We start from the raw sequence: 57,671 nt of genomic DNA, 5'->3' as shown, positions 1-57,671 counted from the left end.
GTTGCCATGTCGGTCCACCAGCCGGATGTTCCAGGTCTTCATGGGCAGCGTCTGGCCGCGGCGGCGCCAGCACAGCACGAAGTAGGCGCCGATCGCCACGAACAGCCACGCCTGCCGGGCGGCCCGCAATTCCAGCGCATTGCGGCTTTGGGTGAGGGTATCCAGCAGGTAACCCGCGAGGAACACGACGCCGAACAGCAGGACGGCTTCGTACATCATGCAGGCAAACCGGCGCAGCCGATTGGGCGTCTCGTCGAGGTGGGCGTCATTCATGGACGCGTATTATCCATAAATTGTTGCCCCCACGTTTCGCGCGAAAAAAAACCCGCCGGTGAGGGCGGGTCTATAAAAGGGGCTATGCAGCCCCCAAGGGGAAAATCGTTAGGCCCGAAAGCCTGGGCCCAGCTTAGGCAGCGGAATGCGCGTTCTTGGCGCTCGTCTTGCCGGCCAGAGCCTTGATGCCGTGGGCCAGCTTGCGCAGGCCTGCAGCCAACGCCCGCATCGGATGCGGGCGGAATTGTTCTTCGATAGCCTGGAGCATCAGTTGACGCTCGAGTTCGTCGGTCAGGCGAATGGTGTTGTTCGGGTTGATCACAATAGCCTCCACGGGCTTGCACAGTTGTTTGCTACTAGGGATAACCCGGATTATAGGGGTTTACCCTGAAACTATGCAAGAGGCCGATTCAAGCTGGTGCAACCTGGCAACACCTTGGTGCTGATGATGCCCCAAAACCGCGCGGCCGGGCACCATAAGCAAAGATAGGCGCCGCATGTTGCGGCGCTTTTACAACGTGGGATGCTGGCGGAATCAAGGAAGGGGCGCCCCCGCGGCGTGTGCCGCAGGGGGCAGAACGCGCTCAGGCGTCGCGGTAGCCGGCGGCCACCAGCTCGAAGCCGAACAGGCGGCAATCGAGCGCGCCGTTGTGCAAGGGGACGCGCCGCTTGGGCTTCAAGCGCATCTGGTTGGGCAGCGTCAGGTCGCTGGTAATGACGTGCAGCTCCCATCCCGCGAAATTGCGCTTCAGGCAGGTGGCCCAGTCGCGCCACAGGTCGGCGTCCTGCTCCGCGCCCATGCGCTCGCCGTAAGGCGGGTTGGTGACGATCCAGCCGTGGTCGGCGGGCGCCACCACGTCGCGGGCATCGCCCACTTCAAAACGGATCGAGTCGGCCGTCAGCCAGGCGCGCTCGGCGTTGTTGCGGGCGTATTCGATGGCCAGGGGATTGAGGTCGTAACCTACCAGAGGCGCGTCCAGCTGCGGCAGGATGCGGGCGCGGGCGTCTTCCTTAAGGTCGCGCCAGCGGTACGCATCGTGGTCACGCAGGCGTTCGAAACCGAACGGGCGCGAGATGCCCGGGGGCACGCCCAGCGCGATCCAGGCCGCTTCGATCAGGATGGTGCCGGAGCCGCAGAAGGGATCCAGCAGCGGCGCCGCCGGATCCCAGCCCGCCAGCGCCAGCATGCCGGCGGCCAGGTTTTCGCGCAGTGGCGCCTCGCCCTTGTCTAGGCGCCAGCCGCGCTTGAACAGGGATTCGCCCGAGGTGTCCAGGTACAACGTGGCTGTGTGACCCGTCAGGAAAAGGTGTACGCGTGCATCGGGGCGTACCGTGTCGATGCTGGGGCGCTCGCCTTCGAGTTCGCGCAGGCGGTCGCAGATACCGTCCTTGGCGCGCAGGTTGCAGTACTGCAGGCTCTGCACCGGGCTCTTGATGGCCGAGGTGTCCACACGCAGCGTCTGTTCGGCGCCGAACCAGCGTTCCCAGGGCGTATCGCGGGCCAGATCCAGGATGTCGTCTTCGTGCGAGATCTCGGCGTGCGCCACCTGCACCAGGATGCGGGTGGCCAGACGCGAGTACAGGTTGGCGCGCTGGATGCCGGACCAGTCCGACGTGAATGAGCAGCCCGCCCGGCCTGCCTTGGCGTCTTCGTAGCCGAGGGCCTGCATTTCGGCGGTCAGCGCTTCTTCCAGGCCTTGGGGGCAGGGGGCGAAGACGGTGAAGGTTTCAGCTTGACGCGGCTCGCGGGGACGGCGGCTGCGGACATCGACGCGGGGGGCGGCGCGCTCGCGCGGGGCATCCCAGTCGTGATCTGCATCGGCTTCGTGCGCGAAATCGGATTGCTGCGCGTCGTCGGATGCTGCGGTGTGGTCGGGCTCTTGGGCGAATTCGGGGGCGGGGCCGTCGTCTTCGAACGGATCGTAGAAACGGCCGGCCGGCGTCGCCGGGGCAATGTACTGGTCATCACGCAAGCGCGGCGCGCGCTGCGGCGTGCGGCCGGCGCGCGAGCCGGGTGCGTCATCGCGGCGGCCGTCATCGCGGCGGCCGTCGCCACGGCGGCTGTCGTCCGCGCGGGTGCGGTCCGAAGCGCCACGGCGCGCCGAGGGACGGTCGGATTGGCCGCGATCGGAAGGACCTCGGTCGTACGGGCTACGGTCGGACGGACCGCGGTCGTACTGGCCGCGCTCGGCCTGCCCGGGGCGTGACTGACCAGACCGCGACTGCCCCGAACGCGGCGACGTGCCACGGGCGGGCGCATCGCGGCCCGCGCCGGACGGCCTGCGGGCGTTGCGGGCCTCTTCTTCCTGGCGCCGCTGGTAGCCCTCGGGGTCTTTCTGGCGTTCGGTGTTGTCGCGGGCGCGCTCGATCTGCGCGACCAGGCGCGCGCGGGCGCCGGTGCGGGTGCGTTTGGCAGCGCCCTCGGCTTGGGCGTCGCGGGCCGTTTTCTTGATCGTCAGCGTCTTGCGCGGGCGGTCCTGTTCATCAGAGGACATACGAATCCTGGCGAATGTGCAAAGGTAGGGGTATCAGAAGGGTTTGACGACGACCAGCGCCACCACCACCAAGAGCAGCAAGACGGGAACTTCGTTGAACCAGCGATAGAACTTGTGCGAACGGGTGTTCTTGCCCTGTTCGAACTTGCGCAGCATGAGGCCACAGGCGTGATGGTAGCCGATGACGAGCAGCACGAAAAAGAGCTTGGCGTGCATCCAGCCATTGCCCGGGCCCACGCCGATGCGGTAACCCACGTACAGCCACATCCCGAAAATGATGGCCACGACCGCCAGGGTGGTGGTGAAGCGGTACAGGCGGCGCGCCATGCCGAGCAGCGTTTCCTGGACAGCAGTGTCCGAGGTCTGCGCCAGATTCACGAAGATGCGCGGCAGATAAAACAATCCGGCAAACCAGGAAGCGATGAAGACGATGTGAAAGGTCTTGACCCAGAGCATGGCCATGGCGCGATCCGATGGAGGAAAGCCGCATTGTATGCGCGCCGGTGTGAGCACCAGACGCCTGGCGCTTACACCTCCCGTCAGCCGGACAACCTCAGATCACGTACAAATCCATATATTCATGGACCGGCATCGCTTCCAGCGTCTCCTGATCCAGCGACGCCGCCAAGATGCGCTGCTGCTGACGCGGTGGAAACACACGGGCCAGGTTGGTGCGGAATTTGGTCTCCAGCAGCGGAATCCCGTCGGCGCGGCGGCGCTTGTGGCCGATGGGATATTCGCAGACGATTTCATCCAGCGCCGAGCCGTCGTTGAACTGCACGGTCAGCGCGTTGGCGATCGAGCGCTTGGCGGGGTTGTGATAGTCGCTGGTGAACGCGGGGTCTTCCACGCAGACGATCTTGGCGCGCAGCGCATCGATGCGCGGATCCTGCGCGATCTCATCTTCGTAGTCGCCCGCGGTCAGGCGCCCGAACAGCACCGGAACGGCCACCATGTACTGAATGCAGTGGTCACGGTCGGCAGGATTGTTCAGTGGTCCCTTCTTGTCGATGATGCGGATGCACGCCTCGTGCGTGCGGATCCGGATCTGCTTGATGTCGTCGGCGCTTTTGCCCAGGGACTTGAGCAGATCGTGGAGCTGCATGGCGCATTCCACGGCGGTCTGCGCGTGAAATTCAGCCGGAAACGAAATCTTGAACAGCACGTTTTCCATCACGTAGCTGCCATAAGGCCGCTGGAACTTGAACGGCTGCCCCTTGAAAAGCACGTCGTAAAAGCCCCAGGTCTTGGCAGTCAGCACCGATGGATAACCCATTTCGCCGGTACGCGCGATCAGCGCCAGACGCACCGCGCGGCTGGTGGCATCGCCGGCCGCCCAGCTCTTGCGGCTGCCGGTGTTGGGGGCGTGTCGATAGGTGCGCAGGCTCTGGCCGTCGACCCAGGCAAGCGACACCGCGTTGATCACTTCGTCACGGGTCAGGCCCAGCATTTGCGCCACGACGGCGGTGGACGCCACCTTGACCAGAACGACGTGGTCCAGGCCGACCTTGTTGAAGGAGTTTTCCAGCGCGATGCAGCCCTGGATTTCGTGTGCCTTGATCATGCCGGTCAGCACGTCGCGCATGGACAGGGGCGGCTTGCCCGCCGCGACCGCCGTGCGCGACAGCCAGTCGGCTGTGGCAAGGATGCCGCCCAGGTTGTCGGACGGGTGGCCCCATTCGGCGGCGAGCCAGGTGTCGTTGAAGTCCAGCCAGCGGATCATCGTGCCGATGTTGAACGCCGCCTGGACCGGGTCAAGCTGGAACTGCGTGCCGGGCACCTTGGCGCCTTGCGGCACTACGGTGCCCGGCACGACCGGACCCAGCAGCTTCCTGCACGCCGGATATTCCAGCGCTTCCAGGCCGCAGCCCAGCGTGTCGATCAGGCAGTTGCGCGCGGTCTCGTACGCCAGATCGCTGCGGACTTCGTAGTTGAGCACGTAGTCCGCGATATCTGCCAGGACCTGGTCGGGTTCGGGACGGACGTTCGAGATCGGGGCAGACATAGCAGTACCTCTTCGGAAAAGTGAATACAGGTGGCCATGCCGCGCCCTCGATCGGTTTTACTTCCGCTTGGTTTTACTTGCGCTTGTCGATGGGCACGAACTTCTGGTCTTCCGGGCCCACGTAATTGGCGGTGGGACGGATGATCTTGTTGTCGATGCGCTGCTCGATGATGTGGGCCGACCAACCCGCGGTGCGCGCGATGACGAACAGCGGGGTGAACATGGCGGTGGGCACGCCCATCATGTGATAGCTGACAGCCGAGAACCAGTCCAGGTTGGGGAACATCTTCTTGACGTCCCACATGACCGTTTCCAGGCGTTCGGCGATGTCGAACATCTTGGTCGTGCCGGCCTTCTTGGACAGTTTCTTGGCGACGTCCTTGATGACCTTGTTGCGCGGGTCGGAAATCGTGTAGACCGGGTGACCGAAGCCGATGATGACTTCCTTGGCTTCCACGCGGCGGCGGATGTCGGCCTCGGCTTCGTCCGGCGTTTCGTAGCGCTTCTGGACTTCGAATGCGACTTCGTTGGCGCCGCCGTGCTTGGGGCCGCGCAGTGCGCCGATGGCGCCCGAGATGGCCGAGAACATGTCCGAACCCGTGCCGGCAATGACGCGGGCCGTGAACGTCGAGGCGTTGAATTCGTGCTCGGCGTACAGGTTCAGCGAAATATGCATCGCCTTGACCCATTCGTCGCTGGGCTTTTCGCCATGCAAGAGGTGCAGGAAGTGGCCGCCGATGCTGTCGTCGTCCGTCTGCACGTCGATGACGCGGCCGTTGTGGCTGTAGTGGTACCAGTAGAGCAGGGCCGAGCCCAGGTTGGCCATCAGGCGGTCGGCGATGTCGCGCGCGCCCGGGGTGTTGTGGTCGTCTTTTTCAGGCAGCACGCAGCCCAGCACCGACACGGCCGTGCGCATCACGTCCATCGGATGGCTGGCGGCGGGCAGGGCTTCCAGGGCAACCTGCAGTTGCGCGGGCAGGCCGCGCAGGCTGCGCAGCTTTTCCTTGTAGGCTTTCAGTTCGGCCTTGTTGGGCAGCTTGCCATGGACGAGCAAGTGGGCGATTTCCTCGAACTCGCTGGTATCGGCGATGTCCAGGATGTCGTAGCCGCGATAGTGCAGGTCGTTGCCGCTGCGGCCGACGGTGCACAGTGCGGTGTTGCCCGCGACCACGCCGGACAGCGCAACCGACTTCTTGGGCTTGAAACCGGCTTTTTCTTCCGGCTTGGCGTCCGATTTGGCTTCTTGCTTCTTGGGAGCCGTGCTCATGTCTCTACTCCTTTCCTTACGCGATGGAAGATGCAATGGGGGCGGGCGCCGCCGCGGGTCTGCCGCGGCGCGCGCCTGACGTTGCGCAACTAGGCCTTGCCCTTCTGGAAGAGCGCGTCCAGCCTGGATTCGAATTCGTGATAGCCGATGCGGTCGTACAGTTCTTCGCGCGTCTGCATCAGGTCGACGACGTTCTTCTGGTGGCCGTCGCGGCGGATCGCGGTGTAGACGGCCTCGGCGGCCTTGTTCATGGCGCGGAAGGCGGACAGCGGATAGAGCACCATGCCCACGCCGACGCTCTTCAGTTCCTCGACGGAGAAAAGCGGCGTCTTGCCGAACTCCGTGATGTTGGCCAGCACGGGCACCTTGACGGCCTTGACGAAGCGGTCGTAGGTGGGCAGGTCGTAAGCGGCTTCGGCGAAGATCGCATCGGCCCCGGCTTCCACACACGCTAGCGCGCGTTCGATGGCCGCGTCCACGCCGTGCGAGGCGATCGCGTCGGTGCGGGCGATCAGGTAGAAATCGCTGTCGGTACGCGCATCGGCGGCGGCCTTCACGCGGTCGGCCATTTCCTCGGTGGTGACGATTTCCTTGCCGGGCCGATGGCCGCAGCGCTTGGCGCCGACCTGGTCCTCGATGTGGCAGGCGGCCGCGCCGAACTTGATCAGGCTTTTGACGGTGCGGGCGATGTTGAACGCCGACGGGCCGAAGCCGGTGTCGATGTCGACCAGCAGCGGCACATCGCACACGTCGGTGATGCGGCGCACGTCGGTCAGGACGTCGTCCATCGTGTTGATGCCCAGGTCCGGCAGTCCCAGCGAGCCGGCCGCGACGCCGCCGCCGGACAGGTAGATGGCGCGATAGCCGGCGCGCTTGGCCAAGAGGGCGTGGTTCGCGTTGATGGCGCCGATGATCTGCAGCGGATTCTCTTCGGCGAGCGCGCGGCGAAAGAGGGCGCCGGGCGATTCGGGTCTGGCCATGGTTGTCTCCTGTTCTTGGTAGCCCACGACCTTATCGCGGGTCCGAAAAATAAATCTGTCCCCTGCGCGACAATCCCCGCGGCAAGATCTTTCGCGAAGAGAGCGAAGAGACAGGTGTATTTCACGGTACTGCGGTATTCGATGCGTACGAATTGCGGCATGCATCGGGCATGTATTGCGGCACTTCAGCTGCCGCGCGCAATGCGGTCCCGCTTAAGGATTGGGCCCGCATGAACGGGCCCAATCCTTTTACTGCGCGCTGCTTACTTCAGCAGGTCCTTGACGCCGTCGCGCTCTTCGAGGAGCTCTTTCAGCGTGAAGTCCAGGCGCTCACGCGAGAAGGCGTCGATTTCCAGGCCTTCGACGCGCTTGTATTCGCCGTTTTCGGTGGTGACCGGCACGCCGTAGATGATGCCTTCGGGGATGCCGTAGGAGCCGTCCGACGGGATGCCCATCGTGACCCACTTGCCGTTGCTGCCCAGGACCCAGTCACGGACGTGGTCGATGGCGGCGTTGGCGGCCGAAGCGGCCGAGGACAGGCCACGGGCTTCGATGATGGCGGCGCCGCGCTTGCCCACCGTGGGGATGAACGTGTCGCGGTTCCAAGCGTCGTCGTTGATCAGCTTGGACAGCGATTCGCCGCCGACGGTGGCGAAGCGGAAGTCGGGGTACATCGTGGGCGAGTGGTTGCCCCACACGACCAGCTTTTCGATGTCGGCGACGGCCTTGCCAGACTTGGCGGCCAGTTGCGACAAGGCGCGGTTGTGGTCCAGGCGCAGCATGGCGGTGAAGTTCTTGGCGGGCAGGTCCGGCGCCGACTTCATGGCGATGTAGGCATTGGTGTTGGCAGGGTTGCCGACGACCAGGACCTTGACGTTGCGGCTGGCGACGTCGTTCAGGGCCTTGCCCTGAGCCGTGAAGATCTGTGCGTTGACGGACAGCAGGTCCTTGCGTTCCATGCCCGGGCCGCGCGGACGGGCGCCAACCAGCAGGGCCACGTCGGCGTCCTTGAAGGCGGTGCGCGGGTCGCTGTGCGCGGTGACTTCCTGCAGCAGCGGGAAGGCGCAGTCATCCAGTTCCATGATGACGCCCTTCAGGGCCTTTTGCGCTTTCTCGTCGGGGATTTCCAGCAGTTGCAGGATGACGGGTTGATCTTTACCCAGCATTTCGCCCGAGGCGATGCGGAATAGCAGTGCGTAACCGATTTGGCCGGCGGCGCCGGTGACGGCGACACGCAAGGCAGGCTTGGACATGGACGTTCTCCGTAATGGTTTGGCGAGAAAAAAATCTCACCAATCAGTGTAATCGTTGGGCGCGGTAACAAGCGGCCGCCAGGGGCGCTGCGCGTCGCGCGGACAGCTTTGAATCCTAGATCGAATTAACGTAAGCGTCAATTGATCTTCTATCTTATATAAGACATAAGACGTTGGACAGCTCGCCTCCCGATATGCCACAATAGAGCGTTTATTCGAATGCGCCGCGGCCCGCTGGGCCGCGCGCCTGTATCAAGCCGTAAGGCTGGCGGCAGCAGCGCATCGGATGAGTCTGCATCCCTTGGTGCTGCCTTCTCATTCATCCGGATAAACATGACACTTTCAAGAAGATCCATGGCAGAGCCTAGGCCCGAAACCTCCTTACGCAATCGCGCCGCCCGTCCAACGGGCGAGGGAGCCGCTTTCAGTCCGCTCTACCGCCAGATCAAGGATCTGCTTGTCCAAAGCCTCGAACGCGGCGAATGGAAGCCCGGCGAGCTCATCCCCAGCGAAATCGATCTGGCCGCCCGTTTTCAGGTGAGCCAGGGCACGGTGCGCAAGGCGGTCGATGAGCTGGCCGCCGAGCACATGCTGCTGCGCCGCCAGGGCAAGGGCACTTTTGTCGCCACCCACCACGAAGCCCGCGTGCGCTACCGTTTCCTGCGCCTGGCCCCCGACGAAGAGGGCGAGGCCGGCCGCGCCGAAAGCCGCATCCTGGAATGCCGCCGCACCCGCGCGCCCGCCGAAATCGCCCGCGCGCTGGACCTGCGCGCGGGCGAGACTGTCGTCATGATCCGCCGCCTGCTGTCCATGGGGCAGACACCGACCGTGCTGGACGACATCTGGCTCCCCGGTTCCATATTCCGTGGTCTCACCCTTGAGCTGCTGACCGCCAACAAGGCGCCGCTCTATGGCCTTTTTGAATCCGAGTTCGGCGTCAGCATGGTGCGCGCGGACGAGAAGCTGCGCGCGGTCGCCGCGCCGGCTGAAGTCTGTACGCTGCTTAATGTTGCCGCCGGCACGCCGTTGTTGCAGGTAGACCGGGTGTCTTACACATACGGTGACCGCCCCATGGAAATCCGCCGGGGGTTGTACTTGACCGATCGATACCACTACCGCAATAGTCTGAATTGATGAGCTTTTTACCTACGATTTGATACCAACCCGTCTCTGGGCGAAAATACCGCGTTTGCCCGCAAGGGCCGCGGCGATTTAGCCGTAACGATTCCCTAGTTCCGAAACACCGAGGCCGTCATGTCCGACACCGCTGCCAAGCCACGTCCGCAGTTTCGCAATATTGGTATTGCGCAAATTGCCAGTTACCGCCTGCCCCTGGCCGGCAAGCTGTCCATTCTGCACCGCGTCAGCGGCGCGTTGTTGTTCCTCTGTCTTCCCTTGGTCATCCTGCCGCTCTTCGCGGCCAGCGTGGCCGCACCGCAGACGTTCGCCGCCGTGGCCGCGTACGCCGGCAACCCGATCGTCAAGCTCGTTTTCCTCGTCCTCGTCTGGGGCTACCTGCATCACTTCTGTGCGGGCATCCGGTACCTGCTCCTGGATCTGCACATCGGCATCGACAAGCAGTCCTCCAAGAAGAGCGCCGGCGTGGTGTTCGGCGTCAGCCTCGCGCTGACCCTGGTGTTCGCTCTCAAACTGTTCGGAGTGCTGTAAATGGCCGCCGCTAAAAACTACGGACCCAAGCGCCTGGTCGTCGGCGCGCACTATGGCGTCATGGATTTCATCATCCAGCGCATCACCGCCGTCATCATGGCCGTGTACACGCTGGTGCTGCTCATCGGCATCCTGATGATGCCGGCCTTCACGTATGAACACTGGACCGCGCTGTTCAATTTCTACGTGGGCGTTCTTCCGGTTGGCCAGATCCTGGCCACCCTTGCATTCATTGCGCTGGCCTGGCATGCCTGGATTGGCGTGCGCGACATCTGGATGGACTACGTCAAGTCGGTGGGCGTGCGCCTGCTGATGCAAGTGCTGACGATCCTCTGGCTGGTCGGTTCGGTCGTTTACTTCGCGCAAATCCTCTGGAGCATTTAAGCCGTGGTCTCTGTCCTGAAATCCCTGCCGCGCCGCCAGTTTGATGTGGTGGTCGTGGGCGCCGGCGGAGCCGGCATGCGTTGTTCGCTGCAACTGTCCCAAGCGGGCCTGTCCGTTGCGGTGCTCTCCAAAGTGTTCCCCACGCGTTCGCACACCGTTGCTGCGCAAGGCGGCGTGAGCGCCTCGCTGGGCAACATGAGCGAAGACAACTGGTACTGGCACATGTACGACACCGTCAAGGGTTCGGACTGGCTGGGCGACCAGGACGCCATCGAATTCATGTGCCGTGAAGCGCCGAACGCCGTGTACGAGCTCGAGCACTTCGGCATGCCGTTCGACCGCAACCCCGACGGCACGATCTACCAGCGTCCGTTCGGCGGCCACACCGCCAACTTCGGCGAAAAGCCGGTCCAGCGCGCCTGTGCCGCTGCCGACCGTACCGGCCACGCCCTGCTGCACACCCTGTACCAGCGGAACGTTGCCGCGCGCACCCAGTTCTTCGTCGAATGGATGGCGCTGGACCTGCTGCGCAACGAAGCCGGCGACGTCGTGGGCGTGACCGCCCTCGAAATGGAAACGGGCGAAATCTACATCCTGGAAGCCAAGACCACGGTGCTGGCCACCGGCGGCGCGGGCCGTATCTGGGCCGCTTCCACCAACGCGTTCATCAACACCGGCGACGGCCTGGGCATGGCTGCCCGTGCCGGCATCCCGCTGCAGGACATGGAATTCTGGCAGTTCCACCCGACCGGCGTGGCCGGCGCGGGCGTGCTGATCACGGAAGGCGTGCGCGGCGAAGGCGGCATCCTGCTGAACAAGGATGGCGAGCGCTTCATGGAGCGCTATGCGCCCACGCTGAAGGATCTGGCGCCGCGTGACTTCGTGTCGCGCTCGATGGACCAGGAAATCAAGGAAGGCCGCGGCTGCGGTCCGGATGGCAGCTACGTGGTGCTCAAGCTCGATCACCTGGGCGCCGACGTCATCAACAAGCGCCTGCCCTCGATCCGCGAAATCGCCATCAAGTTCGGCAACGTGGACCCGATCAAGGAACCGATCCCCGTCGTTCCGACCATCCACTACCAGATGGGCGGCATTCCGGCCAACTACCACGGCCAGGTGCTGACGCGCGAAAACGGCGAGAACAAGATCGTCAACGGCCTGTACGCCATCGGCGAGTGCGCCGCGGTCTCGGTCCACGGCGCGAACCGCCTGGGCACGAACTCGCTGCTCGATCTGATCGTGTTCGGCCGCGCCACCGGCAACCACATCGTGAACTCGCATCCGGAGCGCCAGCGCGCGCACCAGGACCTGCCGCAACAGGCCGTCGAGTTCTCGCTGGACCGCATCAACAAGCTGGAATCGCGTACGTCCGGCGAAAAGACGCAAGACATCGGCAACGCCATCCGCTTCTCGATGCAGCGCCACTGCGGCGTGTTCCGCACGCTGGACCTGCTGAACGAAGGCGTGACCCAGATCGAAGACCTGGCCAAGCAAGCCGACAGCATCTACTTCAAGGACAAGTCCAAGGTGTTCAACACCGCCCGCGTCGAGGCGCTGGAACTGGCGAACATGACCGAAGTGGCACGCGCCACGATCAAGTCGGCCGCCGCCCGCACCGAAAGCCGCGGCGCGCACGCGCTGGACGATCACCCGACGCGCGACGACGAGAACTGGCTGAAGCACACGCTGTGGTACTCCGAAGGCAGCCGCCTGGATTACAAGCCTGTTCAGATGAAGCCGCTGACGGTCGAATCCTTCCCGCCCAAGGCGCGTACCTTCTAAGTCCGGATTGAGCCTACTATGAGCACCAAGAGAATCGTCAAGTTCGAAATCTACCGCTACGATCCGGACAAGGACGAGCGTCCCTACATGCAGAAGCTGGACGTCGAGCTCCAGCCCACCGACAAGATGCTGCTCGATGCGCTGGTGCGCATCAAGAACGACGTCGATGACAGCCTGGCCCTGCGCCGCTCGTGCCGTGAAGGCGTGTGCGGTTCCGACGCCATGAACATCAACGGCAAGAACGGTCTGGCCTGCACGACGAACCTGCGCGAATTGAAGGAACCGATCGTCCTGCGTCCGCTGCCCGGCCTGCCGGTCATCCGCGACCTGATCGTGGACATGACGCACTTCTTCAACCAGTACCACTCGATCCGCCCGTACCTCATCAACGACACGCCGCCGCCCGAAAAAGAGCGCCTGCAGTCGCCCGAGGCGCGCGAAGAGCTGGACGGTCTGTACGAGTGCATCCTGTGCGCGTGCTGTTCCACTTCCTGCCCGTCGTTCTGGTGGAATCCGGACAAGTTCGTCGGCCCGGCCGGCCTGCTGCAAGCCTACCGTTTCATCGCCGACAGCCGCGACGAAGCCACCGGCGAGCGTCTGGACAACCTGGAAGATCCGTACCGCCTGTTCCGTTGCCACACGATCATGAACTGCGTCGACGTCTGTCCCAAGGGACTGAACCCGACCAAGGCGATCGGCAAGATCAAGGAACTGATGGTCCGTCGCACGGTCTAGTTTTTGTGTATTTGAGGTGTACGAATGAGCAGGCTGACTGAACTGGAGCGGGCGCGACTGCGTTGGCGGGCGCGCCGCGGCCTGCTCGAAAACGACTTGATCATCACCCGGTATCTGGATGCCCACGAGGCTGAACTTACCGATGATGACGTGGCCGCATTGACCCAGCTGTTCGAGATGGGAGACAACGATCTTCTCGATCTGCTGCTGGCCCGTAAGGACCTTGAAGGCGCGCTGGATACGCCCAGGCTTCGAGGCATTATTGGCCAGATGCGCGCGCTCTGATTAATTGAGAGGAATAAACATGAACCTGTCTGACAAAAAAGCCACTCTGTCCTTCTCGGATGGCAGCGCACCCATTGAGTTCCCTGTCTACAAGGGCACGGTCGGTCCGGATGTGATCGACATCCGCAAGCTTTACGGCCAGACGGGCATGTTCACGTTTGACCCCGGCTTCATGTCGACGGCTGCCTGCGAGTCGGGCATCACGTACATCGACGGCGACAAGGGCGAACTGCTGTACCGCGGCTACCCGATCGAACAGCTGGCCGTGAACTGCGACTTCATGGACATCTGCTACCTGATCCTGAACGGCGAACTGCCGAACCAGGAGCAAAAGGCCGATTTCGACTCGCAAGTGACCCATCACACGATGGTCAACGAGCAGCTGCATTTCTTCCTGCGTGGTTTCCGCCGCGACGCCCACCCGATGGCCGTCCTGACGGGTCTGGTCGGCGCGCTGTCCGCGTTCTACCACGACTCCACCGACATCACGAACCCGCAGCACCGTCACATCTCGGCCATCCGCCTGATCGCCAAGATGCCGACGCTGGTTGCGATGGCGTACAAGTATTCGCAAGGCCAACCGTTCATCTACCCGCAGAACGACCTGTCCTACACGGGCAACTTCCTGCGCATGATGTTCGCCACGCCGTGCGAAGACTACAAGGTCAATGAAGTCGTCGAGCGCGCGCTCGACCGCATCTTCATCCTGCACGCCGATCACGAGCAAAACGCCTCCACCTCGACCGTGCGCCTGTGCGGTTCGTCGGGCACCAACCCGTTCGCCGCGATCTCGGCTGGCGTGGCTTGCCTGTGGGGCCCGGCTCACGGCGGCGCCAACGAAGCTTGCCTGCAGATGCTCGAAGAACTGCAAGCCAACGGCGGCATCGACAAGGTCGGCGAGTTCATGGAGAAGGTCAAGGACAAGAACTCGGGCGTGCGCCTGATGGGCTTTGGCCACCGCGTCTACAAGAACTACGACCCGCGCGCCAAGCTGATGCAGGAAACCTGCAAGGAAGTGCTCTCGGCCCTGGGCCTGGAAAACGACCCGCTGTTCAAGCTGGCCATGGAACTGGAACGCATCGCCCTGTCGGATCCGTACTTCGTCCAGCGCAAGCTGTACCCGAACGTGGACTTCTACTCGGGTATCGTCCAACGCGCCATCGGCATCCCGACCTCGCTGTTCACGGCCATCTTCGCGCTGGCCCGCACGGTGGGCTGGATCGCCCAGTGGAACGAAATGCTGTCGGATCCCGACTACAAGATCGGCCGTCCCCGTCAGTTGTTCACCGGTTCGGTCACGCGCGACGTGCCCCCGATGGACAAGCGTTAATTCGCTACGCCCCTCCGGAAGGCGGCGCCTTCCGGCAAAACGCCAGTCAGCTCAGCGCCGACTGGCGTTTTTCTTTGGCGCCTTGCGTTGGCAGCTACAGATAGTTCATCGTGAAAGTCACTGCCGAGTTAGCCGAACCGGGTGTGACCTTGTCACCGGTTTGACGGTATTTCGCGCGCAAGGGGATCTTGAAGCTGCCGCCCGACGCGCTGTTGTAGCCGGTAAACGGCAGCTTGGCGCCCAGCACTGCCGGATTTCCGTCTCCGTCCAGCAACTGGATGCCAACGCCCGTCGCGGATGAGGCCGCGTCCAGCCCGATGACCGCGTTTGCGGCGTCCAGGACGGGCGTGACGGCGTCGATCTGGTAGTGGATGGCGCTCATTCCCGCCGGGCAGCCATTCAACGAAATATCGAATGGAACCGGCTCACTGGATGTCCCTTTGCCCTTGAAGACGGATGCCTTGGGGGATCCGAGAAGCACGGAAACGTCGGGCGTGGTGCATGCCTGCGAGAACAGCAACACCGCCATGGTGACGAAATTGATCTCGAGGCCGGGATCCTGGGTGAGAATGCTGCCGACTTCATTCGAGAACGATGCGGTGGATGCAATGGTTATCGGCGAAACAATGCCGGTGGCAACCGGCCCGGTCTTAACGAACATCGCGCGTAGCTGTCCGCCGTTGGTGACGGCGCCTTGCATGTTGCATGCCCTTGTTCTCCAGTTCCGGCTGAGGGCTTGGAATGCCGACCAACTGCAGCCGTTGATGAAGCTCCGGGCGCCGATGATGATGCCGAGGCCGTCGACGCCCGTCGCATGGACCTCGTAGGTAACTCCGTCAACCACCTTCGTCTGTCCTGCGCTGGGAATCAGGGCGCGCATACCCGTGCCCGTGGTGGCCCCTCCGGAAACGTTGCACTTGAACCAGTCGGCAGTGGAATCGGTCGTCAGCCAGTCGGTGAGGGCCGTGCCAACGGCGGCATCCCGAGGTACTGTGATGTGCGGCGGCGTATTCACGGAAACCGCGCTTATCGTCTGGGTGCAGGTTGAGGCGGCCCACGAGGTGGTGGAACCCAGCAGGGCAATCAGCGTGGCCCCGGCAAGCAGGATGGTCTTTTTCATCAATGTTCTCGTCGTCAGTTTTTGGCGATCAGGCGGGGCGCCGTCTCTTCGCAGAGCAGGCCGGTTGCCTGAGGCAGCGATTCGGCCTTGGATCGCTGCTCGGGAAGGGCGTAACCGAACGTGCAGGTTTCGCCATCGTTCGCGCCCCATTTCACGGTCAGGACACCTTGTTTGTTCTTCAGTCCGCGCGCGAGAATGCGGCCGCCCTGTGCCACGACACCCACGCTGTTGCCCTCTGCGTCCCGCACGTCGGCGCCGAAGGGAAGGGGTTCGCCGCTGCGCGTGGCAACCGTCAGCAGCGCCGCGCTTCCAGCGCTTTCGGTTTCGAAGCTCAGCCGAACCACCGCGCCGGCGGTGGGGGCCACATGTTGTTCGGTCGCCTTGAGTTCGACGTTCAGCGGCAGGCCCTTAGGGTCGAGCTCGATGCTGTTTCTGGCGTAGGGCGTCAAGGTCGATACGACGCCGCGGCCCTTGGAATCCAGGCGCACCCCGCTGCTGGTCAGCACCCGGGCGCCGGCAGCGTCTTTGGCCTCGACGATTGCGATCGTTTCGCCGGAGTTCGGGGTCATGACGACGCCGCCGCCATACGCCACAACGCCGCCGGAAAGGCCCGCACCGTATTGCGTGTAGTTCGAGCTGGTGCTGGCGTTGGCCGACACGGCCGCCACCGGCGTGCGGTACGAGGCGTTTGCCGCGATGTTGGTGTTGGCTGGACCATTTGACGACATGGCGCGCCCGGCGCTCACGCCATAGTTGAACGCGTTGCCGGCGCCGAGGGCTCCCGCCACCGACTGCTGGATGCTGCCCGAACCATCCGATCCCTTCTGCATGCTGGTCGACGCGTAGACCGGGTTCTGGTTGCGGCCCAGCGGAATGCCCACGTTGAGCATGACCTGGTTGTCCCACTTCTGCGTACCCACGTTGAGCTGACGCGTCGCCGACACGCTGTAGTTCACGTTCTTGTAGCTGTTGCTGTAACCGGCCTGGAGCTGGGTATCGCGGCCGGGTTTGTCCCAGTAATCCTGCGTCGATCCGGTGAAATGGACGGACCCATAACCCTGCGGCAGTTTCTGGTTGATGGTCGCCTGCAGGCGGCCGCGCTGCGTTCCATATTGACCTGCGCCTTGCCCGTGCTCCTGCCGGGATCGCAGTTCCATGGCGTCGGCCATGCTGAGGTAGCCGCGGCTGGAATAGCGATAGGCGCCCAGGGTGAGGCTGGTGCTGGTGGGCTCCAGAAACTTGGAGTAGCTAAGTTTGACGCTTTGTCCATTGCGGTTCTTTTCTTTGGGCAGGCGCGTGGCCGCCTGCGTGATGTCCAGCCCAAACGCGCCGAAGTCCGTGTTCAACGCGGCGCCGCCCAATACGGCGCCGTAGCCTTGGGCCGCGGTCAGGCCGCCGTAGGCGGTCACGAGATTGTTGATGCCATGCTGCACGGTCGCTTGCGCCATCAACGGCCGATCGGCCGTCTGCGGCGTGCGGTATTGGCCCGCGGTCACGCTGTATCGGGTCACGCCCGGGCGCAAGGAATTCACGGCGCCAGAGAAAGGAACCCGGGAGACCAGGACACGGCCGTCGGCTTCGTTGACCACCATTTCCAGGTCGCCGCCGTATCCGGTGGCATACAGGTCGTCGATGATGAACGGGCCGGGGGCCACGGTGGTTTCGTAAATGATGTTGCCGTTCTGGCGGACCTGGACGCGCGCGTTGGTGTTGGCGATGCCGCGCAGGGTAGGCGCAAAGCCGCGCTGCGATTCGGGATACATGCGATCGTCGCTGGACATCTGTACGCCGCGAAACCCGACGCTGTCGAAAGTGGACCCGTCCGTGAACGCGTCGCCGATGACCAGCTGGCTTTTCATGCCGGTGATGTTGCGCTGCAGATTCGTCTGCACGCTTTGATACTGCAGGCCGCGCTTGCTGTCCTTGGTCGCGTTGCCGGTGTGACGCAGGCGCCAGGGGCCCAAGTTCGCGCCGGCATTCAGGCCCGCAAAACTCTGCGTCGAAGCCTTGCCATCGGCGCGAGAGGTGTAGAAGTTGGCGTTGTAATTCAGAAGCGCGGCGGGCACTCCTTCGTCCCAATGTTTGGGGTCCACGAAACCGCGGCCCTGCCGGACCAGCGACGCTTGCGGCACCGTCACGATCAGCCGCTGCTCGCCCGCATCGAACTCCGCGCGCGCTTCCTTCACCAGGTCGGTCAGCGCAACACATTGGTCGCCCGACAACCGTCCGGCGCCCGCGGCGTCAACCTTGGCAAGATCGATGCCCACCAGCTCCACGAGCGCCTGATCGAAGCACGCCTGAAGCGGCGCGTTTGCGGAAGACGATTTATCGATGCGCACGTCAGAGCGACCCAGCCAGCGGTCGTTCACCAGCACGTCGAGACGGTAGGCGCCCGGGATTGCGCTGTTTGAGCGCGAGAACTGGCTGACGTCCACGTTCGCGCCGCCCAGAAAGGCATCGTTGAACTCCACGTCCGCTTCCATGGCGGCGAGCTCGGTGCTGCCTGAGGCCCAGGCAGTTGCGCTGAGCAGGCTTAGCGTGATCGCGACGAGCGCGAAATGCGGCGTGGTGGCAAGACGTTCCATGATGGGCAGGGGCGTGATCAGGCGCGGCGCTGCCGGCAGGCTGATGCCGGCCGATCGTGCCGCGTTGCTGGCGTCGGGAGTGGGATGGGTGAGCAGACAGCCGGCCGGTCGATCCGGGCCGGTAATGCTTGTGTCGTGCTAGGTGGCGCTGACGGACCGGGCGCCTTTGACCGCGCCGCCATGGTCATTCAGGAAGCGGTACGTGACTTCGGCATTTGCGCCCTGGACCACGTCGCCCACAAGGGGAAGGATCTTTTTTTCGCCCGGGGCAAGCATGTCCCCGTCGGTGAACTTTGCGCGCTTGCCGTTGCTTGCCACGTTTACCTCGATGAAGGTGACGTGATACGGCGTGGGATTGGTGGCTTCGATGGCGTTGCGGTTGCCGGACTTGACCAGGCGCCAGCTGACTTGCGAGGGCGCGTCCTCGGCCATGCCTTTGAGCCCTGCGGGCCGGTAGAACAGCTTGATCCGCGAGCGGAATGCCATCTGCAGCAGGTTCTGGTTGGCTTTGTCCTTGGGCGGAATTTCCAGCACGTTGAGCCAGAATACGGACTCTTTGTCCTGGACCATCGGTTCGCCCGTGTGCATCAGGCGCAGGGTCTGGCCCTTGCCCTGGTCGATCCGGGTGACGGGCGGGGTCACGATAAACGGCACCTGGATGGATCCCGGCGCCGCCTTGGCGTCGCCCTTGTCGATCCAGGCCTGGGTGAGGGCGGGCTGGCTGCCCTCGTTCTTGAGCTTGACGTTGACTTCCGCCTGCCCGGCCTCGTAGATGATGCGAGTGCCGCCAATGACGACGGATGCGGTGGCCGGCGCTGCGGCGGAAATACAGCCTGCCAACGCGGTGGCGGCAATGACTACGTTGAATGGGTTCATCGGATTCCTCGGACTATAACGGTGGGTCTTGACTACTGATCCGGGCGGCTTCAAGGCATTGCAGAGGCCAAGCCTGGCGGCTTATTGGTAAATGATGGTGTATTTGGCGGTGGCGGTTACGTGGCCGGCGCTGGCCTGACCGAGTGCGAAATACTGGGCCAGGTAATTGAGCGAGGCTTCGCCGCTGCTCAGGGAAACGGCTTTGGAGTTCTGGGCTTCGTCGGCCACCGTGACGTTGATGGGCGTTGCGTCGCCATTCAGAAGACGGATTTCAACGTTGTTTGCGCCACCCGCGCCGATTGTCAGGTTGCCGGTTGCGGCATTGCCATTGGAGCCGGGTTCGAAAAGGGTGTGGACCGTGCCCGTGTCCGGGGTGCATGCGGTCAGTCGGATGGTGAAAGGCGTGGTACCGGCCGTTTGGCCTGCCGTGGTCAGGGCGTCGACGCCGACCGAGGGCATGAGCACGTTGAAATTCTTGTTGCCGCTGCCGTTGCCGTCGATGGTGCACGTGTTGGCGGAGATTGCGCCCGTGAAATTGATTGTGCCGTCGGCGGCGAACGCCAGTTGCGAAGTGGAAGCGAAGGCGCTGATGGCCAGCGCAATGAACACCTTGGATTTCATGATTTGATGTCTGTCAAAAAGGGCTGAAAAACGATTTGCCGACGGTGTTTTTCAGCGGTTCAGGGTGTGTTTCCGTCGACAGGGGTCATTACATTCGGTCTGAGAAGTGGTGTCTTTAATAAAATTCTGATAATTCGCCACAGAGTAATTTTGCGGATAGCATCACCGCCATGATTCCGATAGCACTTCCCAGCGCCAGTTTTTTCATCTTGCTTACCGCCGGCTTCTTCGCAGGACTCTTGCTGCTGGGATGGGGGCTGGTTCTGGCGATCAGCCGCGGCGCGCGGCGCACGGTTCGCAAATACTGGAAGACGTCGGCGTTGCTGTGCGTGGCACTGTTGGTGCCATTCGGCTTTTATGCGTGGTTCCAGGCCATGGTGTGGCAGATCGAGCGGGAGATCGAACGCGGCGAAGCGGCACGCAATGTGACGTTGCAGCAGGCCACGACAGTGAGCGGTGTCACGATGCCTGCCGGTACGCGGTTGAAACTGCAGGACGAAGGAAAACTCGACACCTACGTCGAGGCCAGCTTTCCGCAGGCGGTGTCCATGCTGGGTGTGAACGCGACGTTCGTGCGGCGTTATCTCGATGCCGAATACGAGAAGGACACGTATGTGCTGCTGGGCAGGCATCCGCGATCGGTCATTCTGCGCGGCGCCGGTGCGCAGGACGTGCAGGGCTGGCGTTGCGATGCCACGCAGGACATCGAGTTCGACGTGATGCCCGATGGCGCCTTGAAGGCGTTTGAACAATGTGTGCTGGCGGACGGCAACCGGGCCGCAGACCTGGAGATCGCGCCGGGGGCCGTGCTACGGGGGTCTGACGGCACCGTCTATACCGATGGTTCGCGCGACCCGGACCGTTGGCGGGTGAGCGTGAATGGCACGACTGCCGTGCAGGTGTTCGGGCTTTACCTGAGCCGGCCGAGCCTTTATCTGGATGCGTCGCGCGAAGTGCTGCGGGTCACGGATGCGGAGCTCGCCTGCAGCACCCCGTTCGGCGGGCTGACCTACCCCGCCGGCACGCAATTCAAGACTGCGCGGCGCAAGGCCGCGGGCGAGCGCGAACCGTATCCCGGTGTGCTGGTTTTTTCGCCGTGGAACGGGCAGGCTGCCAAGCGCGCCGGCCATGAGGATGTGCCGGAGGGCAAGTCCGTCTTGCAGACGCTGCAAGGCGAGGTCGTGGACATCGTGGACAACGAAGCGGCGGGCGTGATCCGCTTCGACACCTTCATCATCGACGGCAAGGAGCCGGCGCGCCCGGCCCGGGCGCGCTGCCCCTGAGCGGGCGCGTCAGCCGCCGGATGCGTCAATAGCCGATGCCGCGCGCCATCAGCACCGCGAAGAGCGGCAGGAAGATGAACAGGTGCGAGGCGATCATCACCCAGCGCCGGGCGCGCTTGATCTCGGGCAGGGCGGGGACGAACGCCGGCTGCTGGCGACGTTGCTTTGCCCAGCGCAGGAAGATGAGCGTGGCCGGGATGGAACAGAGCGCGATGACGACGAAGAGCGAGATCTTGGCGTGGAACCAGGGATTGCCCATGTAGAACGCCGCGCCTTTGGCGCCCAGCGTCAGCCGCAGCACACCGGTGATGAGCACCAGGATCGCGGACAGGCCATAGAGGCGGTCGTAGATGATAAGACGCTTCACGCCGGCGGCCGTCAGGTCGGGGCGCAGCAATACGGCTTCGGCGGTCATGACCACCACCATTACGAAGATCGCCAGATAGTGGAACCAGGCATACATTGCATCGGCCAGCATGTCGTCTCCAGGGTAAAGGACAAGCTAGGTTTTACCATCCCGAAATAAAACGGGCGCCCCGTTCAGGGGCGCCCGCGTGTCTGCAGCGAGACGGTGCGATCAGCGGCGGCGCTTCTTGGCTTCTTCAGCGGCTTCCTGCTGCGCGTCGACCACGGCCAGCGCCGTCATGTTGACGATGCGGCGCACGGTGGCGCTGGTGGTCAGGATGTGCACGGGACGCGCGGCGCCCAGCAGGATCGGACCCATCGCGACGCCATTGCTGCCGGTCATCTTCAGCATGTTGTACGTGATGTTGCCCGTGTCCAGATTGGGCATGACCAGCAGGTTGGCGCGGCCCTTCAGCGTGCTGTCCGGGTAGGCCAGGACGCGGATCTTTTCGGACAGGGCGGCATCAGCGTGCATTTCGCCGTCGACTTCGAGATCGGGCGCGCGGTCTTGCACGATCTGGCGCGCAGCGGCCATCTTGCGCGACGACTCCGTGACGCGGCTGCCGAAGTTCGAGTGCGACAGCAGGGCAATCTTGGGCACGACGCCGAAACGCAGCATCTCATCGGCGGCCTGGATGGTGATGCTGGCGACTTCGTCGGCCGACGGGTTCTCGTTGACGTGCGTGTCGGTGACGAACAGCGTCTGGTCGGGCAGCATCAGCACGTTCAGGGCGGCGTACGTCTGGCCTTCCTTTTTGCCGATGATTTCGTCGATGTACTTGAGCTGGTTGTCGTACTTGCTGGCCACGCCGCACAGCAGCGCATCGGCGTCGCCACGGCGCAGCAGCATCGCGCCGATCAGCGTGTTGTGCTTGCGGATCATCGCCTTGGCGATGGCCGGCGTCACGCCTTCACGGCCCTTCAGCTGGTAGTACGCGTTCCACGTCTCGTTGAAGCGGCTGTCGTCTTCAGGGTCGACGATCTCGAAGTGCTCGCCGGCGACCAGGCGCAGGCCGGCCTTCTGGATGCGCATCTCGATGACGGCGGGACGGCCGATCAGGATCGGGAACGCCAGCTTTTCGTCCGCCACCGTCTGCACGGCGCGCAGGACGCGTTCGTCTTCGCCGTCGGCGTAGATGACGCGCTTGGGCGCCTTCTTGGCCTGGGCGAACAGCGGGCGCATCAGTTGGCCCGAGTGGTACACGAAGCCCATCAGCTTCTGGCGGTAGGCTTCGATGTCTTCGATGGGACGAGCGGCGACGCCGGAGTCGGCGGCAGCTTGTGCCACGGCCGGGGCGATCTGCACGATGAGGCGCGGATCGAACGGCTTCGGAATGATGTACTCGGGGCCGAACGACAGTTCCTGGCCGGCGTAGGCGCGGGCGACTTCATCGTTCTGCTCGGCCTGCGCCAGATCGGCGATGGCCTTGACGCACGCCAGCTTCATTTCTTCGGTGATGCGCGAGGCGCCGGCATCCATGGCGCCGCGGAAGATGAAGGGGAAGCACAGGACGTTGTTGACCTGGTTCGGGTAGTCCGAACGGCCGGTCGCGATGATGCAGTCGGGGCGCGCGGCCTTGGCGACTTCGGGGCGGATTTCGGGTTCCGGGTTGGCCAGGGCCAGGATCAGCGGACGGTCGGCCATGGTCTTGACCATGTCGGCGGTGAGCACGCCGGCGGTGGAGCAACCCAGGAACACGTCGGCGCCATTGACCACGTCAGCGAGCGTGCGCGCGTCGGTCTTTTGCGCGTAGCGCTTCTTGTTGGCTTCCATGTTTTCGTCGCGGCCATCCCAGATGACGCCGCGCGAGTCCACCACGAAGATGTTTTCGCGCTTGATGCCCAGGTGAACCAGCAGGTCCAGGCAGGCGATGGCGGCGGCGCCGGCGCCCGAGCACGCCAACTTGACCGAGCCGATGTCCTTGTTGACGACCTTCAGGCCGTTCAGGATGGCGGCCGACGAGATGATGGCGGTGCCGTGCTGGTCGTCATGGAAGACGGGGATCTTCATGCGCTCGCGCAGCTTCTTCTCGATGTAGAAGCATTCGGGCGCCTTGATGTCTTCAAGGTTGACGCCGCCCAGCGTGGGTTCCAGCGCCGCGATGATGTCGACCAGCTTGTCCGGATCGTTCTCGGCCAGTTCGATGTCGAACACGTCGATCCCGGCGAATTTCTTGAACAGGCAACCCTTGCCTTCCATCACGGGCTTGGCGGCCAGCGGGCCGATGTTGCCCAGGCCCAGCACGGCGGTGCCGTTGGTGATCACGCCCACGAGATTGCCGCGCGAGGTGTACTTGGAGGCGGCGTCGTCGCCCTGGTCGAAAATGGCCATGCAAGCCGCAGCCACGCCGGGGGAGTAGGCCAGGGACAGGTCGTCCTGGTTGGCCAGGGTCTTGGTCGGGGTGACCGAGATTTTGCCGGGAGTGGGATAGGCGTGGTAGTCCAACGCCAGTTTGGTGAGAGTTTCGTCCATGGGATCGGGGCCTGAAAGGGCTAACGGAAAAAAAACAGGGATGACAAAAGGCGGGCTCGCGGCCCGCCGTATTCTTTGCGAAATGCTTGGGGAACACCCGTATTTCACCAGAAAGCGCGGGTGCTTGGTTGCTGCACTGCAGCGAGTGTTCGCTTTGGTTAGCTTTTAATCAAGCAAACACCAGCGGTGCATCGGTCCGATGGTCGAGGTTCGATGGACGAGAGTCAGACCTCCCAGGGCGGCGCCTGGCGGCTGCCGGCATTCAGGGATTCGCGCAGTGCGCGCGTGTCGTTCTGCCTGCCCAGGCTGTCCAGGGCGTACAGCACGATCCAGTCCGCGCTGACCTCGAAGAAATCGCGCAACCGGGCCCGGGTGTCGCTGCGGCCGAACCCGTCGGTGCCGAGCGTGCGGTAGGGCGCGGGCACGTACGCGCGGATCTGTTCGGGTACGGCGCGCACGTAATCGCTCGCGCCGATTACGGGCGCGTCGCTGCCGCCCAGGCAGGTGCGCACCCAGTCCTGATCGTCGGGCGCGTCCAGGCCCAGCACGCGCGCGCGCTCAGCCTGGCGGCCGCTGCGGGCCAGCTCGGAATAGCTGGTGACGCTCCAGACCTCGGCGCCCACGCCGAATTCGTCCTGCAGGCGCGTGGCGGCCATCTCGGCCTCGCGCAACATGGGGCCGGCGGCCAGAAGGCGGACCTGCGCCTTGCCGCGCGCGGCCCGCAGCCGGTACAGGCCGCGCAGGATGCCTTCGCGCGTGGCCGGGTCCTGGGGCATGCCGGGCTGCGCCAGGTTTTCGTTGGTGACGGTCAGGTAGAAGAATTCGTCGCGCTGTTCGTCCAGCATGCGGCGCATGCCGTGTTCGACGATGACGGCGACCTCGTAGGCGTAGGCCGGGTCGTAGGCGCGGCAGTTGGGCACCGTGGCGGCCATGATGTGGCTGGAGCCGTCCTGGTGTTGCAGTCCCTCGCCGCCCAGCGTCGTGCGACCCGACGTGGCGCCGATCAGAAAGCCCCGGGCGCGCTGGTCGGCGGCGGCCCAGATCAGGTCCCCGATGCGCTGGAATCCGAACATCGAGTAATAGATATAGAAGGGCAGCATCGGCAGGCCGTTGACCGAATAGCTGGTGCCGGCCGCGGTCCATGACGAGATCGCGCCGGCCTCGGTGATGCCTTCTTCGAGGATCTGGCCGTCGCGGGCCTCGCGGTAGTACAGCACCGAGCCGATGTCCTCGGGTTCATACAGCTGGCCCTGCGCGGAATAGATGCCGATCTGCCGGAACAGGTTGGCCATGCCGAAGGTGCGGGCCTCGTCCGCGACGATGGGCACGATGCGCGGACCCACGGTCGGGTCCTTGAGCAGCGCGGTGAGCATGCGCACGATGGCCATCGTGGAGGACATTTCCTTGCCGTCGGCGGCCAGGGCGAAGCGCGCCCATTGGTCCGCGTCGGGGGGCGCGAGCCGCGGGGCTTCGGCATTGCGGCGCGGGATGTAGCCGCCCAGCGCGGCGCGGCGCGCCTGCAGGTGGCGCAGCTCGGCGCTGTCGTCGGCGGGCCGGTAGAACTTGAGCGCCAGGCAGTCGGCGTCGGAAATCGGCAGCGCGAAGCGGTCGCGGAAGGCGAGCAGCGCCTCGTCGTCCAGCTTCTTCTGCTGGTGGGTGGTCATCTTGCCCTGGCCGGCCGTCCCCATGCCGAACCCCTTCTTGGTCTGCGCGAGGATGACGGTGGGCTGGCCGCGGTGGCGCGCGGCGCGGTGGTAAGCCGCGTGGATCTTCACCATGTCGTGGCCGCCCCGGCTCAGGCGGTCGATGGCTTCGTCCGACCAGTCGGCCACCAGTGCAGCCAGTTCGGGATTCTGGTTGAAGAAATGGGCGCGGTTGAAGGCGCCGTCGTTGGCCGCGAAGGTCTGGAACTGGCCGTCCACGGTGTTGGCGAAGGCGCGGGCCAGCGCGCCGCCCGTGTCCCGGCGCAGCAGGGCGTCCCAGTCGCTGCCCCAGACCAGCTTGATGACGTTCCAGCCGGCACCCGCATACAGGGTTTCCAGCTCGTCGATGATGCGGCCGTTGCCGCGCACGGGACCGTCCAGGCGTTGCAGGTTGCAGTTGACGACGAAGATCAGGTTGTCGAGCTTTTCGCGCGCGGCCAGCGTGAGCGCGGCGATGGATTCGGGCTCGTCCATTTCGCCGTCGCCAAAAATGCCCCACACCTTGCGGTCGGCGCCGGGCACGAGCGAGCGGTGCTCCAGGTAGCGCATGAAGCGCGCCTGGTAGATCGCGTTGATGGGGCCGATACCCATCGAACCCGTGGGGAACTGCCAGAAGTCGGGCATCAGCCACGGGTGGGGGTAGGACGACAGGCCTCGCAGGCCGCGCGTGGTGGCCGTGATTTCCTGGCGGAAGTGCGCCAGGTCGTCCTCGCCCAGAAAGCCCTCCAGGAAGGCGCGCGCGTACACGCCGGGCGCAGAGTGCGGCTGCATGTAGACGATGTCGCCGGGACTGCCGTCTGCACGCGCCCGAAAGAAGTGGTTGAAGCCGACCTCGAACAGGTCGGCGGCAGATGCATAGCTGGCAATGTGGCCGCCGAGTTCGCCATGCGCCTGGTTGGCGCGCACCACCATCGCCAGCGCGTTCCAGCGGTTGATGCGGGCAATGCGTTCTTCGACGGCCAGATTGCCGGGAAACGGCGGTTCCTGGTCGGCGGGAATGGTGTTCAGGTACGCGGTGCGGGTCTGGCTGTTGGCGCGCAGGCCGAGCGAGGCGGCATGGCCCAGCACGCTGTCCAGCACATAGCCGGCACGATCGGCCCCGTCCGCCTCCAGCAGGGACTGCAGCGCTTCGCGCCATTCGGCGGTTTCTGCGGGGTCGGCGTCGTCTTGGCGGGCCGATGCGGAAAGAGGCTGGCGAGGGTCGAGCATGGTAAGTCGTCTCCTGTTTTTATCCTCATCCTAGACCCATGCGCCAGGCATGAGGCATCGAAATTCCCGGGCAAATCCGGCGCTTTCAGCATAATCTTTCGCCAGGGTCCCGCGCCACGGCAGGTTCTACCGCCGCATCGTGCTTACGGCTGGTGACCACGGGGTGGACGGCCAGGCGCTAGAATTCGCGGCTATCAATAGGGAGAAACCCATGACTGAGCCCATCCGCGTTCCGCCGGAGGTCACGCTGCCGGAGCTGACGTTCCGCGGCGTCCTGCTCGGCGCGCTGATCACCGTCATCTTCACCGCCTCGAATGTGTTCCTGGGGCTGAAGGTGGGCCTGACGTTTTCGTCCGCCATCCCGGCGGCGGTCATCTCGATGTCCGTCCTTCGCATGTTCAAGGACGCCAACATCCTTGAAAACAACATGGTGCAGACGCAGGCTTCGGCGGCCGGCACGCTGTCGGCCATCATCTTCATCCTGCCGGCGCTGGTCATGATGGGCCACTGGCAGGGTTTTCCGTTCTGGCAGACGCTGGGCATCTGCGCGGCCGGCGGCATGCTGGGCGTGATGTTCACGATTCCGTTGCGTCACGTGATGGTGGTGCAGAGCAACCTGCCGTATCCCGAGGGCGTGGCGGCGGCCGAGATTCTGCGCGTCGGCAGCGCCGAGCGCGCGCAGGACGAGCCGCAGGACGCCGCGGGCGCCTCGGCCAAACCCGCCGCCACCGGCATGGGCGACATCGTCGCCGGCGGCATCGCGGCGGCCGTGGTCAGCTTTGCGGCCAACGGCCTGCGGGTCCTGGGCGACAGCGTGAGCGGCTGGTTTGCATTGGGCGGCGCGGTGTTCCGCCTGCCGATGGGCTTTTCGCTGGCGCTGCTGGGCGCGGGCTATCTGATCGGCATCGTTGCCGGGCTGGCGATGCTGACGGGCCTGGTGATTGCGTGGGGCATCGCGGTGCCCATCCTGACCGCCATGGGCGACATGCCCGCCGGCGCGACGCTGGCTTCGTACGCCACAGGCTTGTGGTCCTCGCAGGTGCGCTTCATTGGCGCGGGCGTGATCGCCGTGGGCGCGATCTGGACGCTGGCGACGCTGTTCGTGCCGATGGCGCGCGGCGTGAAGGCATCGTTTTCGGCATTGACCAATGAGGGCGCCGCACGCGCCGGGGCGGCGCCGCGCACCGAGCGTGACCTGTCGGCCGGCTGGATCTCGGCGGTGACGCTGGTGCTGGTGGCGATCCTGGTCTTCACGTTCCAGGTCTTCCTGTCCGGCACACCGTTGTCCTCGGGCGCCATCTGGAAGCTGGTGGCCTACGCGGTGCTGTTTGCCTTCGTGTTCGGTTTTCTGGTGGCGGCCGCCTGCGGCTACATGGCGGGCCTGGTGGGTTCGTCGACCAGCCCGATCTCCGGCGTGGGCATCGTCGCCATCGTGCTGGTGTCGGTGCTGATGCTGGGCGTGGGCGGCGATCTGATGGCGCTGGAAAATGGCGTGCAGATGGCGATCGCGCTGGCGATCTTCAGCACGTCGGCCGTGGTGGCGGTGGCGTCCATTTCCAACGACAACCTGCAGGACCTGAAGACCGGCTGGCTGGTGGGCGCAACGCCGTGGCGCCAGCAGGTTGCGCTGCTGATCGGCTGCGTGGTGGGCGCGGCGGTGATCTCGCCGGTACTGGAGCTGCTGTACAACGCGTACGGTTTCGCGGACGCGATGCCGCGCGAGGGCATGGACCCGTCGCAGGCGCTGTCGGCGCCGCAGGCCACGCTGATGCTCGCGATCACGCGCGGCATCTTCACCCACCAGCTCAACTGGACCATGATCCTGATCGGCATGGCCGTCGGCGTGGCCCTGATCGTGGTGGATGAAATTCTGAAGCGCACGTGCAAGGTTGCGCGTATCCCCGTGCTGGCGGTGGGCATCGGCATCTACCTGCCGCCGACGGTGGCCGCGCCGATCGTGGCGGGCGCGCTGCTGGCGTGGCTGCTGGAAGGCGCGCTGCGCCGTCGCGCTAGCGCCGCCGGCCAGCCCTATGAGAGCTACGCCGAAGCGGCCAACCGCCGCGGTGTGCTGCTCGCTTCCGGGCTGATCGTGGGTGAGAGCCTGGTGGGCGTGCTGATGGCCGCGATCATCGGGGCCGCAGGGTCCGAGGCGCCGCTGGCGATCGTTGGCGAAGAATTCGCCAGCATGGCGTCCTATCTGGGGCTGGCCGTGTTCGCGCTGGTGGCGGTGCTGTTCTGGCGCCGGGTGATGCGGCTGGCGTAGAACAGGCTGTCAGACACCGATGCCCGGTTGCAGCAGATCCGCCAGCGTACGCGCGATGACCTTCGTCGCGCGGCGCAGGTCTTCCAGAACGACACGTTCGTCGCTCCGCTTGGCGTGCGATTCCAGCACCGTGCGCGGACCTGCGCCGTAGATCACGCCGGGGATGCCGGCCTCGGCGTATAAGCGCACGTCCGTGTACAGCGGCGTGCCCATCGCCGGGATGGGTTCGCCGAACACGGCCTCGCCGTGTTGCTGGATGGCCTGCACCAGCGGCTGCGCGCCTGGCAGCGGGCGCATCGAATTGGCCAGCAACAGCCGCTTGATGTCCACGCGGATGCCGGGACATGACGCTGCGGTTTCCTCGATGATGCGCCGGATGCCGGCCTCGACCTCGGCGGCGTTTTCTTCGGGAATCATGCGGCGGTCCAGCTTGAAGCTGACCTTGCCCGGCACCACGTTCGTGTTGGTGCCGCCTTCGATCCGTCCCACGTTCAGGTACGGATGCGAAATGCCCGGCACCTGCGACGTGATCTTGCGGTACTGCGCGTTCTGCGCATACAAGGCATTGAGCAGCGCGACGGCGCCCTGCAGGGCGTCGACGCCGCTGCTGGGAATGGCGGCGTGGGCCATCTTGCCGTGCACCGTTACCTCCATCTGCAGGCAGCCATTGTGCGCGGTGACGACTTCATAGCTGAAGCCCGCCGCGATCAAGAGGTCGGGGCGCGTAAGCCCCTGCGCGAGCAGCCAGCCGGGACCGAGCAGGCCGCCGAATTCCTCGTCATACGTGAAGTGCAATTCCACCGCGCCGCGGGTCGGCTTGGCGACGGCTTCCAGCGCCCGCACGGCGAACGTGAAGCTGGCGAAGTCGCTCTTGCTGACCGCGGCGGCGCGGCCGTACAGGCTGCCGTTGTCGATCTCAGCGCCATAAGGATCGTGCGTCCAGCCGTCTCCGGGCGGCACCACGTCGCCGTGGGCGTTGAGCGCGATGCGCGGGCCCTCATCGCCGTATTCGCGCCGCACGATGAGGTTGGTGATGGACTGCATGCCGTAGTCCTGCACGGCCTGCGCAGGCACGGGATGCGCTTCGGCCTCAAGGCCAAAGCCCTGCAGCAGTTCCGCGGTGCGCACCGCGTGCGGCGCGTTGTTGCCGGGCGGCGTGTCGGTGGGCACGCGCACCAGTTCCTGCAGGAAGCGGACTTCTTCGTCGAAATGGGCGTCAACCCAGGCGTCGAGTCGGGCGTAATCGGTCATGGCGTTATGTCGAGGTTTCGTTGGCCAGCGCATCGAGCAGGCCCAGCATGGCCTGCGCGGCAAGTTCGATATCGTCGCTGGTGGTGGATTCGTTGGGGTTGTGGCTGATGCCGTTGTTCTGGCCGCGCACGAACAGCATGGCTTGCGGCATGACCTCGTGCAGTTTCATGGCGTCGTGGCCCGCGCCGCTGGGCATGCGGTGCACGGGTACGCCCAGCGCGCCGACCGCGCGTTCCCAGCGCTGCTGCCACCGCGGATCGCTGGGCGCGGCGGCGGCGCGCATGGTTTCCTCCAGCGCATAACGCAGGCCGCGCCGCTGGCAGATGGCGGCCAGTTCGGCCAGCACGTCCTCCGCCAGCGCGTCGCGCTGCGTATCGCTGGGCGCGCGCAGGTCCAGGCTGAATCGGCATTCGCCCGGCACGACGTTGATCGACCCGCCAGGCACCTCGAACATGCCCACGGTGCCGACCGAGTCGCCATCGCGGGCGGCGCGCCGTTCGACAAACAGCGCCAGTTCGGCGGCGGCCACGGCGGCGTCGCGCCGGCGGTCCATGGGCGTCGTGCCCGCGTGGCTGGCCAGGCCCAGGATCTGCACTTGATAGCGCACGCAGCCGTTGATCGACGTGACGACGCCCAGCGGCAGCCCCAGTTCGTACAGCACGGGCCCTTGTTCGATGTGGACCTCGACAAAGCCCAGGTAGCGGGCCGGATCGCGCCGCAGGCCGGCAATGCCGTCGATGTCCAGGCCCGCGTGCAGCATGGCGTCGCGCATGGTGATGCCGTCGGCGTCCTTCTGGTCCAGCCATTCAGGCTTGAAATCGCCGATCAGGGCGCCCGATCCCAGGAACGTCGCGCGATAGCGCTGGCCTTCTTCTTCGGCGAAGGCGATCACCTCGACGTCGAAGGGCAGCCGGCGGTTCTGGCGGTGAAGCGCGCGCACGCAGGCCATGGGCACGAAGATGCCGAGCCGGCCGTCGTACTTGCCGGCGTTGCGTACCGTGTCGAAATGGCTGCCCGACATGAGGACCCGTGCGCCGGGCTGCGCGGCACGGTAACGCCCGACCACGTTGCCGACGGCATCGATGCCGACCTCGTCAAAGCCGCAGTCCTTCATCCATTGCGAGATGCGCGCGGCGCAGGCGCGGTGCGCGTCGGTCAGATAGGTGACTGTGAGTTGGCCTTTCTCGGCGTAGCCCGGATCGCTGTAGACGCTGAGCGCCTCGTGCCAGTCCCAGATGTCCTTGCCCATTCCGGGTTCGCCGAGGCGCTCGCGCGGGCTCGGCTCGGCCTTCGGATCGTTCAGATTGTTGGTCATGGTCGTCCTGTTCAACGGTCGGGGGTGTAGGGGTGCGTGGCTTTCCAGTGACGCGCAATGTCCAGCCGGCGGCAGATCCAGACGCGGTCGTGGCGCGCGATGTGATCCAGAAAGCGCTGTAGGGCGACGATGCGTCCGGGGCGGCCCAGCAGGCGGCAGTGCATGCCGATGCTGAGCATCTTTGGCGCCTCGGTGCCTTCGGCATAGAGCGCGTCGAAGCTGTCCTTCAGGTACTGGAAGAAGGGATCGGCGTGCGAATAGCCTTGCGGCAGCGCAAAGCGCATGTCGTTGCAGTCCAGCGTGTAGGGGACGATGAGCTGCGGCGCGGTCGAGCCATCGGTCTTGCGGACCTGCATCCAGAAGGGCAGGTCGTCGCCGTAGTAATCGCTGTCGTATTCGAATCCGCCGTCGTCGGCGACCAGCCTGCGCGTGCGCGGGCTGTCGCGTCCGGTGTACCAGCCCAGCGGGCGCGTGCCGGTCAGCGTGGTGATGGCGTCGATGGCCAGCCGCATGTGCTCGCGTTCGGTGGCCTCGTCCACGTCCTGGTAATGGACCCAGCGCCAGCCGTGGCAGGCGATCTCATGGCCCAGTTCCACGAAGGCAGCCGTCAGTTCGGGGTGGCGTTGCAGGGCCATGCCCACGCCGAACACCGTCAGCGGCAGTTGCCGCTTTTCGAATTCGCGCAGGATGCGCCACACGCCCGCTCGTGACCCGTATTCGTAGATGCTTTCCATGCTGAGATGCCGGTCCGGATAGCTGGCGGGGTTGAACATCTCGGACAGGAACTGCTCGGAGCCGGCGTCGCCATGCAGCACGCTGTTCTCGCCGCCTTCTTCGTAGTTCAGCACGAACTGCACGGCGATCCGCGCGTTGCCCGGCCACTGCGCGTGCGGCGTATTGCGTCCGTAGCCGACGAGGTCGCGGGGGTAGGGCAGCGTGGTGTCGTAGAGGGGCATCGGCGGGACGGCGGTGGTTGCATGGAGGAGCTGATCGGTCCTCCAGGGCGAGGGTTCGATCATGTATACAAAGTATGTACATCAAATACCAGCCGCCGGCCATCGGCGAATGCCCTACGCCGCGGTTTTCATACTGGCGCGGCGTCGCGCCCCTTGAACAATTCCTCGCCCATGAAGTCGATGAACACCCGTAGCTTGGGCGCCAGATGCTTGCTGGACGCCCACAGCAGCCGGAATGTGCCTTGGTGTTCGACATGGGCGTCCAGCACCGAAACCAGTTCGCCACGCTGCAAGGCAGGCCGCACCAGAAAATCGGGCAGGCACGCGATGCCCAGGCCCGCCACCGCCACATCCAGCAGGGCGGCGGACGTGTTGCACACCATCGACGCGGGCACTGTCCATTCGGGCATGCCTGCGTCGCGCTTCAGCGGCCACGGCTCAAGCTTGCCGGTGCTGGGGAATCGGTGCTGCAGGCAGGCGTGATGCTGCAGGTCGGCCGGACCGCGCGGCGTGCCGCGGCTGGCCAGATAGCCCGGCGCGGCGACAAGCAGCAAACGATAGTTGCCGACCGGGCGCGACACCAGCCGCGAGTCCGTCGGCTCGCCCGTGCGCATCACGATGTCGAAGCCTTCATTGATGACGTCCACCAGACGATCTGAAAAATCCACGTCCAGTTCGATCGCGGGATAGCGGTGCATGAACGCGGTCAACGCCGGCATGACCAGCATGCCGACGAGCGGAAGGCTGATGCGCAATCGGCCTTGCGGCGCCTGGCGCGTTTCGGAGAGTTCGAGTTCGGCGGACTCGAGCTCGCAGAGGATGCGCCGGCAACGTTCCAGGAAAACGGCGCCTTCGGCGGTCAAGGTGATACTGCGCGTGCTGCGATGGAGCAGGCGCACGCCCAGGCGTGTTTCAAGCCGGCAGACGCTCTTGCCCACCGCCGACGCCGACACGCCCAGATGGCGAGCGGCTTCGGAATAACTGCGCATTTCGGCGGCTTGCACGAAGGCGGCAATGGCGCTGAGCGATTCAACCATGATGCGATTCAGGACAATTTGTCAGATATGTTTTGAACACCGGCATTATTGTCCCGGACTGCACTTGCCGCCAACATGGCTGCCTTCCCACAACACGTGCTGGCGTCGGGGATTTCCACCCGCCGCCGGCCAATCAAAAGGCAGAACATGGCAGGTAATCAGGCGGCGGCCTCCGGCCCCGGCGCGCGCGAGGCGCGTCTTCCCATTGCAGCACTGCTGGCCCTGGCGCTGGCCGGTTTCGTCACGATCCTGACGGAAGCCCTGCCGGCCGGCCTGTTGCCGCAGATCAGCGCGGGGCTGGCTATTTCCGAAGCGATGGCCGGACAGCTGGTGACGATCTACGCGATCGGTTCGCTGGTGGCGGCGATACCGTTGACCGCCGCGACGCGAGGCGTGCGCCGCCGCCCGTTGCTGCTGGCCGCGATCGCCGGCTTCGTCATCGCCAACACCATCACGACGGTGTCCGCCAGCTATGTGCTGACGATGGCGGCGCGTTTCGTCGCCGGCGTGTCCGCCGGGCTGCTGTGGGCGCTGGCCGCGGGCTACGCTGCGCGCATGGTGCCGGAGCATCAGAAAGGGCGGGCCATCGCCATCGCGATGGTGGGCACGCCGTTGGCGTTGTCGCTGGGTGTGCCGGCGGGCACCTTTCTGGGCAACCTGGTGGGATGGCGCTGGTGTTTCGGCATCATGAGCGCGCTGGCGCTGATCCTGATGGCATGGGTGCGCATTCAGGTGTCGGACTTTGCGGGCCAGGCTGCGGGCAAGCGCGCGCCACTGCGCCGCGTCTTCACCCTGCCGGGCGTGCGCGCGGTGCTGTTCGTGGTGTTCGCATTCGTCCTGGCGCACAACATTCTCTATACCTACATCGCGCCGTTCCTGGCGGCGCGCGGCATGGAGGACCGCACGGACGTGATGTTGCTAGTGTTCGGTCTGTCGTCGTTGATCGGGCTCTGGGTCATCGGCGTTCTCATCGACAGCCACCTGCGCGTGATGACGCTGGCCAGCACGGTGCTGTTCGCGTTGTCGGCATTGGTCCTGGGCATCAGCGGCAATGATCCGGCCGCGGTGACCACGGCGGTGGCGGCATGGGGCCTGGCGTTTGGCGGGGCGCCGACGCTGTTCCAGACTGCACTGGCCAAGACCGCGGGCGAGTCGGCCGATGTGGCGCAGTCGATGCTGGTCACGGCCTGGAATCTGGCGATCGCGGGCGGCGGCGTGATCGGCGGCCTCCTGCTCGAAGGCGTGGGCGTCGCCGCCTTTGCGCCCGCACTGGTGCTGTTGCTGGGGGCGACGCTGATCGTGGCGGCAGCGGCGCGCCGCCATGGGTTTCCCATGGCGGGCGGGCAGGGCTGCAACGTCAACGCAAGTCCCCGCAAGGCCACCCCGTGACGCCGAATCCGCCGCTATCCGTTGCGGTAGAGAAAGCTGTAGGCGTTGATCGCCGGCACCCCTCCCAGGTGCGCATACAGGACCTTCGAGCCGGGGGGAATTTCGCCTTTGCGGATGATGTCCATCATTCCCTGCATGGATTTTCCTTCGTACACGGGATCGGTCATCATGCCTTCCAGCCGAGCGCACGTGCGGATGGCGTCGTTGGTTTCGGCTGAGGGCAGGCCATACGCGGGATAGGCGTAGCGCGTGTCCAGCACCACGTCCTTGTCTTCGATGGGCTTGTCCAAGCCGACGAGGTCGGCGGTGCGCCGCGCGATGCGCAGGACCTGCGCGCGGGTCTGGTCCGGCGTGGCGGACGCATCGATGCCGATGACGCGATCGGCGCGGCCGTCGGCCGCAAAACCCACCACCATGCCGGCCTGCGTGCTGCCCGTGACCGCGCACACGACGATGTAGTCGAATTTGAATCCCAGCTCGGCTTCCTGGCGGCGCACTTCCTCGGCAAAGCCCACGTAGCCCAGCCCGCCCAATTCGTGATCGGACGCGCCCGCCGGAATCGCATAGGGCTTGCCGCCGCGGCGTTTCACTTCTTCCAGCGCCTCTTCCCAACTGCGGCGAAAGCCGATGTCAAAGCCCTGATCGACCAGCCGCACGTCCGCACCCATGAGGCGGCTCATCATGATGTTGCCGACGCGGTCGTAGACCGCATCGGAATAGTCCACCCAGTTCTCCTGGACCAGCACGCAGGCCAACCCCAGTTTGGCGGCCACCGCCGCGACCATCCGCGTGTGATTGGACTGGATGCCGCCAATCGTGACGAGCGTGTCGCAACCTTGTTCCAGCGCCTGCGGAATCAGGTATTCGAGCTTGCGCAGCTTGTTGCCGCCGAAGGCGAGGCCGCTGTTGCAGTCCTCACGCTTGGCGTAGATCTCGACCTTGCCGCCCAGATGCTGCGACAAGCGCTCCAGCTTTTCGATCGGGGTATCGCCAAAGGTCAGGCGATGACGGGGAAAACGTTGCAGATCCATGGTGGCTCCTGGTGATTCGGGCGGGCCCGGCGTTGCGGCGGGGTTCGCAAAAATCATAGAAATCATGGGGTTGAGGGGTCAATTGCGTATTTTTTAAATCCGCCGAATCGAAAGGTCGTTATCTGCGTTTAATGGATCTAATATTTCCAAAATAAAAATCCAGGCGAAATTTAATTTTCAGGGACGCAGCCAATGACCGCCGTTTTCACGCTGGACCGCATCGACCGCCAGATCCTGCGCATTCTTCAGGACGATGCGCAGATCACCAATCTGGATTTGAGCGCCCGCGTGCATCTGAGCCCGGCAGCGTGCCTGCGGCGCGTGGAAAGGTTGAAGAGCGAAGGCGTCATCCGAAAGACGGTCGCGTTGCTGGAGCCCGCTGACGTCGATATGGCTACGCTGGTCATCGTTGGCGTGGTGCTGGATCGCTCGACGCCCGATTCATTCACAGACTTCGAGGAAGCGGCCAAGGGCATCAGCGGTTGCCTGGAATGCCATCTGGTGGCGGGCGAATTCGACTATTTCCTGATGTTGCGTATCCGGGACCTGGAACGCTTCAACAAGCTGCATGCGGGCGAGATCATCAAGCTGCCCGGCGTACGCCAGATTCGTACTTTTTTCGTGCTCAAAGAGATCATGTCGACCACCGCGCTGCCGGTTTGACGACGCGTAAACGCAACACTCATCTTTTCTGTTATTTGAAATGACGCGCTGCCGCATTTTGCATTGACGGATTTTGGTAGCGCGTAGACGGCGCAATGGAAGGGGTTGGACGGACATTCCGTTGCCGCATGACAGCATTCCGAAAGGCCTTTTGCGTCACAGAAATGCAGGAAGACGCCCATAAACTCAAAGGGTTATACTTCTCGACCATAGGCTTTCAAGGCTTGTACGCGCCTTCTGCCCCTGCTATCCGCCTAACGGGAAGCCCGTGTCGCGGAAGGTTTTCCTGCATCGTCTCGAGTGAAGCACTCGTAAAGGTGAAGCGATATGTCTTCGGAAATAGAATCTCTATCCACGTCTTATCTCTTTGGGGGTAATGCCCCATATGTCGAGGAGCTTTACGAAGCCTACCTCGATAATCCCGGTTCGGTACCTGACAACTGGCGCGAATACTTCGACCAATTGCAGCACGCTCCCGCAACCGACGGCCAGGAATCCACTCGCGACCAGGCCCATGCTCCCATCGTCGAATCGTTCGCCCAGCGCGCCAAGGCCAATGCCTTCGTGCAACGCGCGGCCGAACCCGATCTGAGCGTCGCCAGCAAGCAGGTCTCGGTGCAATCGCTGATTGCCGCCTACCGCTCGCTGGGCTCGCGCTGGGCCGATCTGGATCCGCTCAAGCGCCAGGAACGTCCGCCGATCCCGGAACTCGATCCCGCCTTCTACGGCCTGACCGAAGCCGATCTGGACCAGACGTACTCGGCCACCAACACCTACTTCACGACCGCCAGCACGATGACGCTGCGCGACATCCTGAAGGCGCTGCGCGACACGTACTGCCGCAGCATCGGTGCAGAATTCACCCACATCTCCGACCCCGCCGCCAAGCGCTGGATCCAGGAACGCCTGGAAACCACGCTGGGCGCGCCCACGTACACGCCGGAAGAAAAGCGCCACATCCTTCAGCAGCTGACTGAGTCCGAAGGCCTGGAACGCTTCCTGCACACCAAGTACGTCGGCCAGAAGCGCTTCTCGCTGGAAGGCGGCGAAAGCTTCATCGCCTCGATGGACGAAGTGGTCAACCACGCCGGTGAAAACGGCGTTCAGGAAATCGTGGTCGGCATGGCCCACCGCGGCCGCCTGAACCTGCTCGTGAACATCATGGGCAAGATGCCCGGCGACCTGTTCGCCGAGTTCGAAGGCAAGCACGCCGAAGGCCTGACCGACGGCGACGTGAAGTACCACAACGGCTTCTCGAGCGACCTGTCCACGCGCGGCGGCCCCGTCCACCTGTCGCTGGCTTTCAACCCGTCTCACCTTGAAATCGTCAACCCCGTCGTCGAAGGCAGCGCACGCGCCCGCCAGGAACGCCGCGGCGATGCCGAAGGCAAGCAAGTGCTGCCGGTGCTGGTGCACGGCGACGCGGCCTTTGCCGGCCAGGGCGTCGTGATGGAAACCCTGAACCTGGCGCAGACGCGCGGCTACGGTACGGGCGGCACGCTGCACATCGTCATCAACAACCAGATCGGCTTCACCACGTCCGACCCGCGTGACTCGCGTTCGACGCTGTATTGCACCGACGTGGTCAAGATGATCGAAGCCCCGGTGTTCCACGTCAACGGCGACGATCCCGAAGCCGTGGTGTTCGTCACCAAGCTGGCGCTGGACTACCGTCTGCAATTCCGCCACGACGTCGTCGTGGACATCGTCTGCTTCCGCAAGCTGGGCCACAACGAGCAAGACACGCCGTCGCTGACGCAGCCCCTGATGTACAAGCGCATCGGCCACCATCCCGGCACGCGCAAGCTGTACGCCGACAAGCTGACCACGCAGGGCGTGCTGGCCGACGGCGAAGCCGATCAGCTGGTCAAGGACTACCGCCAGCTCATGGAAGACGGCCAGCGCACCATCGAACCGGTGCTGACCGACTACAAGAGCAAGTACGCCATCGACTGGTCGCCGTTCCTGGGCGCCAAGTGGACCGACCAGGCTGACACCGCCGTGCCGCTGGCTGAACTCAAGCGCATCGGCGAACGCATCACGACCGTGCCGGAAGGCTTCACGGTGCACCCGCTGGTCGCCAAGCTGCTGAACGACCGCCGCACCATGGCCAAGGGCGAAATGAACCTGGACTGGGGCATGGGCGAGCACCTCGCCTTCGCGACCCTGGTTTCCTCGGGCTACGCCATCCGCATCACCGGCCAGGATTCGGGCCGCGGCACGTTCACGCACCGCCATGCCGTGCTGCACGACCAGAACCGCGAACGCTGGAACGACGGCACCTACATTCCGCTGCAGAACGTGTCGGAAGGCCAGGCCCCGTTCACCGTCATCGACTCCGTGCTGTCCGAAGAGGCTGTGCTGGGCTTTGAGTACGGCTTCTCCAGCGCCGAGCCCAACACGCTCGTCATCTGGGAAGGCCAGTTCGGCGACTTCGTCAACGGCGCCCAGGTCGTGATCGACCAGTTCATCAGCTCCGGCGAAGCCAAGTGGGGCCGCCAGTCGGGCCTGACGCTGATGCTGCCGCACGGCTACGAAGGCCAGGGTCCCGAGCACTCGTCGGGCCGCATCGAGCGCTTCCTGCAGCTGTGCGCCGACAACAACATGCAAGTGATTCAGCCGACCTCGGCTTCGCAGATCTTCCACGTTCTGCGCCGCCAGATGATCCGCCCGTTCCGCAAGCCGCTGGTGCTGTTCACGCCGAAGTCGCTGCTGCGCAACAAGGACGCCGGTTCGCCCCTGACCGATCTGGCCGGCGGCAGCTTCCGCCCGGTCATCGGCGAGGTCGACGAGGCCATCGACGCCGGCAAGGTCAAGCGCGTGCTGGCTTGCTCGGGCAAGGTGTACTACGACCTGGTCAACGCCCGCCGCGAGCGTGGCGCCGACAACGTCGCCATCATCCGCGTCGAGCAGCTGTATCCGTTTGCGCACAAGTCGTTCGAAGCCGAACTGCGCAAGTACCCCAAGGCGACCGAAGTGATCTGGGTGCAAGACGAACCCCAGAACCAAGGCCCCTGGTTCTACGTTCAGCATCACGTGTACGAGAACATGGTCGAAGGCCAGAAGCTTGGCTACGCAGGCCGTGCCGCGTCGGCATCGCCGGCCGTGGGCTACCTGGCCAAGCACCAGGAGCAGCAGAAGGCCCTGATCGAGACGGCCTTCGCGCCCAAGTTCAAGGTCATGTTGACGAAGTAACCTTTACTTGATGCACGCGCCGCGGGCGGCAAGCGTTCTGGAACCCCGTTTCGAACCTTGCCGCGCCGCGTGACAAGAACATACTCTCTACGGAATAAACAAAATGGCTATTACCGACGTCGTCGTTCCCCAACTTTCCGAATCCGTTTCCGAAGCGACCCTGCTGACCTGGAAGAAGCAGCCGGGCGCTGCCGTTGAAGCCGACGAAATCCTGATCGAAGTCGAAACCGACAAGGTCGTGCTGGAAGTGCCGGCCCCCGCCTCGGGCGTGCTGGCCGAAATCGTCAAGGGCGATGGCAGCACCGTGACCTCGGGCGAAGTGCTGGCCCGCATCGACACCGCCGCCAAGGCTGGCGCCGCCGCCACCGCGCCGGCTGAAGCCCCGAAGGCCGCCGAGCAAGCCGCTGCTGCTCCCGCGCCCGCCGCTGCTGCACCGGCCTCGACGGCCGCCGCCGGCGTCGCTTCGCCCGCCGCCTCGAAGATCCTGGCCGAGAAGGGCGTTGACGCCGCTTCCGTGGCGGGTTCGGGCCGTGACGGCCGCGTGACCAAGGGCGACGCCCTGGCCGCCAGCGCCGCTCCCGCCAAGGCCGCACCGGCCAAGGCCGCCGCCGCGCCCGCCCCGACCACGCTGTCGCTGGATGGCCGTCCGGAACAGCGCGTGCCGATGAGCCGCCTGCGTGCCCGCATCGCCGAGCGCCTGCTGCAATCGCAGCAAGAAAACGCCATCCTGACGACGTTCAACGAAGTCAACATGCAGGCCGTGATCGACCTGCGCGCCAAGTACAAGGACAAGTTCGAAAAGGAACACGGCATCAAGCTGGGCTTCATGTCGTTCTTCGTCAAGGCCGCCGTTGCCGCGCTGAAGAAGTACCCGCTGATCAACGCCTCGATCGACGGCAAGGACATCATCTACCACGGCTACTTCGACATCGGTATCGCTGTCGGCAGCCCGCGTGGCCTGGTGGTGCCGATCCTGCGCAACGCCGACCAGCTGTCCATCGCCGACATCGAAAAGACCATCGCCGACTTCGGCCGCCGCGCTGCCGACGGCAAGCTGGGCATTGAAGAAATGACCGGCGGCACGTTCTCGATCTCCAACGGTGGCGTGTTCGGCTCGATGCTGTCGACCCCGATCATCAACCCGCCGCAATCGGCCATCCTGGGCGTGCACGCCACCAAGGATCGCGCCGTCGTCGAAAACGGCCAGATCGTCATCCGCCCGATGAACTACCTGGCCCTGTCCTACGACCACCGCATCATCGACGGCCGCGAAGCCGTGCTGGGCCTGGTCGCCATGAAGGACGCCCTGGAAGATCCGCAGCGCCTGTTGCTGGACCTGTAATCTCGACGCCCCTGACCGGCGCCGCGCCCGACCTGCTGGTCGCGCGGCGCCCGGGCCGGCTCCCCGCCGGCCCGCAGCCCGACTGCGCTGGGCAGGAAGTGCGCTTCTTCATCCCTCATTCGCGAGAACACTATGTCCAAACAATTTGACGTCGTCGTGATCGGCGCAGGCCCCGGCGGCTACATCGCCGCCATCCGCGCCGCGCAGCTCGGCATGTCGGTCGCTTGCATCGACGCCTGGCAGAACGGCCAAGGCGGCCCGGCTCCCGGCGGCACCTGCACCAACGTCGGCTGCATCCCGTCCAAGGCGCTGCTGCAATCGTCCGAACACTTCGAACAAGCCAACCACCACTTCGCCGAGCACGGCATCGAAGTCAAGGGCGTCAGCCTGAAGCTCGACACGCTGATCGGCCGCAAGAACACGGTGGTCAAGCAGAACAACGACGGCATCCTGTACCTGTTCAAGAAGAACAAGGTCACGTTCTTCCACGGCAAGGGCGCGTTCAGCGGCCAGGTGGAAGGCGGCTGGGCCATCAAGGTCACCGGCACCGCCGAGGAAGACCTGGTTGCCAAGCACGTCGTGGTCGCCACCGGCTCGTCGGCGCGTGAACTGCCCGGCCTGCCGTTCGACGAAAAGGTCGTGCTGTCCAACGACGGCGCACTGAACATCGGCGCCGTGCCCAAGACGCTGGGCGTCATCGGCGCCGGCGTGATCGGCCTGGAAATGGGCAGCGTGTGGCGCCGCCTGGGTTCCGAAGTCACGATCCTGGAAGCGATGCCGGAATTCCTGGCCGCCGCCGACGGGCAAGTGGCCAAGGAAGCCCTCAAGGCTTTCACCAAGCAAGGCCTGAACATCCAGATGGGCGTCAAGATCGGTGAGATCAAGGCGACCGCCAAGTCGGTGACCGTGCCCTACGTCGACGCCAAGGGCGCCGAGCAGAAGCTGGTCGTGGACAAGCTGATCGTCTCGATCGGCCGCGTGCCCTACACCGGCGGTCTGAACGCCGACGCCGTGGGCCTCAAGCTGGACGAGCGCGGCTTCGTGGCCGTCGACGGCGACTGCAAGACCAACCTGCCGAACGTCTGGGCAGTGGGCGACGTGGTGCGTGGCCCGATGCTGGCGCACAAGGCCGAAGAAGAAGGCGTGGCGGTTGCCGAGCGTATCGCCGGCCAACACGGTCACGTCAACTTCGACACCGTGCCGTGGGTCATCTACACCTCGCCGGAAATCGCCTGGGTCGGCAAGACCGAGCAGCAGCTCAAGGCCGAAGGCCGCGAGTACAAGGCCGGCAGCTTCCCGTTCCTGGCCAACGGCCGCGCCCGCGCGCTGGGTGACACCACCGGCTTTGCCAAGGTGATCGCCGATGCCAAGACCGACGAAGTCCTGGGCGTGCACATCGTGGGCCCGATGGCCTCGGAACTGATCTCGGAAGCCGTGACCATCATGGAATTCCGCGGCGCCGCCGAAGACATCGCCCGCATCTGCCACGCGCACCCGACCCTGTCGGAAGCCGTGAAGGAAGCCGCTCTGGCCGTGGACAAGCGCGCGCTGAACTTCTAAGCCGCGTCTGACTTCTGCAAGACCGGGGGCGGGTTCCAGGACCCGCCCTTTTCTTTATTCCCTTCAGCTTGATCCGGTTTCCCTATGAACGTCAGCGACTACTACGAACACGCATTGGCCGAACGCGGCTACAAGCCCGACGACGCGCAGAAGAAGGCGATCGACCGCTTGCAGCGCTATTACGACGAATGGGTCAAGTTCAAGTCGATGCGCTCGAATGCGCTGAAAAAGCTGCTGAACCGTCCCGACGTGCCGCGCGGCGTTTACCTGTGGGGCGGCGTGGGCCGCGGCAAGAGCTTCCTGATGGACGCCTTCTATGCCACCGTGCCCGTCGTGCGCAAGACGCGTCTGCACTTTCACGAGTTCATGCGCGGCGTGCACCGCGAACTCGAGGAAGTGAAGGGCATGCAGGATCCGCTGGACGAGGTCGCCAAGCGCGTGGCCAAGCGTTACCGGCTGATCTGCTTTGACGAATTCCACGTGTCCGATGTGGCGGACGCGATGATCCTGCACCGCCTGCTGCTCAAGCTGTTCGAATACGGCACGTCCTTCGTGATGACGTCCAACTACGAACCGTCCACGCTGTACACCGATGGTCTGCACCGCGACCGCGTGCTGCCCGCCATTGCGCTGATCCAGTCGCGCATGGATGTCATGAACGTGGATGCGGGTATTGATTACCGCCGCCGCTCGCTGGAGCAGGTGCAGAGCTATCACACGCCGCTGGACGAGAACGCGCAGAAGGCGCTGCAGGCGGCCTTCGATGCATTGGCGGATACGCCGCCGCAGGATCCGGTGCTGCACATCGAGCACCGCGAGATCCGCGCGCTGGCGCTGGGCGGGTCGGTCGTGTGGTTCGACTTTGCCACGCTGTGCGGCGGTCCGCGTTCGCAGAACGATTACCTGGAACTGGCCAACCGCTTCCACGCCGTGATCCTGTCGGGCGTGCCGCGCATGGGTCCGCGCCAGGCGTCCGAGGCGCGCCGCTTCACCTGGCTGATCGACGTGTTCTACGACCACCGCGTCAAGCTCATCATGTCGGCCGAATGCGAGCCCGAAGAGATCTACACGGAAGGCGCGCTGGCCAACGAGTTCCATCGGACGGTGTCGCGCATTCTGGAAATGCAGTCGCGCGAATACCTGGAATCTGAACGCCGTCTGGCCGTGACGTTGTAGTAAAGCCTCATCCGGTCCTCATTTCAGGGGCTGGGTGGGCGCAATCATTGTTAATGCAAGTCATTATCAATTAAGATTTTGGGACTTTTGGTTCAGCGCCGCAGTCTCAATCCGTGTCTTCCACCTTGCTTTCCTCATCGGCCCCGTGCGTCGACGCTCAGGTCGCGCCTGTCGATGGCCTGTATCGCGATCATCGCCCGTGGCTGTTCGGGTGGCTGCGCCGCAAGCTGGGCTGCGAACATCGCGCGGAAGACCTGGCCCAGGACGTCTTTGTCCGGGTGATCCAGGGCCGCAAGCAGGTGCGCGCCAGCGAGGCGCGCGCGCTGCTCACCACCATTGCAAAGGGCCTGGTGGTCGATCACCAGCGGCATGCCGCGCTGGAGCATGCGTATCTGGCCTATCTGGCCACCGTTCCCGAATCCTATGCGCCATCGCCCGAGGCGCAGGCCGAGCAACTGCAGGCGCTGGTTCAGCTGGATCGCCTGCTGGACGGGCTGCCGCCCAAGGCCCGCGCGGCCTTCCTCTTGTCGCAGTTGGATGGCCTGACGTATCCCGAGATCGCCGAACGCCTCGATGTGTCGCTGAGTTCGGTGCAGCAGTACATGGTGCGCGCAATGTCCGCCTGCTATGCGGCGATCCATGCCTGACGCGGCCAACGGCGCGCCTGTGGACGCCCGCCCGTCCGATGCCGTGGTGCGCGAGGCCATCGCGTGGTGGGCGCGCCTGCAATCGGGCATTGACGATGCGCGCGACCACGAATCCTGCCGGGCCTGGTTGGCCCAGGACCCCGCGCACCGCGTGGCGTGGGATCGGCTGCAGGACATCGGCCGCAATGCGCGCCGCGTGCCGGCGGCCCTGGCGCACACGACGCTGAATGCGCCTGCCTCGCACGGCCGGCGCGCCGCGCTGCGCTGTCTGCTGGCCGGCGCGGGCATCGCTGCCACCGGGTGGGCGGGCTACCGCCATGCCCCGTGGCAACGGCTGGTCGCCGACTACAGCACCGGCGTGGGCGAGCGCTGTGCGCTGGCGTTGGCGGACGGGCTGCGCGTCACGCTGAACAGCGATACCGCGGTGCGCGTCAACGTCAGCGGCAGCGCGCGCGACATCGACCTCCTGCGTGGCGAGATGCTGGTGCAGGCCGAGCCGCGCCCGGGCGTGCAGGCGCTGCGCGTGGATACCGGCTACGGCGAACTGCGGGCCGAGCGCGCGCGGTTTGACCTGCGGCGCACGGCGGACGGTTCGCGCGTGGGTGTGTATGAAGGCAGCATCGCGCTGCTGCGCCAGGGCGTGCTGACGCAACTGAGCGCCGGTGAACGGCTTGCCTACGCCGACGATGGCGAGGTCCGCCGCGGCGCGTCGGACCCGGATCGCCTGGCGTGGGTGGACGGGATGGTGGTGGCCAAGGAGTGGCGGCTGGACGATTTTGCCGAGCACCTGGCGCGCCAGCGGGTGGGCCTGATCCGCGTCGATCCTGCGGTGGCGGCATTGCGGCTGTCGGGGGTGTTTCCGCTGGACGACGCCGAGCGCGCGCTCAAGGCGCTGGAACACACATTGCCCATCGCGGTGACGCGCCGCACGCAGTACTGGCTGCAGGTTGGCCCCAGCGGCGCCTGAGTTACAAATTTTCTTGCCGGCGCATTGCAGGTTTTGCATCCCCGTACGGAAAGCAGAAAGAAACCACCGTACAGGGAGATGTTTGTGTCCGCTTCAATCCACCCGCGCCTGCGCACACCGATGACCGCCGGCCGTAAAGCCGTGCTGGCTGCGACCTGCGCCGGGGCGCTGTTTGCCGGTGCGCCGGCGGCTTGGGCGCAGCCGGCGTCTGCGGCAGGCGCTTCGGCCACCGCCAATGGCCAGCGCAGCTACGAGATTCCCGCAGGGCCGCTGGCCGACGCGCTGACCCAGTTCGCTCGCAGTGCCGGGGTGGTGCTGTCGTTCGACCCGGCGCTGGTGCGCGGCCGGCGTTCGGATGGGTTGAATGGTTCTTACACGGTGGGCGCGGGCTTCTCGCGCATCCTGGCGGGCAGCGGCCTGCAGGCGCGCGCGCAGTCGGGCAACACCTGGACGCTGGCGCCCGCGCCGGTCTCCACGGGCGACACGCACACGCTCGCGCCGGTGACGGTGACGGGCATGTCGGACAGCGCCTTTGCGCCCACGGTGGGCTATGTGGCCACCGCCAGCGCCAGCGCCACCAAGACCGACATCCCGCTGATCGAGACGCCGCAGTCGGTGTCCGTGGTCACGCGCGAACAGATCACCGAGCAGGGCGCGCAGACGCTGAACCAGGTGCTGCGCTACACGGCGGGCGTTGCCACCGAGTCCCGCGGCGCCACGGCGACCCGCCTGGACCAGTTCAACGTGCGCGGCTTCTCGGCGTCCACCTATCTGGACGGGCTGCGTGTGTTCGGCGGCCGCGATGCGCTGCCGCAGATCGACGCCTTCCGCCTCGAGCGCGTCGACGTCTTGAAGGGCCCGGCGTCGGTGATGTACGGGCAGGGCGGCCCGGGCGGCGTGGTGAACCAGGTCAGCAAGCGTCCGCTGGAAGAGCCGCTGCGCGAAGTGGAGTTGCAGGTCGGCAACTACGACTTCCGCCGCGCCAACTTCGATTTCGGCGGCCCCATCGACGAAGAGGGCAAATACCTGTACCGCCTGGTGGGCTCGGGCTACATGTCTGACGGCCAGGTTCAGGACACCAAGGAGCGCCGCTACTTTGTGTCGCCGGCGTTCGCGTACAAACCCAATGCGGACACGTCGCTGACCATCCTGACCAACTTCCAGCACGATCCCGACATGGGCTCGTACGGCGCCGTGCCGGCGATGCGCACGCTGCTGCGCGCGCCCGACGGTTTCCGTCTGCCGGCCGATTACTACGATGGCGACGCCAATTTCGAAAAGAGCGACCGCAAGAGCTATTCGCTGGGCTACATCCTGGACCATCGCTTCAACGACACCTTCAAGGCGTCGCAAAGCCTGCGCTGGACGCATTCGGACGCCAAGTACCGTAGCGTCTACGGCGCGATGACCAACTATTACGGATACACCGACCCGACCTACCTGTATCACCAGCGCGCCTCCATCGCGACGGACGTGGACGTTGGCGCGCTGACGATCGACAACAACCTGCAGGCGCGGTTCAACACGGGCAAGATCGGCCACAACGTGCTGGTGGGCTTTGACTATCAGCACGTCAAGACCGACACGCTGTCGGGCTTTGGCTCGGCGCCCCCGCTGTACGTGAAAAACCCGGACAATTTCCAGAACATTCCGGTGCCGGCGTTCTCCAGCGACGCGTCCACCACGCAGTACCAGACGGGCGTGTACTTTCAGGACCAGATCAAGATCGACCGTCTGTCGTTCCTTTTGGGCGGGCGCTACGACTGGTCGCGCAACGTGGGTGAAACGACCGCCATCGCTTCCGGCCGTGTCACTCCGTCCAAGTTGAACGCAGAAGCCTTTTCGGGCCGGATCGGCGCCATCTACAACTTCGACAATGGCGTGGCGCCGTACTTCAGCTATTCGGAATCCTTCGAGCCGCAGTCGGGCACGGGGTGGAACAACACGCCGTTCAAGCCGATCGAGGGCAAGCAGTACGAGGTGGGCATCAAGTACCAGCCGCCGGGTTCGGCCACGTTGCTCACGTTCGCGGCGTTCGACATCCGCCGCGAGAACATGACGACCACCGATCCGGATCCGACGCACGTGTGCGGCACGGCCGGCGGCCGCTGCTCGATCCAGGCGGGCGAGCTGCGCACGCAGGGCATCGAGCTCGAAGCCAAGACCGAGCCGATGCGCGGACTGTCGCTGATTGCCGCGTACTCGATCATGAACAACGAGTACACCAAGGCCTATCCCAATGCGGCCGGCTTCGACTTGACCGGCAAGACCCCGGCCGCGCTGCCGTCGCAACAGGCGTCGGCGTGGGCGCGCTACCAGCTTCAGGAAGGGCCGCTGGCCGGCCTGGGCGTTGGTGGTGGCGTGCGCTACATCGGATCGTCCTATGCGAACGAAGCCAACACGCTGAAGGTGCCGAAGGTCACGCTGGTGGACCTGATGCTGGACTACGACCTGGGCCGCGCCTCGCCCGCGCTCAAGGGCATGCAGGTGGCGCTGAACGTGCAGAACCTGTTCGACAAGGAGTACATCGCGTCGTGCTCCGGCGAATCGTGGTGCTGGTTCGGCTACCAGCGCTCCATCAAGGCCAGCTTGCGGTATCGCTGGTAAGCAGCGCCAAAAGGCGGCTCCCCGGCGAGCCGCCTTTTCTTTGGTCCGAGACTGCCGTTCCTGACTTAACGAGAATCGTTATAATTCAGGCCTTATACAGGGAAAGGCGGATAAGCTCGGAAACCCCGTCCCCACCCCGGGTCCGCCACGGACCCGCCACCACCTAGAACTCCCGTGAAAGCTCCCGCAGCCGGCGCAGGCATGATGCGCTACAGAATGGCCGTTTTCTCTCGCGCGACGGCCGCCATCCTGGGCGGCTACGCCCTGGCTTCGGCGGCGGCTGCCTGTCTGGCGGTCTGGCTGCCCATGGGGCGCGCCGACGCCGTGACCGCGGCGCAGATGCTGTCCTTCGTGGTCTACGCCTGCGGCGTGATCTGGGTGTTCGCCACGCGCAGCGCCTGGCGCGCCTGGGCCGGCATCCTGGGCCCGGCCGCGCTGCTGGGCGGTTTATTCCTGGCTCATCGGCTGGTGGCGGCATGAAGGCGGCCAAGCACAAGCATCCCGGCGAAGAGGGCATTCGTCAGTCCATGTCCTGGCTGCACACGTGGGCCGGCCTGATCTTCGGCTGGGTGCTGTTTGCCATGTTCCTGACCGGCTCGCTGGCCTTCTTCCGGCCCGAGATCACGCGCTGGATGCAACCTGAGGTTCAAGCGCAGCCGGCGCCGGCAGTGCAGGCCGTTGCCACGGCGCAGCGCTATCTGGCGGAACACGCGCCGGACGCCAAGCGCTGGTTCATCACGCCGCCCTCGGATCGCGAGCCCCTCATCCAGTTGCTGTACCAGACGCCCAAGCCCAAGCCGGGCGAACGCGGGTTCGTGCGCGTCAAGCTGGATGCGGCCACCGGCGAGCCCGTGACGGCGCGCCAGACGCGCGGCGGCGACTTCTTCTACCGCTTCCATTTCGAACTGGAGACCGCGTTTCCGTGGGGGCGCTGGCTGGCCAGCATCGCGGGCATGTTCATGCTGGTGGCGATCATCAGCGGCATCATCACGCACAAGAAGATATTCGCGGACTTCTTCACCTTCCGGCCGGGCAAGGGCGGGCAGCGCGCCTGGATGGACGGCCACAACGTGCTGTCCGTGCTGGGTCTGCCGTTTCACCTGATGATCACCTTCAGCGGCCTGGTGCTGTTCATGGTGATGCTGATGCCGGCGGGCATCCAGGCCGTGTACGACAATCCGCGCCAGTTCACGAGCGAGGTCTTCAAGGCCAACAAGATTACGCCGCCGCAGAACCAGCCGGCGCCGCTGGTCGACATCGCGCCGCTGGTGGAACAGGCCCAGCAGCATTGGCAGGGCCGCCTCGGGCGGGTGACCGTCAACAACCCCGGCGATGCGGGCGCCACCATCACGCTGGTGCGCAACGTGGGTGACGGCGTGTCGTACGGGCTGCTGGCGCCCTTCATGCGCTTTGACGGGGTGACGGGCGCGCTGCAGGAGGCCGAGGACGATCACAGCGCCACCGTCGTGACCACGGGCGTCATCACCGGCCTGCACCTGGGCCTGTTCGCCGAACCGCTGCTGCGCTGGTTCTATTTCATCGTCAGCCTGGCCGGCACGGCCATGGTGGCCACAGGCCTCGTGCTGTGGATCGCCAAGCGCCGTCAGAAGGCGCGGCAGGGCGACGCGCGGGAAGCCTTCTCGCTGCGTCTGGTCGATGGCCTGAATGCGGGCACCATCGCGGGCGTCGTGTTCGGCGTGGCGGCGGTGTTCCTGGCCAACCGGCTCCTGCCGGCCGACATGCCCGGCCGCCAGGTCTGGGAAGTGCGCGCCTTCTTCATGGCCTGGGGGCTGTCGCTGGTCTACGCGTTTCTGTTCCAGCGGCGCAAGTGGCAGGACCTGCTTGCCATCGCCGCCGCCGCGCTGGCGCTGGTGCCCGTGGTCAATGCGCTGACCACCGACCGGCACCTGGGCGTTTCCCTGCCGCAGGGCGACTGGGTGATGGCGGGCTTTGACCTGACGTGCCTGGCCAGCGCCCTTTTCTTTGCCTGGATGGCGGTGAAGGCCGCCCGCGCCCGCAAGGCGCCCGCCAGAACGGCGGGCAAGCCGCGCGCCGCGCGCAACGAAGCGGTCAAGGCCGCCGTCGCCGCCACTGCCCATATCCCGACAACCGCCCCAGCCCCCGCCCACGAACCCGCCGTCCCGGCCGCCGTGCACCGGACCGCTTTTGAACCGCGAGGTGATACGCCATGACGCTTGCCGCCTTCTGCCTGGCCTATGCAGGGTTTTCCGCCCTGTGCCTGGGCATGGACCGTCACTACGAAGACCTGTTCGACCGCGCCTTGCCGCGCCGCCATCGGCTGCCGCTGCGGCTGTTCGGCTGGGCGTCGCTGGCGCTGTCGTTGTGGGCATCGGCGGCGGTCTGGGGCTGGAGTTACGGCACGGTCGAATGGATCGGCATCCTCAGCATCGCCGGTTTGCTGCTGATCTGGTTCCTGACCTTCCGGCCGCGCGCCGCGCTGACCGCGGGCGGCCTGTGCGCGCTGGCGGCGCCAGTGCTGGCGGTGCTGTAAACACGGGGCCTCGAGTCTTTCCGGGGCGGGGCCGGGCTGCGGCACGTTACACTCAGGGCTTCCCCTAGCAACCGCCTTCTCGCCTCATGAACACCCGCGTCCTTACCGGCATCACCACGACTGGAACTCCCCATCTCGGCAACTACGCGGGCGCGATCCGTCCGGCGGTGCAGGCCAGCACGCAGCCCGGCGTGGACGCATTCTTCTTCCTGGCGGACTACCACGCGCTCATCAAATGCGACGACCCGGCGCGCGTGGCGCGCTCGCGTCTTGAGATCGCCGCCACGTGGCTGGCGGTGGGCCTGGACCCCGAGCGCGTGACGTTCTACCGCCAGTCGGACATCCCCGAGATCCCCGAACTGAGCTGGCTGCTGACCTGCGTGACCGCCAAGGGCCTGATGAACCGGGCGCATGCCTACAAGGCCTCGGTGGACCAGAACGTGGCCAAGAACGTGGATCCGGACGACGGCATCACCATGGGGCTGTTTTCGTACCCGATCCTGATGGCTGCGGACATCGTCATGTTCAACGCCAACAAGGTGCCCGTGGGCCGCGACCAGATTCAGCATCTGGAAATGGCGCGTGACATCGCGCAGCGCTTCAATCATCTGTATGGCCGCGAGTATTTCTCGCTGCCGGAGGTGGTCATCGAAGAAGATGTGGCGACGCTGCCCGGGCTGGACGGCCGCAAGATGTCCAAGAGCTACAACAACACGATTCCGCTTTTCGAAGGCGGCAAAAGCGCATTGCGCGCCTCGGTGATGCGCATCGTGACTGACTCGCGCGAGCCGGGCGAACCCAAGGACGCCGAATCGTCCCATCTGTACACGCTGTACCGCGCGTTTGCCACGTCCGAGCAATCGGCGGCGTTCCGCCAGCAGCTCGAGGCCGGCATGGGCTGGGGCGATGCCAAGCAGGCGCTGTTCGAGCACCTGGAAAACCTGCTGGCCCCGATGCGCGAAAAGTACGTCGATCTGATGGCCAACCCGGGCCGCATCGAAGACATCCTGCAGGCGGGCGCCGCCAAGGCGCGCAAGCTTGCCGTGCCGTTCATGCAGGAACTGCGCGAGGCCGTGGGCCTGCGCACGTTGGGCGCCGCCGCTACGGCGGGCAAGGGCGCCCAGGGCAAGAAGGAAAAGTCCAAGGGGGCGCGATTCGTCAGCTTCCGCGACGAAGACGGCGGCTTCCGCTTCCGCCTGCTGGCGGCCGATGGCGAGGAACTGTTGCTGTCGCAGCGCTTCGCCGATCCCAAGGAAGCGGGCGCACTGATGCGCCGCCTGCAGTCCGAACCCGCCGACAGCGTCCTGCAGGCACATGCCCAGGGCTATGCGGTGGTGATCGACGGTGAGACGGTCGCCACCGCGCCCGAAGGCGTGCAGGGCGAACCGGCTGCGGGCATCGCGCGCACGCGCGAAGCGCTGCTGTCGCTGGCGCAGGAATAACCGGTAGCGGGTAGCGGATGGACAAAGACGGCGCGGGCAATCCGCGCCGTTTTGCATTCAGTTCAGGCGTGCGCTGGCGACGATGCGTCCGTCGCGCACCTGAAAGCGCTGCACGCGGCCTTGCCCCGCGATTTCAAGCTGGTCACCGTCCGAATAGCCCGTGACGTGGGGACAGTCCAGCCATTGCGGATTGATGAACGGAAAATACTTCAGCGTGCCGCTGCCCTCGCTGGCGAAGTCGAACGTGGTGTTGGCCACGACTTCGGGATCCCATTGGCTGGCGTCGTAGGTGATCACGCAGCCGATGCCGATGCGGTAGACGATGCTGGCGCCCATGCTGGCAAATCCCAGCGCGCCCACATGCAGTTGCGCGCCATTGCGCAGTTCGATGACCCGGCTGCCCAGGCGTTCGAGTGTGACGTGCTTGAAGGTGAGGTCGGCGCTGTCGACGATCAGATGCGAATACTGACCCAACGTCACGTCGCCGTAGACGCCGCTTGCCGTGGCGTCCTTGTCGGTGATGGTTGCGGTTTCGTTTGCGGCGAGCGTAATGGTGCTGAGCATGACGGAACGGATCTCCGGGCTATCAGGGGGGCGCGCTCTTGTTCTGATGCTGCTCCCCGACAGGCGCTTCGCGCAGTAGCTCGCCTGACCGCGGGTGCTTGTGTCGCCGGTGAACGCTTTCGTGATAGACAGCGTCATGCCGGTTTTTATTATTTAGACACAATTAGATATTTTCACTTATTTCTGTGGTGCCGAATTGCGGGAGCGCAACAAAAGCGAGTGATCTAGGGGTAAGCCCCTAGGTTGCAGGGGCGACTGAAGGTGATTTGAAGGGGCTGCCCAAAAGAAAATCCCGGCGCCTCGGGCGCCGGGATTTCGGTAAAGCAGGGATGCCGAGGGATCAGCGGATCAGCGCTTCAACTTGGCAAAGGCGTCGGCCATGGCGCTGTTCATCGACGCTGCTGCGCCGCCGCCTGCGTTGCGGCCGCCATCGCCCTGACGGCGTGGGCGATCACCGCCCTTGGGCGCATCGGCGCTGCGGCGGGCGGGCGCGGCGGTGTCGTTCAAGCGCATGGTGAGCGCCACGCGCTTGCGCGCGGCGTCCACTTCCAGCACCTTGACGCTGACCGTCTGGCCGACGCGCACCACGTCGCGCGGATCCTTCACGAACTTCTCGGCCAGCGCCGAGATGTGGACCAGTCCGTCCTGGTGCACGCCGATGTCGACGAACGCGCCGAAGTTGGCCACGTTGGTCACCACGCCTTCCAGCACCATGCCCGGGTACAGGTCGTTCAGCGTTTCCACGCCTTCCTTGAACTGCGCCGTCTTGAACTCCGGGCGCGGATCGCGGCCGGGCTTTTCGAGTTCGGCGAAGATGTCCTTGACGGTCGGCAGGCCGAAGCGCTCATCGGTAAAGTCCGACGGCGACACGCCCTTCAGGGCTTCGCGCTGGCCGATGATCTGCTTCACTTCTGCCTTGATCTTGGCCACGATGCGCTCGACCACCGGGTAGGCTTCGGGGTGGACCGACGACGCGTCCAGCGGGTTGTCGCCGTTGGGGATACGCAGGAAGCCGGCAGCCTGTTCGAATGCCTTCTCGCCAAAGCGCGGAACCTTGCGCAGGACCTCGCGCGTGGGGAACGCGCCGTTTTCGTCGCGGAAAGAGACGATGTTCTTGGCCAGCAGCGAGTTCAGGCCGGACACGCGGGCCAGCAGCGCGGCCGACGCCGTGTTCACGTCCACGCCCACCGCGTTCACGCAGTCTTCGACCACGGCGTCCAGCGAGCGCGCCAGTTCGCGCTGGTTGACGTCGTGCTGGTACTGGCCCACGCCGATGGCCTTGGGATCGATCTTGACCAGTTCGGCCAGCGGATCCTGCAGGCGGCGGGCAATGGACACGGCGCCGCGCAGCGTCACGTCGAGGTCGGGGAATTCCTGGGCGGCGATTTCGGAGGCCGAATACACCGACGCGCCCGCTTCGGAAACGACGACGCGGGTGACCTTCAGGTCGGGGAAGCGCTCCATCATGTCGCCGACGAGCTTTTCGCTTTCACGCGAAGCCGTGCCGTTGCCGATGGCGATCAGGTCCACGTTGTGGCGCGCCACCAGCGCGGCCAGCGTGTTGATCGTGCCTTCGCGGTCGCGGCGCGGTTCGAACGGGTACACGGTGGTGGTGTCGACGACCTTGCCGGTCTTGTCGATGACGGCGACCTTGCAGCCCGTGCGGATGCCGGGGTCCAGACCCAGCACGGCCTTGGGGCCGGCCGGCGCGGCCAGCAGCAGGTCTTTCAGGTTGGCGGCGAACACGCGAATGGCCTCGGCTTCGCCGCTTTCGCGCAGGCGGCCGATCAGTTCGCTTTCGAATGCGGTCAGGAGTTTGACGCGCCAGGTCCAGCGGCAGACTTCGCCCAGCCAGCGCGCGCGCGGCGTGGCGTCCAGTGCGAACAGGCCGTTGCCGAGCTTCAGGAAGTTGGCGATACGGGCCACGCACGGATGCGGCGTCTGGGCTTCGAGGTCGGCTTCCAGGCCAAGGCGCAGCTCGAGCACGCCTTGCTGGCGGCCGCGCAGCAGCGCCAGGATGCGGTGCGAGGGCAGGGTGCGCAGCGGCTCGTTGAAGTCGAACCAGTCGCGGAAGTTGGCGCCTTCGGTTTCCTTGCCCTCGATCATCTTGGAGTACACCAGGCCGGTGGACCACAGGTGCTCGCGCATGTCGGCCAGCAGGTCGGCGTTTTCGGCGTAGCGTTCGGCCAGGATGTCGCGCGCGCCATCGAGCGCCGCCTTGGCGTCGTTGATGGCGGCTTCGGGATTGAGGTATTGCGCGGCCAGCGCGGCGGGATCGCAGGCGGGATCGGCCAGGATGGCGTCGGCCAGCGGTTCGAGGCCGGCTTCGCGGGCGATCTGGGCGCGCGTGCGGCGCTTTGGTTTGTAGGGCGCGTACAGGTCTTCCAGGCGCTGCTTGGTGTCGGCCGTGGCGATTTCCTGCTGCAGCTCGGGCGTCAGCTTGCCTTGCTGCGAAATGGATTCCAGGATGGCGCCGCGGCGTTCTTCGAGCTCGCGCAGGTAGCCCAGACGGACTTCCAGGTTGCGCAGCACGGTGTCGTCCAGGCCGCCGGTCGCTTCCTTGCGGTAGCGGGCGATGAAGGGCACGGTGGCGCCGTCATCCAGCAGTTCCACCGCCGCAGCGATCTGGGAGGCGCGGGCGCCCAACTCGGTGGCGAGCTGAGCGACGATGCGGGCGTTGTCGACGCCGGTGGCGACGTTCGTGATAGTGGAAGTTTCAGACATCTCTATACGACGGCAAAAAGGGAAAACGAGGGGCGGATTGTGCCATAAGCCGTTGTTACGGAACGTGGCCGAAGTGACTGATCCGTCCCTCTGCCAAGGGCATTGCGGCAGGCCGCAAGCAGGAAACCGGCGCGCCAGCGGGTATCATTTGGGGCCCTACATTAGGCTGCTGTAATGCTGGACCTGGACATATCCGAATTCTTTGACGAGGACGGGCCGCTGGCCACGGCCTTGCCCGGCTACAAGCCGCGTCCATCGCAGGTGGAACTGTCGCAGGCCATTGGCCAGGCCATCCAGGACCGCGCCACGCTCGTGGCCGAAGCCGGCACCGGCATCGGCAAGACCTGGGCCTATCTTGTACCCGCCTTCATCCAGGGCGGCAAGGTGCTCATTTCCACCGGCACACGCACGCTGCAAGACCAGCTTTTCGCGCGCGATCTGCCGCGCGTGCGCGCCGCGCTGGCTGCACCCGTCACGGCCGCGCTGCTCAAGGGCCGCGGCAACTACGTGTGCCATTACCACCTCGAACGCCTTCAGGGCGACGAGCGCGCGCTCAAGTCCCGCTCCGAAATCCAGCAGCTGCGCCAGATCCAGGTGTTCGCAGGCATCTCCAAAACGGGCGACCGCAGCGACCTCGCGCAGGTGCCCGAAGACGCCGACATCTGGCAACGCGTCACGTCCACCCGCGAGAACTGCCTGGGCCAGGAATGCCCGCGCATCCGCGATTGCTTTGTCGTCAAGGCGCGCCGCCAGGCGCAGGAAGCCGACGTCGTCGTGGTCAACCATGCGCTCTTCATGGCGGACTTGATGCTGCGCGAAGAGGGCGTCACGGACCTCCTGCCTGAAGCCGACACCGTCATCTTCGACGAAGCCCATCAATTGCCGGACACCGCCACGCGCTTTCTGGGCAGCAGCGTATCCACGCACCAGTTGATGGACTTCGGCCGCGCGCTGGAAGTCGCGGGGCTGGCCTATGCGCGCGAAGCCGCTAAATGGAGCGACGTCAGCCGTCACATCGAAACCGCCGCGCGCGAGTTGCGGCTGGTCTGTGCGCCGCTCGACAAGATGCCGGGGCGCAAGGCCACATTCGAGGCCATCCCCAACCCCGAGGAATTCGACGAGGCGCTGCTGTCGCTGCGCGAAGCCATCGACAGCGCCACCAAGGCGCTGGGCGCCGTCGCCGAAAAGCATCCGGATCTGCTCGCGGCTGCGCGCATGGGCGCGGAGATTTCGGTCAAGCTCAAGCGCTGGGCCACGCCCGGGCGCAGCAGCGGCGCGCACGACGACGAAGGCTGGGGCCGCGACGATCAGGCCCCCGTACAGAGCCCGCTGGGCGACGGTCCGTCCACGCCCGCGGCATTGCTTGAAGGCGCCGCGCAGGCCGAACAATGGACGGGCCCGGCCGTGCGCTGGGTCGAACACGGCCTGCATCACGTGCGGCTGCATTCGGCGCCGCTGTCCGTGGCGCAGGCGTTCTCCAAGTTCCGCAAGCCCGGCCAGGCCTGGATCATGACCTCGGCCACGCTGTCGATCAACGGCGAATTCACGCACTTCACCAGCCAGCTCGGCCTGGATACCGCCCGCACCGGCAAATGGGAGTCGCCGTTCGACTACCCCGAGCAAGCGCTGCTGTTCGTGCCGCGCGGCATGCCTGAACCGCAATCGCCCCAATTCCTGGAACGGTTCGTCCAGACGCTGATGCCGCTGCTTGAGGCCAGCCCGGGCGGCACGCTGGTGCTCTGTACGACGCTGCGCGCCGTCGACAAGGTTGCCAACCTGCTGGCCGACGCCTTCGACGACGCGGGTCATGACTGGCCGCTGCTCAAGCAGGGCGAGGGCACTCGCCGCGATCTGCTGGACCGCTTCTGCAAGCTCAAGCATCCGGTGCTGGTCGGCAGCGCCAGCTTCTGGGAAGGCATCGACCTGCCGGGCGACGTGCTGACGCTGGTGGCGATCGACAAGCTGCCGTTCGCGCCGCCGGACGATCCCGTCATCGAGGCCCGCCTGCGCGCCTGCCGGGCGCAGGGCGGCAATCCGTTTGCCGAATACCAGTTGCCCGAAGCCGCGATCTCGCTCAAGCAGGGCGCGGGCCGGCTTATCCGTACCGAATCCGATTGGGGCGTGCTGATGGTGGGCGACGCGCGGCTGGTGGAAAAGCCGTACGGCAAGCGCCTGTGGCGCGGCCTGCCGCCGTTTGCGCGCACACGCGAACTGGAAGAGGTGCTGGCGTTCTACCGGCGTAAACGCGGACCGGACGACGCGTCGCTCGGGGGGGGGGGGGGGGGGGGGGGGGGGGGG

Annotated in this window: 44 protein-coding genes and 1 pseudogene (1 of these 45 running past the window's edge); 23 read left to right on the top strand and 22 right to left on the bottom strand. The window is 65.2% G+C overall.

Going from position 1 to position 57,671, the window contains the following annotated elements:
- The 8 genes from MHZ91_RS25295 to MHZ91_RS25260 form a co-directional block, all read right to left on the bottom strand.
- On the bottom strand, positions 1–273 hold the 5' portion of the coding sequence (locus tag MHZ91_RS25295) for an RDD family protein (protein ID WP_175122901.1). Its footprint begins 243 nt before the window's first position; 273 of the gene's 516 nt are visible here — the first part of the coding sequence; the start codon lies at positions 271–273; its stop codon lies beyond the left edge, outside the window.
- A 133-nt stretch (positions 274–406) separates the two neighbouring features.
- On the bottom strand, positions 407–595 hold the full coding sequence (locus MHZ91_RS25290) for a hypothetical protein (protein WP_008161862.1): 189 nt from the start codon (positions 593–595) through the stop codon (positions 407–409).
- A 262-nt stretch (positions 596–857) separates the two neighbouring features.
- Positions 858–2,246 carry a class I SAM-dependent RNA methyltransferase gene (locus tag MHZ91_RS25285; protein WP_239216256.1) on the bottom strand — a complete coding sequence of 463 codons (1,389 nt, stop codon included), beginning with the start codon at positions 2,244–2,246 and terminating at the stop codon, positions 858–860.
- 555 nt (positions 2,247–2,801) lie between these two features.
- A complete protein-coding gene (locus tag MHZ91_RS25280; protein ID WP_239216250.1) occupies positions 2,802–3,230 on the bottom strand; it encodes a CopD family protein in 429 nt (142 codons plus the stop codon).
- Positions 3,231–3,321: 91 nt separating this feature from the next.
- On the bottom strand, positions 3,322–4,773 hold the full coding sequence (locus tag MHZ91_RS25275) for a bifunctional 2-methylcitrate dehydratase/aconitate hydratase (RefSeq protein ID WP_239216248.1): 1,452 nt from the start codon (positions 4,771–4,773) through the stop codon (positions 3,322–3,324).
- A gap of 73 nt (positions 4,774–4,846) precedes the next feature.
- Positions 4,847–6,040: a 2-methylcitrate synthase gene (gene prpC, locus MHZ91_RS25270; protein ID WP_239216246.1), complete on the bottom strand. Its 1,194-nt coding sequence runs from the start codon at positions 6,038–6,040 to the stop codon at positions 4,847–4,849.
- Between the two features lie 89 nt (positions 6,041–6,129).
- Positions 6,130–7,020 (bottom strand): methylisocitrate lyase, encoded by an 891-nt coding sequence (prpB, locus tag MHZ91_RS25265; protein ID WP_175122897.1) that lies wholly within the window; start codon positions 7,018–7,020, stop codon positions 6,130–6,132.
- 263 nt (positions 7,021–7,283) lie between these two features.
- Positions 7,284–8,273: a malate dehydrogenase gene (locus MHZ91_RS25260; protein WP_054429535.1), complete on the bottom strand. Its 990-nt coding sequence runs from the start codon at positions 8,271–8,273 to the stop codon at positions 7,284–7,286.
- A 354-nt stretch (positions 8,274–8,627) separates the two neighbouring features.
- Between MHZ91_RS25260 and MHZ91_RS25255 the strand changes: the two genes are divergently transcribed.
- From MHZ91_RS25255 to MHZ91_RS25225, 7 genes are all read left to right on the top strand, one after another.
- Positions 8,628–9,407, top strand: a complete 780-nt coding sequence (locus MHZ91_RS25255; RefSeq protein WP_056322083.1) for a GntR family transcriptional regulator — start codon at positions 8,628–8,630, stop codon at positions 9,405–9,407.
- Positions 9,408–9,527: 120 nt separating this feature from the next.
- A complete protein-coding gene (sdhC, locus tag MHZ91_RS25250) occupies positions 9,528–9,941 on the top strand; it encodes a succinate dehydrogenase, cytochrome b556 subunit (RefSeq protein ID WP_063952703.1) in 414 nt (137 codons plus the stop codon).
- Positions 9,942–10,325 (top strand): succinate dehydrogenase, hydrophobic membrane anchor protein, encoded by a 384-nt coding sequence (sdhD, locus tag MHZ91_RS25245; protein WP_008161843.1) that lies wholly within the window; start codon positions 9,942–9,944, stop codon positions 10,323–10,325.
- A gap of 3 nt (positions 10,326–10,328) precedes the next feature.
- Positions 10,329–12,107, top strand: a complete 1,779-nt coding sequence (gene sdhA / locus MHZ91_RS25240; protein ID WP_175122896.1) for a succinate dehydrogenase flavoprotein subunit — start codon at positions 10,329–10,331, stop codon at positions 12,105–12,107.
- An 18-nt stretch (positions 12,108–12,125) separates the two neighbouring features.
- Entirely contained in the window at positions 12,126–12,842 is a 717-nt protein-coding gene (locus tag MHZ91_RS25235; protein ID WP_056322095.1) for a succinate dehydrogenase iron-sulfur subunit, read from the top strand.
- A 24-nt stretch (positions 12,843–12,866) separates the two neighbouring features.
- Positions 12,867–13,127: a succinate dehydrogenase assembly factor 2 gene (locus MHZ91_RS25230; RefSeq protein ID WP_175137369.1), complete on the top strand. Its 261-nt coding sequence runs from the start codon at positions 12,867–12,869 to the stop codon at positions 13,125–13,127.
- A gap of 19 nt (positions 13,128–13,146) precedes the next feature.
- Positions 13,147–14,457 (top strand): citrate synthase, encoded by a 1,311-nt coding sequence (locus MHZ91_RS25225; RefSeq protein WP_006218129.1) that lies wholly within the window; start codon positions 13,147–13,149, stop codon positions 14,455–14,457.
- A gap of 94 nt (positions 14,458–14,551) precedes the next feature.
- On the opposite strand, the gene MHZ91_RS25220 is transcribed toward MHZ91_RS25225, so the two are convergent.
- The 4 genes from MHZ91_RS25220 to MHZ91_RS25205 all read right to left on the bottom strand — a co-directional run bounded on the left by MHZ91_RS25220 (position 14,552) and on the right by MHZ91_RS25205 (position 19,659).
- Positions 14,552–15,577, bottom strand: a complete 1,026-nt coding sequence (locus MHZ91_RS25220) for a fimbrial protein (protein WP_175122894.1) — start codon at positions 15,575–15,577, stop codon at positions 14,552–14,554.
- Positions 15,578–15,591: 14 nt separating this feature from the next.
- Complete coding sequence (locus tag MHZ91_RS25215) at positions 15,592–18,162, bottom strand: fimbria/pilus outer membrane usher protein (protein ID WP_239216244.1); 2,571 nt, start codon at positions 18,160–18,162, stop codon at positions 15,592–15,594.
- A gap of 138 nt (positions 18,163–18,300) precedes the next feature.
- Positions 18,301–19,038 carry a fimbria/pilus periplasmic chaperone gene (locus MHZ91_RS25210; RefSeq protein WP_175122892.1) on the bottom strand — a complete coding sequence of 246 codons (738 nt, stop codon included), beginning with the start codon at positions 19,036–19,038 and terminating at the stop codon, positions 18,301–18,303.
- Positions 19,039–19,119: 81 nt separating this feature from the next.
- Positions 19,120–19,659, bottom strand: a complete 540-nt coding sequence (locus MHZ91_RS25205; RefSeq protein WP_175122891.1) for a fimbrial protein — start codon at positions 19,657–19,659, stop codon at positions 19,120–19,122.
- Positions 19,660–19,829: 170 nt separating this feature from the next.
- Between MHZ91_RS25205 and MHZ91_RS25200 the strand changes: the two genes are divergently transcribed.
- A complete protein-coding gene (locus MHZ91_RS25200; RefSeq protein ID WP_239216242.1) occupies positions 19,830–20,942 on the top strand; it encodes a hypothetical protein in 1,113 nt (370 codons plus the stop codon).
- Positions 20,943–20,967: 25 nt separating this feature from the next.
- Here the strand turns inward: MHZ91_RS25200 and MHZ91_RS25195 are convergent, their stop codons facing one another.
- The 3 genes from MHZ91_RS25195 to mdeB form a co-directional block, all read right to left on the bottom strand.
- Positions 20,968–21,420, bottom strand: a complete 453-nt coding sequence (locus tag MHZ91_RS25195; RefSeq protein ID WP_175122889.1) for a DUF2214 family protein — start codon at positions 21,418–21,420, stop codon at positions 20,968–20,970.
- A gap of 99 nt (positions 21,421–21,519) precedes the next feature.
- On the bottom strand, positions 21,520–23,820 hold the full coding sequence (locus tag MHZ91_RS25190; protein WP_239216240.1) for an NADP-dependent malic enzyme: 2,301 nt from the start codon (positions 23,818–23,820) through the stop codon (positions 21,520–21,522).
- Positions 23,821–24,044: 224 nt separating this feature from the next.
- A complete protein-coding gene (gene mdeB / locus MHZ91_RS25185) occupies positions 24,045–26,732 on the bottom strand; it encodes an alpha-ketoglutarate dehydrogenase (RefSeq protein ID WP_239216238.1) in 2,688 nt (895 codons plus the stop codon).
- A gap of 211 nt (positions 26,733–26,943) precedes the next feature.
- Between mdeB and MHZ91_RS25180 the strand changes: the two genes are divergently transcribed.
- On the top strand, positions 26,944–28,995 hold the full coding sequence (locus tag MHZ91_RS25180; protein ID WP_239216237.1) for an OPT family oligopeptide transporter: 2,052 nt from the start codon (positions 26,944–26,946) through the stop codon (positions 28,993–28,995).
- Positions 28,996–29,004: 9 nt separating this feature from the next.
- Here the strand turns inward: MHZ91_RS25180 and MHZ91_RS25175 are convergent, their stop codons facing one another.
- The 4 genes and pseudogenes from MHZ91_RS25175 to MHZ91_RS25160 form a co-directional block, all read right to left on the bottom strand.
- On the bottom strand, positions 29,005–30,246 hold the full coding sequence (locus tag MHZ91_RS25175) for a M20/M25/M40 family metallo-hydrolase (protein ID WP_175184279.1): 1,242 nt from the start codon (positions 30,244–30,246) through the stop codon (positions 29,005–29,007).
- A 4-nt stretch (positions 30,247–30,250) separates the two neighbouring features.
- Positions 30,251–31,504: pseudogene (locus tag MHZ91_RS25170) on the bottom strand (hydantoinase/carbamoylase family amidase); the annotation flags it as partial.
- 68 nt (positions 31,505–31,572) lie between these two features.
- On the bottom strand, positions 31,573–32,517 hold the full coding sequence (puuE, locus tag MHZ91_RS25165) for an allantoinase PuuE (protein ID WP_175137375.1): 945 nt from the start codon (positions 32,515–32,517) through the stop codon (positions 31,573–31,575).
- A 128-nt stretch (positions 32,518–32,645) separates the two neighbouring features.
- The gene (locus MHZ91_RS25160) at positions 32,646–33,554 is read right to left on the bottom strand and encodes a LysR family transcriptional regulator (RefSeq protein ID WP_175184281.1); all 909 of its coding nucleotides are present in this window, start codon (positions 33,552–33,554) and stop codon (positions 32,646–32,648) included.
- A gap of 147 nt (positions 33,555–33,701) precedes the next feature.
- On the opposite strand from MHZ91_RS25160, the gene MHZ91_RS25155 reads away from it, so the two are divergent.
- Positions 33,702–34,943, top strand: coding sequence for an MFS transporter (locus tag MHZ91_RS25155; RefSeq protein WP_239216236.1), 1,242 nt, complete (start codon positions 33,702–33,704; stop codon positions 34,941–34,943).
- Between the two features lie 14 nt (positions 34,944–34,957).
- Here the strand turns inward: MHZ91_RS25155 and MHZ91_RS25150 are convergent, their stop codons facing one another.
- Positions 34,958–35,974 (bottom strand): 1-aminocyclopropane-1-carboxylate deaminase, encoded by a 1,017-nt coding sequence (locus MHZ91_RS25150; protein WP_175122881.1) that lies wholly within the window; start codon positions 35,972–35,974, stop codon positions 34,958–34,960.
- 192 nt (positions 35,975–36,166) lie between these two features.
- Here MHZ91_RS25150 and MHZ91_RS25145 point away from each other — a divergent pair, with 192 nt between their 5' ends.
- From MHZ91_RS25145 to MHZ91_RS25090, 12 genes are all read left to right on the top strand, one after another.
- Positions 36,167–36,637 carry an Lrp/AsnC family transcriptional regulator gene (locus tag MHZ91_RS25145; protein ID WP_056567804.1) on the top strand — a complete coding sequence of 157 codons (471 nt, stop codon included), beginning with the start codon at positions 36,167–36,169 and terminating at the stop codon, positions 36,635–36,637.
- Positions 36,638–36,964: 327 nt separating this feature from the next.
- Positions 36,965–39,832 (top strand): 2-oxoglutarate dehydrogenase E1 component, encoded by a 2,868-nt coding sequence (locus MHZ91_RS25140; RefSeq protein ID WP_175184283.1) that lies wholly within the window; start codon positions 36,965–36,967, stop codon positions 39,830–39,832.
- A gap of 103 nt (positions 39,833–39,935) precedes the next feature.
- Positions 39,936–41,174 carry a 2-oxoglutarate dehydrogenase complex dihydrolipoyllysine-residue succinyltransferase gene (gene odhB / locus MHZ91_RS25135; RefSeq protein ID WP_175122879.1) on the top strand — a complete coding sequence of 413 codons (1,239 nt, stop codon included), beginning with the start codon at positions 39,936–39,938 and terminating at the stop codon, positions 41,172–41,174.
- A gap of 132 nt (positions 41,175–41,306) precedes the next feature.
- A complete protein-coding gene (lpdA, locus tag MHZ91_RS25130) occupies positions 41,307–42,734 on the top strand; it encodes a dihydrolipoyl dehydrogenase (protein ID WP_056567795.1) in 1,428 nt (475 codons plus the stop codon).
- Positions 42,735–42,818: 84 nt separating this feature from the next.
- The gene (gene zapE, locus MHZ91_RS25125) at positions 42,819–43,910 is read left to right on the top strand and encodes a cell division protein ZapE (protein WP_105237867.1); all 1,092 of its coding nucleotides are present in this window, start codon (positions 42,819–42,821) and stop codon (positions 43,908–43,910) included.
- Positions 43,911–44,023: 113 nt separating this feature from the next.
- Entirely contained in the window at positions 44,024–44,557 is a 534-nt protein-coding gene (locus MHZ91_RS25120; protein WP_175122878.1) for a sigma-70 family RNA polymerase sigma factor, read from the top strand.
- Complete coding sequence (locus MHZ91_RS25115) at positions 44,550–45,524, top strand: FecR domain-containing protein (protein WP_239216235.1); 975 nt, start codon at positions 44,550–44,552, stop codon at positions 45,522–45,524. The genes MHZ91_RS25120 and MHZ91_RS25115 overlap by 8 nt, the downstream gene beginning before the upstream one ends.
- A 78-nt stretch (positions 45,525–45,602) precedes the next feature.
- Complete coding sequence (locus tag MHZ91_RS25110; protein ID WP_239216234.1) at positions 45,603–48,131, top strand: TonB-dependent siderophore receptor; 2,529 nt, start codon at positions 45,603–45,605, stop codon at positions 48,129–48,131.
- A gap of 201 nt (positions 48,132–48,332) precedes the next feature.
- Complete coding sequence (locus tag MHZ91_RS25105) at positions 48,333–48,611, top strand: DUF3649 domain-containing protein (RefSeq protein ID WP_175122875.1); 279 nt, start codon at positions 48,333–48,335, stop codon at positions 48,609–48,611.
- Positions 48,608–50,323, top strand: a complete 1,716-nt coding sequence (locus MHZ91_RS25100) for a PepSY domain-containing protein (protein ID WP_239216233.1) — start codon at positions 48,608–48,610, stop codon at positions 50,321–50,323. Before MHZ91_RS25105 ends, MHZ91_RS25100 begins: the two co-directional genes overlap by 4 nt.
- Complete coding sequence (locus tag MHZ91_RS25095) at positions 50,320–50,643, top strand: DUF3325 domain-containing protein (RefSeq protein ID WP_056567777.1); 324 nt, start codon at positions 50,320–50,322, stop codon at positions 50,641–50,643. The genes MHZ91_RS25100 and MHZ91_RS25095 overlap by 4 nt, the downstream gene beginning before the upstream one ends.
- An 86-nt stretch (positions 50,644–50,729) precedes the next feature.
- Positions 50,730–52,085 (top strand): tryptophan--tRNA ligase, encoded by a 1,356-nt coding sequence (locus MHZ91_RS25090; RefSeq protein WP_239216232.1) that lies wholly within the window; start codon positions 50,730–50,732, stop codon positions 52,083–52,085.
- 57 nt (positions 52,086–52,142) lie between these two features.
- Here MHZ91_RS25090 and MHZ91_RS25085 read toward each other — a convergent pair whose 3' ends face one another.
- Together MHZ91_RS25085 and tex are read right to left on the bottom strand one after the other, a co-directional pair.
- On the bottom strand, positions 52,143–52,649 hold the full coding sequence (locus MHZ91_RS25085) for a hypothetical protein (protein WP_239216231.1): 507 nt from the start codon (positions 52,647–52,649) through the stop codon (positions 52,143–52,145).
- A 348-nt stretch (positions 52,650–52,997) separates the two neighbouring features.
- Entirely contained in the window at positions 52,998–55,373 is a 2,376-nt protein-coding gene (tex, locus tag MHZ91_RS25080; RefSeq protein WP_175184290.1) for an RNA-binding transcriptional accessory protein Tex, read from the bottom strand.
- 174 nt (positions 55,374–55,547) lie between these two features.
- Here tex and MHZ91_RS25075 point away from each other — a divergent pair.
- Positions 55,548–57,671, top strand: a 2,124-nt coding sequence (locus MHZ91_RS25075) for an ATP-dependent DNA helicase (RefSeq protein ID WP_239216230.1), incomplete at its 3' end; no start/stop codon positions are given.

The sequence above is a fragment of the Achromobacter sp. ACRQX genome, assembly GCF_022346505.1.
GTDB classification, from domain to species: domain Bacteria; phylum Pseudomonadota; class Gammaproteobacteria; order Burkholderiales; family Burkholderiaceae_B; genus Achromobacter; species Achromobacter animicus.
Note: the sequence above shows the minus strand (reverse complement) of the source record. Positions and strands in the feature narration are given on the sequence as shown.

Bases quoted from the DNA above. Each gene is read 5' to 3' on its own strand.
- MHZ91_RS25205 (WP_175122891.1), bottom strand. From the start codon at position 19,659: ATGAAATCCAAGGTGTTCATTGCGCTGGCCATCAGCGCCTTCGCTTCC.
- MHZ91_RS25180 (WP_239216237.1), top strand. From the start codon at position 26,944: ATGACTGAGCCCATCCGCGTTCCGCCGGAGGTCACGCTGCCGGAGCTG.
- MHZ91_RS25220 (WP_175122894.1), bottom strand. From the start codon at position 15,577: ATGAAAAAGACCATCCTGCTTGCCGGGGCCACGCTGATTGCCCTGCTG.
- MHZ91_RS25175 (WP_175184279.1), bottom strand. From the start codon at position 30,246: ATGACCGATTACGCCCGACTCGACGCCTGGGTTGACGCCCATTTCGAC.
- MHZ91_RS25230 (WP_175137369.1), top strand. From the start codon at position 12,867: ATGAGCAGGCTGACTGAACTGGAGCGGGCGCGACTGCGTTGGCGGGCG.
- sdhD (WP_008161843.1), top strand. From the start codon at position 9,942: ATGGCCGCCGCTAAAAACTACGGACCCAAGCGCCTGGTCGTCGGCGCG.
- MHZ91_RS25100 (WP_239216233.1), top strand. From the start codon at position 48,608: ATGAAGGCGGCCAAGCACAAGCATCCCGGCGAAGAGGGCATTCGTCAG.
- MHZ91_RS25210 (WP_175122892.1), bottom strand. From the start codon at position 19,038: ATGAACCCATTCAACGTAGTCATTGCCGCCACCGCGTTGGCAGGCTGT.
- MHZ91_RS25275 (WP_239216248.1), bottom strand. From the start codon at position 4,773: ATGTCTGCCCCGATCTCGAACGTCCGTCCCGAACCCGACCAGGTCCTG.
- odhB (WP_175122879.1), top strand. From the start codon at position 39,936: ATGGCTATTACCGACGTCGTCGTTCCCCAACTTTCCGAATCCGTTTCC.
- lpdA (WP_056567795.1), top strand. From the start codon at position 41,307: ATGTCCAAACAATTTGACGTCGTCGTGATCGGCGCAGGCCCCGGCGGC.
- puuE (WP_175137375.1), bottom strand. From the start codon at position 32,517: ATGCCCCTCTACGACACCACGCTGCCCTACCCCCGCGACCTCGTCGGC.
- MHZ91_RS25150 (WP_175122881.1), bottom strand. From the start codon at position 35,974: ATGGATCTGCAACGTTTTCCCCGTCATCGCCTGACCTTTGGCGATACC.
- MHZ91_RS25110 (WP_239216234.1), top strand. From the start codon at position 45,603: ATGTTTGTGTCCGCTTCAATCCACCCGCGCCTGCGCACACCGATGACC.
- MHZ91_RS25225 (WP_006218129.1), top strand. From the start codon at position 13,147: ATGAACCTGTCTGACAAAAAAGCCACTCTGTCCTTCTCGGATGGCAGC.
- MHZ91_RS25255 (WP_056322083.1), top strand. From the start codon at position 8,628: ATGGCAGAGCCTAGGCCCGAAACCTCCTTACGCAATCGCGCCGCCCGT.
- MHZ91_RS25215 (WP_239216244.1), bottom strand. From the start codon at position 18,162: ATGGAACGTCTTGCCACCACGCCGCATTTCGCGCTCGTCGCGATCACG.
- MHZ91_RS25095 (WP_056567777.1), top strand. From the start codon at position 50,320: ATGACGCTTGCCGCCTTCTGCCTGGCCTATGCAGGGTTTTCCGCCCTG.
- zapE (WP_105237867.1), top strand. From the start codon at position 42,819: ATGAACGTCAGCGACTACTACGAACACGCATTGGCCGAACGCGGCTAC.
- MHZ91_RS25160 (WP_175184281.1), bottom strand. From the start codon at position 33,554: ATGGTTGAATCGCTCAGCGCCATTGCCGCCTTCGTGCAAGCCGCCGAA.
- MHZ91_RS25235 (WP_056322095.1), top strand. From the start codon at position 12,126: ATGAGCACCAAGAGAATCGTCAAGTTCGAAATCTACCGCTACGATCCG.
- MHZ91_RS25155 (WP_239216236.1), top strand. From the start codon at position 33,702: ATGGCAGGTAATCAGGCGGCGGCCTCCGGCCCCGGCGCGCGCGAGGCG.
- MHZ91_RS25145 (WP_056567804.1), top strand. From the start codon at position 36,167: ATGACCGCCGTTTTCACGCTGGACCGCATCGACCGCCAGATCCTGCGC.
- MHZ91_RS25115 (WP_239216235.1), top strand. From the start codon at position 44,550: ATGCCTGACGCGGCCAACGGCGCGCCTGTGGACGCCCGCCCGTCCGAT.
- mdeB (WP_239216238.1), bottom strand. From the start codon at position 26,732: ATGCTCGACCCTCGCCAGCCTCTTTCCGCATCGGCCCGCCAAGACGAC.
- MHZ91_RS25190 (WP_239216240.1), bottom strand. From the start codon at position 23,820: ATGGACGAAACTCTCACCAAACTGGCGTTGGACTACCACGCCTATCCC.
- MHZ91_RS25085 (WP_239216231.1), bottom strand. From the start codon at position 52,649: ATGCTCAGCACCATTACGCTCGCCGCAAACGAAACCGCAACCATCACC.
- tex (WP_175184290.1), bottom strand. From the start codon at position 55,373: ATGTCTGAAACTTCCACTATCACGAACGTCGCCACCGGCGTCGACAAC.
- MHZ91_RS25090 (WP_239216232.1), top strand. From the start codon at position 50,730: ATGAACACCCGCGTCCTTACCGGCATCACCACGACTGGAACTCCCCAT.
- MHZ91_RS25105 (WP_175122875.1), top strand. From the start codon at position 48,333: ATGATGCGCTACAGAATGGCCGTTTTCTCTCGCGCGACGGCCGCCATC.
- prpC (WP_239216246.1), bottom strand. From the start codon at position 6,040: ATGAGCACGGCTCCCAAGAAGCAAGAAGCCAAATCGGACGCCAAGCCG.
- prpB (WP_175122897.1), bottom strand. From the start codon at position 7,020: ATGGCCAGACCCGAATCGCCCGGCGCCCTCTTTCGCCGCGCGCTCGCC.
- MHZ91_RS25195 (WP_175122889.1), bottom strand. From the start codon at position 21,420: ATGCTGGCCGATGCAATGTATGCCTGGTTCCACTATCTGGCGATCTTC.
- MHZ91_RS25260 (WP_054429535.1), bottom strand. From the start codon at position 8,273: ATGTCCAAGCCTGCCTTGCGTGTCGCCGTCACCGGCGCCGCCGGCCAA.
- MHZ91_RS25140 (WP_175184283.1), top strand. From the start codon at position 36,965: ATGTCTTCGGAAATAGAATCTCTATCCACGTCTTATCTCTTTGGGGGT.
- MHZ91_RS25200 (WP_239216242.1), top strand. From the start codon at position 19,830: ATGATTCCGATAGCACTTCCCAGCGCCAGTTTTTTCATCTTGCTTACC.
- sdhC (WP_063952703.1), top strand. From the start codon at position 9,528: ATGTCCGACACCGCTGCCAAGCCACGTCCGCAGTTTCGCAATATTGGT.
- MHZ91_RS25280 (WP_239216250.1), bottom strand. From the start codon at position 3,230: ATGGCCATGCTCTGGGTCAAGACCTTTCACATCGTCTTCATCGCTTCC.